Annotated in this window: 60 protein-coding genes and 1 pseudogene (1 of these 61 running past the window's edge); 20 read left to right on the plus strand and 41 right to left on the minus strand. The window is 32.2% G+C overall.

Features of this window, described 5'->3' with window-relative positions; genetic code table 11:
• Positions 1 to 889 (minus strand): signal recognition particle protein (locus tag ACIQ66_RS05905; RefSeq protein WP_396211868.1); only part of this gene is annotated, 889 nt, incomplete at its 3' end.
• Between the two features lie 223 nt (positions 890 to 1,112).
• Between ACIQ66_RS05905 and ACIQ66_RS05910 the strand changes: the two genes are divergently transcribed.
• The 6 genes from ACIQ66_RS05910 to ACIQ66_RS05935 are packed head-to-tail and all read left to right on the plus strand — an operon-like array spanning position 1,113 to position 4,592.
• The gene (locus ACIQ66_RS05910; RefSeq protein ID WP_396211869.1) at positions 1,113 to 1,625 is read left to right on the plus strand and encodes an ankyrin repeat domain-containing protein; all 513 of its coding nucleotides are present in this window, start codon (positions 1,113 to 1,115) and stop codon (positions 1,623 to 1,625) included.
• Positions 1,626 to 1,632: 7 nt separating this feature from the next.
• Positions 1,633 to 2,409 (plus strand): T9SS type A sorting domain-containing protein, encoded by a 777-nt coding sequence (locus ACIQ66_RS05915; RefSeq protein WP_396211870.1) that lies wholly within the window; start codon positions 1,633 to 1,635, stop codon positions 2,407 to 2,409.
• A gap of 6 nt (positions 2,410 to 2,415) precedes the next feature.
• Complete coding sequence (locus ACIQ66_RS05920) at positions 2,416 to 2,805, plus strand: hypothetical protein (RefSeq protein WP_396211871.1); 390 nt, start codon at positions 2,416 to 2,418, stop codon at positions 2,803 to 2,805.
• A 4-nt stretch (positions 2,806 to 2,809) separates the two neighbouring features.
• Positions 2,810 to 3,670 (plus strand): DUF5777 family beta-barrel protein, encoded by an 861-nt coding sequence (locus ACIQ66_RS05925; protein WP_396211872.1) that lies wholly within the window; start codon positions 2,810 to 2,812, stop codon positions 3,668 to 3,670.
• Between the two features lie 12 nt (positions 3,671 to 3,682).
• Positions 3,683 to 4,042 carry a hypothetical protein gene (locus ACIQ66_RS05930; protein WP_396211873.1) on the plus strand — a complete coding sequence of 120 codons (360 nt, stop codon included), beginning with the start codon at positions 3,683 to 3,685 and terminating at the stop codon, positions 4,040 to 4,042.
• Between the two features lie 10 nt (positions 4,043 to 4,052).
• Complete coding sequence (locus ACIQ66_RS05935; protein WP_396211874.1) at positions 4,053 to 4,592, plus strand: YceI family protein; 540 nt, start codon at positions 4,053 to 4,055, stop codon at positions 4,590 to 4,592.
• On the opposite strand, the gene ACIQ66_RS05940 is transcribed toward ACIQ66_RS05935, so the two are convergent.
• From ACIQ66_RS05940 to mnmA, 5 genes are all read right to left on the minus strand, one after another.
• Positions 4,593 to 6,083 (minus strand): hypothetical protein, encoded by a 1,491-nt coding sequence (locus ACIQ66_RS05940; protein ID WP_396211875.1) that lies wholly within the window; start codon positions 6,081 to 6,083, stop codon positions 4,593 to 4,595.
• Positions 6,084 to 6,190: 107 nt separating this feature from the next.
• Positions 6,191 to 6,613, minus strand: a complete 423-nt coding sequence (locus ACIQ66_RS05945) for a hypothetical protein (protein ID WP_396211876.1) — start codon at positions 6,611 to 6,613, stop codon at positions 6,191 to 6,193.
• A gap of 10 nt (positions 6,614 to 6,623) precedes the next feature.
• The gene (locus tag ACIQ66_RS05950; RefSeq protein ID WP_396211877.1) at positions 6,624 to 7,562 is read right to left on the minus strand and encodes an NAD(P)H-dependent flavin oxidoreductase; all 939 of its coding nucleotides are present in this window, start codon (positions 7,560 to 7,562) and stop codon (positions 6,624 to 6,626) included.
• A 2-nt stretch (positions 7,563 to 7,564) separates the two neighbouring features.
• Positions 7,565 to 9,184: a S8 family serine peptidase gene (locus ACIQ66_RS05955; RefSeq protein WP_396211878.1), complete on the minus strand. Its 1,620-nt coding sequence runs from the start codon at positions 9,182 to 9,184 to the stop codon at positions 7,565 to 7,567.
• A 25-nt stretch (positions 9,185 to 9,209) separates the two neighbouring features.
• Positions 9,210 to 10,397, minus strand: a complete 1,188-nt coding sequence (gene mnmA / locus ACIQ66_RS05960; RefSeq protein ID WP_396211879.1) for a tRNA 2-thiouridine(34) synthase MnmA — start codon at positions 10,395 to 10,397, stop codon at positions 9,210 to 9,212.
• Positions 10,398 to 10,521: 124 nt separating this feature from the next.
• On the opposite strand from mnmA, the gene ACIQ66_RS05965 reads away from it, so the two are divergent.
• Positions 10,522 to 10,704, plus strand: coding sequence for a hypothetical protein (locus tag ACIQ66_RS05965; protein ID WP_396211880.1), 183 nt, complete (start codon positions 10,522 to 10,524; stop codon positions 10,702 to 10,704).
• Entirely contained in the window at positions 10,701 to 11,174 is a 474-nt protein-coding gene (locus ACIQ66_RS05970; protein ID WP_396211881.1) for a nucleotidyltransferase, read from the plus strand. Before ACIQ66_RS05965 ends, ACIQ66_RS05970 begins: the two co-directional genes overlap by 4 nt.
• A gap of 48 nt (positions 11,175 to 11,222) precedes the next feature.
• On the opposite strand, the gene ACIQ66_RS05975 is transcribed toward ACIQ66_RS05970, so the two are convergent.
• Together ACIQ66_RS05975 and ACIQ66_RS05980 are read right to left on the minus strand one after the other, a co-directional pair.
• Positions 11,223 to 12,071: a choice-of-anchor J domain-containing protein gene (locus tag ACIQ66_RS05975; protein ID WP_396211882.1), complete on the minus strand. Its 849-nt coding sequence runs from the start codon at positions 12,069 to 12,071 to the stop codon at positions 11,223 to 11,225.
• A gap of 47 nt (positions 12,072 to 12,118) precedes the next feature.
• Positions 12,119 to 12,820, minus strand: a complete 702-nt coding sequence (locus ACIQ66_RS05980) for a toxin-antitoxin system YwqK family antitoxin (protein ID WP_396211883.1) — start codon at positions 12,818 to 12,820, stop codon at positions 12,119 to 12,121.
• A gap of 343 nt (positions 12,821 to 13,163) precedes the next feature.
• On the opposite strand from ACIQ66_RS05980, the gene ACIQ66_RS05985 reads away from it, so the two are divergent.
• On the plus strand, positions 13,164 to 14,198 hold the full coding sequence (locus tag ACIQ66_RS05985; RefSeq protein ID WP_396211884.1) for a fasciclin domain-containing protein: 1,035 nt from the start codon (positions 13,164 to 13,166) through the stop codon (positions 14,196 to 14,198).
• Positions 14,199 to 14,257: 59 nt separating this feature from the next.
• Here the strand turns inward: ACIQ66_RS05985 and yidC are convergent, their stop codons facing one another.
• From yidC to cphA, 13 genes are all read right to left on the minus strand, one after another.
• The gene (gene yidC / locus ACIQ66_RS05990; RefSeq protein ID WP_396211885.1) at positions 14,258 to 16,153 is read right to left on the minus strand and encodes a membrane protein insertase YidC; all 1,896 of its coding nucleotides are present in this window, start codon (positions 16,151 to 16,153) and stop codon (positions 14,258 to 14,260) included.
• A gap of 223 nt (positions 16,154 to 16,376) precedes the next feature.
• On the minus strand, positions 16,377 to 17,987 hold the full coding sequence (locus ACIQ66_RS05995) for a CTP synthase (RefSeq protein ID WP_396211886.1): 1,611 nt from the start codon (positions 17,985 to 17,987) through the stop codon (positions 16,377 to 16,379).
• A 102-nt stretch (positions 17,988 to 18,089) separates the two neighbouring features.
• Entirely contained in the window at positions 18,090 to 18,329 is a 240-nt protein-coding gene (locus ACIQ66_RS06000; RefSeq protein WP_396211887.1) for a DUF3820 family protein, read from the minus strand.
• A gap of 9 nt (positions 18,330 to 18,338) precedes the next feature.
• Positions 18,339 to 18,692, minus strand: a complete 354-nt coding sequence (locus tag ACIQ66_RS06005) for a DUF805 domain-containing protein (protein WP_396211888.1) — start codon at positions 18,690 to 18,692, stop codon at positions 18,339 to 18,341.
• 22 nt (positions 18,693 to 18,714) lie between these two features.
• On the minus strand, positions 18,715 to 19,116 hold the full coding sequence (locus tag ACIQ66_RS06010; RefSeq protein ID WP_396211889.1) for an OsmC family protein: 402 nt from the start codon (positions 19,114 to 19,116) through the stop codon (positions 18,715 to 18,717).
• Entirely contained in the window at positions 19,116 to 21,122 is a 2,007-nt protein-coding gene (locus ACIQ66_RS06015) for a LysM peptidoglycan-binding domain-containing protein (RefSeq protein ID WP_396211890.1), read from the minus strand. Before ACIQ66_RS06015 ends, ACIQ66_RS06010 begins: the two co-directional genes overlap by 1 nt.
• 17 nt (positions 21,123 to 21,139) lie before the next feature.
• Complete coding sequence (locus ACIQ66_RS06020) at positions 21,140 to 21,925, minus strand: LysM peptidoglycan-binding domain-containing protein (RefSeq protein ID WP_396211891.1); 786 nt, start codon at positions 21,923 to 21,925, stop codon at positions 21,140 to 21,142.
• Positions 21,926 to 21,942: 17 nt separating this feature from the next.
• Positions 21,943 to 23,472 carry a glutamine-hydrolyzing GMP synthase gene (gene guaA, locus ACIQ66_RS06025; RefSeq protein ID WP_396211892.1) on the minus strand — a complete coding sequence of 510 codons (1,530 nt, stop codon included), beginning with the start codon at positions 23,470 to 23,472 and terminating at the stop codon, positions 21,943 to 21,945.
• A gap of 397 nt (positions 23,473 to 23,869) precedes the next feature.
• Positions 23,870 to 25,732 (minus strand): U32 family peptidase, encoded by a 1,863-nt coding sequence (locus ACIQ66_RS06030; RefSeq protein WP_396211893.1) that lies wholly within the window; start codon positions 25,730 to 25,732, stop codon positions 23,870 to 23,872.
• 194 nt (positions 25,733 to 25,926) lie between these two features.
• Complete coding sequence (locus tag ACIQ66_RS06035; protein WP_396211894.1) at positions 25,927 to 26,181, minus strand: Txe/YoeB family addiction module toxin; 255 nt, start codon at positions 26,179 to 26,181, stop codon at positions 25,927 to 25,929.
• Positions 26,178 to 26,429 (minus strand): type II toxin-antitoxin system Phd/YefM family antitoxin, encoded by a 252-nt coding sequence (locus ACIQ66_RS06040; protein WP_396211895.1) that lies wholly within the window; start codon positions 26,427 to 26,429, stop codon positions 26,178 to 26,180. The genes ACIQ66_RS06035 and ACIQ66_RS06040 overlap by 4 nt, the downstream gene beginning before the upstream one ends.
• 73 nt (positions 26,430 to 26,502) lie before the next feature.
• Positions 26,503 to 26,958 (minus strand): DUF1569 domain-containing protein, encoded by a 456-nt coding sequence (locus tag ACIQ66_RS06045; RefSeq protein ID WP_396211896.1) that lies wholly within the window; start codon positions 26,956 to 26,958, stop codon positions 26,503 to 26,505.
• A 70-nt stretch (positions 26,959 to 27,028) separates the two neighbouring features.
• Positions 27,029 to 29,650: a cyanophycin synthetase gene (cphA, locus tag ACIQ66_RS06050; RefSeq protein ID WP_396211897.1), complete on the minus strand. Its 2,622-nt coding sequence runs from the start codon at positions 29,648 to 29,650 to the stop codon at positions 27,029 to 27,031.
• Positions 29,651 to 29,901: 251 nt separating this feature from the next.
• On the opposite strand from cphA, the gene lipA reads away from it, so the two are divergent.
• Positions 29,902 to 30,771, plus strand: a complete 870-nt coding sequence (lipA, locus tag ACIQ66_RS06055; RefSeq protein WP_396211898.1) for a lipoyl synthase — start codon at positions 29,902 to 29,904, stop codon at positions 30,769 to 30,771.
• A gap of 31 nt (positions 30,772 to 30,802) precedes the next feature.
• Positions 30,803 to 31,792, plus strand: a complete 990-nt coding sequence (gap, locus tag ACIQ66_RS06060; RefSeq protein WP_396211899.1) for a type I glyceraldehyde-3-phosphate dehydrogenase — start codon at positions 30,803 to 30,805, stop codon at positions 31,790 to 31,792.
• A gap of 397 nt (positions 31,793 to 32,189) precedes the next feature.
• Here gap and rplT read toward each other — a convergent pair whose 3' ends face one another.
• The 8 genes from rplT to ACIQ66_RS06100 form a co-directional block, all read right to left on the minus strand.
• Positions 32,190 to 32,534, minus strand: coding sequence for a 50S ribosomal protein L20 (gene rplT / locus ACIQ66_RS06065; protein ID WP_396211900.1), 345 nt, complete (start codon positions 32,532 to 32,534; stop codon positions 32,190 to 32,192).
• 173 nt (positions 32,535 to 32,707) lie between these two features.
• Complete coding sequence (gene rpmI, locus ACIQ66_RS06070; RefSeq protein ID WP_007810722.1) at positions 32,708 to 32,905, minus strand: 50S ribosomal protein L35; 198 nt, start codon at positions 32,903 to 32,905, stop codon at positions 32,708 to 32,710.
• 72 nt (positions 32,906 to 32,977) lie between these two features.
• Positions 32,978 to 33,526: a translation initiation factor IF-3 gene (gene infC, locus ACIQ66_RS06075; RefSeq protein ID WP_396211929.1), complete on the minus strand. Its 549-nt coding sequence runs from the start codon at positions 33,524 to 33,526 to the stop codon at positions 32,978 to 32,980.
• A gap of 22 nt (positions 33,527 to 33,548) precedes the next feature.
• Positions 33,549 to 35,495, minus strand: coding sequence for a threonine--tRNA ligase (gene thrS / locus ACIQ66_RS06080; protein WP_396211901.1), 1,947 nt, complete (start codon positions 35,493 to 35,495; stop codon positions 33,549 to 33,551).
• A gap of 358 nt (positions 35,496 to 35,853) precedes the next feature.
• A complete protein-coding gene (locus tag ACIQ66_RS06085) occupies positions 35,854 to 36,666 on the minus strand; it encodes a purine-nucleoside phosphorylase (RefSeq protein ID WP_396211902.1) in 813 nt (270 codons plus the stop codon).
• Positions 36,638 to 37,675, minus strand: coding sequence for a tetraacyldisaccharide 4'-kinase (gene lpxK, locus ACIQ66_RS06090; RefSeq protein WP_396211903.1), 1,038 nt, complete (start codon positions 37,673 to 37,675; stop codon positions 36,638 to 36,640). Before lpxK ends, ACIQ66_RS06085 begins: the two co-directional genes overlap by 29 nt.
• A gap of 1 nt (position 37,676) precedes the next feature.
• The gene (locus tag ACIQ66_RS06095) at positions 37,677 to 37,958 is read right to left on the minus strand and encodes a Txe/YoeB family addiction module toxin (RefSeq protein WP_396211904.1); all 282 of its coding nucleotides are present in this window, start codon (positions 37,956 to 37,958) and stop codon (positions 37,677 to 37,679) included.
• The gene (locus ACIQ66_RS06100; protein ID WP_396211905.1) at positions 37,934 to 38,188 is read right to left on the minus strand and encodes a DUF2683 family protein; all 255 of its coding nucleotides are present in this window, start codon (positions 38,186 to 38,188) and stop codon (positions 37,934 to 37,936) included. Before ACIQ66_RS06100 ends, ACIQ66_RS06095 begins: the two co-directional genes overlap by 25 nt.
• 115 nt (positions 38,189 to 38,303) lie before the next feature.
• Between ACIQ66_RS06100 and ACIQ66_RS06105 the strand changes: the two genes are divergently transcribed.
• From ACIQ66_RS06105 to ACIQ66_RS06130, 6 genes are all read left to right on the plus strand, one after another.
• Entirely contained in the window at positions 38,304 to 38,867 is a 564-nt protein-coding gene (locus tag ACIQ66_RS06105) for a hypothetical protein (RefSeq protein ID WP_396211906.1), read from the plus strand.
• Positions 38,868 to 38,880: 13 nt separating this feature from the next.
• Positions 38,881 to 39,996 carry a Nif3-like dinuclear metal center hexameric protein gene (locus ACIQ66_RS06110; protein ID WP_396211907.1) on the plus strand — a complete coding sequence of 372 codons (1,116 nt, stop codon included), beginning with the start codon at positions 38,881 to 38,883 and terminating at the stop codon, positions 39,994 to 39,996.
• A 3-nt stretch (positions 39,997 to 39,999) separates the two neighbouring features.
• Positions 40,000 to 40,779 carry a zinc ribbon domain-containing protein gene (locus ACIQ66_RS06115; RefSeq protein WP_396211908.1) on the plus strand — a complete coding sequence of 260 codons (780 nt, stop codon included), beginning with the start codon at positions 40,000 to 40,002 and terminating at the stop codon, positions 40,777 to 40,779.
• Between the two features lie 60 nt (positions 40,780 to 40,839).
• On the plus strand, positions 40,840 to 41,688 hold the full coding sequence (locus tag ACIQ66_RS06120) for an alpha/beta fold hydrolase (protein ID WP_396211909.1): 849 nt from the start codon (positions 40,840 to 40,842) through the stop codon (positions 41,686 to 41,688).
• Between the two features lie 164 nt (positions 41,689 to 41,852).
• Positions 41,853 to 43,262, plus strand: a complete 1,410-nt coding sequence (locus ACIQ66_RS06125; RefSeq protein ID WP_396211910.1) for an FAD-binding oxidoreductase — start codon at positions 41,853 to 41,855, stop codon at positions 43,260 to 43,262.
• Positions 43,263 to 43,534: 272 nt separating this feature from the next.
• Positions 43,535 to 43,972, plus strand: a complete 438-nt coding sequence (locus ACIQ66_RS06130; protein WP_396211911.1) for a hypothetical protein — start codon at positions 43,535 to 43,537, stop codon at positions 43,970 to 43,972.
• A gap of 90 nt (positions 43,973 to 44,062) precedes the next feature.
• Here the strand turns inward: ACIQ66_RS06130 and ACIQ66_RS06135 are convergent, their stop codons facing one another.
• From ACIQ66_RS06135 to crcB, 5 genes are read right to left on the minus strand one after another with little or no spacing between them, the layout of a single operon-like run.
• Positions 44,063 to 45,310 (minus strand): peptidylprolyl isomerase, encoded by a 1,248-nt coding sequence (locus ACIQ66_RS06135; RefSeq protein ID WP_396211912.1) that lies wholly within the window; start codon positions 45,308 to 45,310, stop codon positions 44,063 to 44,065.
• 47 nt (positions 45,311 to 45,357) lie between these two features.
• A complete protein-coding gene (locus ACIQ66_RS06140; RefSeq protein ID WP_396211913.1) occupies positions 45,358 to 46,467 on the minus strand; it encodes a peptidylprolyl isomerase in 1,110 nt (369 codons plus the stop codon).
• 15 nt (positions 46,468 to 46,482) lie between these two features.
• A complete protein-coding gene (gene gldI / locus ACIQ66_RS06145; RefSeq protein WP_396211914.1) occupies positions 46,483 to 47,049 on the minus strand; it encodes a gliding motility-associated peptidyl-prolyl isomerase GldI in 567 nt (188 codons plus the stop codon).
• 1 nt (position 47,050) lies between these two features.
• Positions 47,051 to 48,058 (minus strand): bifunctional oligoribonuclease/PAP phosphatase NrnA, encoded by a 1,008-nt coding sequence (locus tag ACIQ66_RS06150; RefSeq protein ID WP_396211915.1) that lies wholly within the window; start codon positions 48,056 to 48,058, stop codon positions 47,051 to 47,053.
• Between the two features lie 51 nt (positions 48,059 to 48,109).
• The gene (crcB, locus tag ACIQ66_RS06155; protein WP_396211916.1) at positions 48,110 to 48,490 is read right to left on the minus strand and encodes a fluoride efflux transporter CrcB; all 381 of its coding nucleotides are present in this window, start codon (positions 48,488 to 48,490) and stop codon (positions 48,110 to 48,112) included.
• Between the two features lie 168 nt (positions 48,491 to 48,658).
• Between crcB and ACIQ66_RS06160 the strand changes: the two genes are divergently transcribed.
• Positions 48,659 to 50,791: a DPP IV N-terminal domain-containing protein gene (locus ACIQ66_RS06160; RefSeq protein WP_396211917.1), complete on the plus strand. Its 2,133-nt coding sequence runs from the start codon at positions 48,659 to 48,661 to the stop codon at positions 50,789 to 50,791.
• Between the two features lie 340 nt (positions 50,792 to 51,131).
• Positions 51,132 to 51,602: a hypothetical protein gene (locus ACIQ66_RS06165; protein ID WP_396211918.1), complete on the plus strand. Its 471-nt coding sequence runs from the start codon at positions 51,132 to 51,134 to the stop codon at positions 51,600 to 51,602.
• Positions 51,603 to 51,777: 175 nt separating this feature from the next.
• Here the strand turns inward: ACIQ66_RS06165 and ACIQ66_RS06170 are convergent.
• Positions 51,778 to 52,164, minus strand: a pseudogene (locus ACIQ66_RS06170) (asparagine synthetase B); the annotation flags it as partial.
• A gap of 18 nt (positions 52,165 to 52,182) precedes the next feature.
• On the opposite strand from ACIQ66_RS06170, the gene ACIQ66_RS06175 reads away from it, so the two are divergent.
• Entirely contained in the window at positions 52,183 to 52,383 is a 201-nt protein-coding gene (locus tag ACIQ66_RS06175) for a hypothetical protein (protein ID WP_396211919.1), read from the plus strand.
• 91 nt (positions 52,384 to 52,474) lie between these two features.
• Here ACIQ66_RS06175 and ACIQ66_RS06180 read toward each other — a convergent pair whose 3' ends face one another.
• The 6 genes from ACIQ66_RS06180 to ACIQ66_RS06205 all read right to left on the minus strand — a co-directional run.
• Entirely contained in the window at positions 52,475 to 53,068 is a 594-nt protein-coding gene (locus ACIQ66_RS06180; RefSeq protein WP_396211920.1) for a porin family protein, read from the minus strand.
• A 508-nt stretch (positions 53,069 to 53,576) separates the two neighbouring features.
• Positions 53,577 to 54,839, minus strand: coding sequence for an asparagine synthetase B (locus tag ACIQ66_RS06185; protein ID WP_396211921.1), 1,263 nt, complete (start codon positions 54,837 to 54,839; stop codon positions 53,577 to 53,579).
• Positions 54,840 to 54,848: 9 nt separating this feature from the next.
• Positions 54,849 to 55,217, minus strand: a complete 369-nt coding sequence (locus ACIQ66_RS06190; RefSeq protein ID WP_396211922.1) for a PIN domain-containing protein — start codon at positions 55,215 to 55,217, stop codon at positions 54,849 to 54,851.
• Positions 55,204 to 55,380 (minus strand): hypothetical protein, encoded by a 177-nt coding sequence (locus ACIQ66_RS06195; protein ID WP_396211923.1) that lies wholly within the window; start codon positions 55,378 to 55,380, stop codon positions 55,204 to 55,206. Before ACIQ66_RS06195 ends, ACIQ66_RS06190 begins: the two co-directional genes overlap by 14 nt.
• 74 nt (positions 55,381 to 55,454) lie before the next feature.
• On the minus strand, positions 55,455 to 57,008 hold the full coding sequence (gene dnaB / locus ACIQ66_RS06200; protein WP_396211924.1) for a replicative DNA helicase: 1,554 nt from the start codon (positions 57,006 to 57,008) through the stop codon (positions 55,455 to 55,457).
• A gap of 141 nt (positions 57,009 to 57,149) precedes the next feature.
• Positions 57,150 to 57,671 carry the 3' portion of an acetyl-CoA carboxylase carboxyltransferase subunit alpha gene (locus ACIQ66_RS06205; RefSeq protein ID WP_396211925.1) on the minus strand. Its footprint extends 432 nt past the window's final position, so 522 of the gene's 954 nt are visible here — the last part of the coding sequence; its start codon lies beyond the right edge, outside the window — the gene reads right to left on this strand; its stop codon occupies positions 57,150 to 57,152.

Below are 57,671 nucleotides of genomic sequence, written 5' to 3' on the forward strand. Positions count from 1 at the left end.
CCATTCCAAGAATACGTTCTGCCATACGATTTGGATAGAAAACATCGATAGCATCCATTTTTTCACCAGTTCCGACAAACTTAATTGGTTTATTTACAACCGATTTGATAGTAATAGCAGCTCCACCTCGAGTATCACCATCTAATTTGGTAAGGATAACTCCATCAAAATTTAATATATCGTTAAAGGCTTTAGCTGTATTCACTGCATCTTGCCCTGTCATTGCATCCACAACAAATAAAGTTTCCTGCGGCTGAATGGCTTTGTGAACATTGGCAATTTCGGTCATCATCTCTTCGTCAACAGCCAAACGACCAGCTGTATCGACAATCACGACATTAAAACCGTTAGCTTTTGCGTAAGCTATTGCTTTTAGAGAAATATCAACTGGGTTTTTATTTTCGGGTTCAGAGTAAACCTCAACACCTATTTGATCACCTACAACATGTAACTGATTAATCGCCGCCGGACGGTAAATATCACAAGCTACTAAAAGTGGTTTTTTGTTCTTTTTAGTTTTTAGATAATTGGCTAATTTTCCTGAAAAAGTAGTTTTACCCGAACCTTGTAAACCCGACATCAAAATTACAGTTGGATTTCCAGAAAGGTTTATTCCTGCTGCATCACCACCCATTAATTCGGTTAATTCGTCTTTAACCAATTTAACCATTAATTGTCCTGGTTGCAATGTTGTTAATACATCTTGACCAATTGCTTTTTCTTTTACTCTTGTGGTAAAATCTTTGGCAATTTTAAAATTTACATCGGCATCTAACAAGGCGCGACGCACTTCTTTGAGAGTATCAGCTACATTTACTTCGGTAATTTTTCCGTGACCTTTTAGTATATGAAAGGCTTTATCTAATTTATCGCTTAAATTATTGAACATAATTAATTGGAGTTTCTAAAAAATTAAAGTGCAAATTTAAGCATTTGAAATTGAAGTTTAAATAGATTTAAATAAAATTTAAAATTGAAACAAAACAACTAGAATTTCAATCTTAATTTATTACAATAAAAAATCTTGTCACAAGGTTGACAAAAAGTTAAAAATCAATTTTTTTTACAGTATTTTTGATTTTAATTATTTACATTTGTTGAAAATAAGAAAAATGATTCGTTTTATATTAGTCTTTTTAATCTTTATACCCAATTGTTTTGCACAGCAAAAATCTATTTTTGATTTAGCTCGAAGTGGAACATTACAAGAAATTGAACTGCTTTACACAGAAAATAAAAATTGTATAAACGAAATTAATGAATACGGATTTAGTCCCTTAATTTTGGCCTGTTACAAAGGAAATACAGAAGTTGCCAAATTCTTAATTGAAAAAAAATCAAATCTCGATTATGTTTCTGACGAAGGAACAGCGTTGATGGCATCGGTTGTAAGAGGAAAAAATGAATTGGTAAAATTGTTGTTAGAAAATGGTGCCAATACCAATTTAACCAATTTAGAAGGAACAACAGCCTTAATGTATGCAACTCAGTTTAAAAATGTAGAATTAGTAAAACTACTTTTGCAACACAAAGCAGATAAAACGATAGTAAACAAGGACCAAAAAACAGCTTTTGAATTTGCTGTTTTTAGTAATAATGACGAAATAATTAACTTACTAAAATAAATAACTTATGAAAAAAATTACTTTATTATCATTATTAATATTGAGTTCTTTAGGTTTTGCTCAGACTAAATCGACTGGTGTTGTTACTCTAACTACTGGCATTACCGCAAATTTAACATTAAATAACACAACATCTAAAGCAACCTTGGTACTAGCTGTTCCTTCTGACAGATGGTTTGCTCTTCAATTTGGATCTTTTACCGATGAAGAAGGTATGTTATCGGGTCAAGATGTTGTTTATACTAATGCTACAACTCTTATAGATGCCAAACATAATGGTATTAATAATGCTCCAACTGCTGAACCAACTAATAACTGGACTGTTTTGTCAGATACTACAGTTGGAACGACTAGAACAATAACTGCCGAAAGAAATTTTTCTACTGGTGATGTTAACGATTATACTTTTAATTATGCAGACACTTCAATTGACTTTGCATGGGCTAGAAGAAGTTCTGCTGGATATACAATAAATAATCATGGGACAAACAACCGTGGTTTCCAACTTGACAGAACATTTACAATACTTGGCGTAGAAGATTTCTCTTTGAATGCTTCTTCTGTTTATCCAAATCCTTCTAATGGAACATTTACAGTTTCAAGTAAAACCAACTTGACAGAAATAAACATATATAGTCAAACAGGTGCTTTGGTAAAAACTATCAACGTAGAAGATAGCTCAGAAAAAGCAGAAGTAATTGTAAACGGATTACAATCTGGAGTTTATTTAATTGAGCTAAAAAATGATTCTGACAAATCTTGGAAGAAAGTTATTGTAAACTAACAAAATATGACCAAAAAAACTAAACTAGTTTTAGCATCAATCCTTAGTTTAGGATTGGTGCTTTTTGTTTCTTATAAAATTATGTTGACATCTGGTGCAAGAGATTTAGAAACTGAAAAAACGGAGTTTACTGTTTCAACAAAAGAAATCGTTAATGAATTTGCTACCGACACAAGTGCCACAACTAAATATTTGAATAAAGCCATAGAAATAAAAGGTGTTGTAACTCAAATAGAAGACAAACAGCTTATTCTTGATGGCGTTGTAATTTGCGCAATGAAAAAGGCAGTAACACCCGAAAATAAAGACAAAAAAATCACCGTAAAAGGCAGATTTTTGGGTTATGATGACCTTATGGGAGAACTTAAGTTAGACGAATGTTCCATTATTAAATAAATTTATGAAAGTTACTAAAATACTATTTTGTCTATTATTCTTATCATTTGGAGTTACTTACGCCCAAGATGATTTGCTAAACGAACTAGATTCTGCCAGTTCAAACAAAAAAGAAATTGAAATTGCTGCCTTTAAAGGAATGCAAATTTGTACTATGCAATCGACCAAATTAGCTGCTAAAGGCGAATGGTACTTTGTAGTTTCACACAGATTTGGAGATTTAACAAACGGTTTAGATAATTTCTTTGGGTTGGATAATGCTTACACAAAATTGGGTGGTCTATACGGCGCAACAAATTGGCTAACACTAGGAGCAGCAAGACATACTTATAACAAAACCTATGAACTTACAGCCAAATACAAGCTTATAAACCAAGAAGTAAACGGTTTTCCTGTTACAATTGTCGGATTCAACTCAATGGATATTAACACGTTTCTTTCTAAAGATTTATACCCTGGATTATCAGACAGTAATAGATTGGCTTATACTTCTCAACTTATAGTTTCAAGAAAATTTTCTAATTCATTATCGTTAGAACTAAATCCTCTTTGGGTTCACAAAAATTTATACGATGAAGCATCAGAAAAAAGAGATCAGTTTTTGCTAGCGGCTGGTGGTAGATATAAAGTTTCAAAAAGAATAAGCCTAAACATGGAATATGCAGCTAGAATAAGTCAACCAAACGTCAAAACCTTTCAAAACCCGTTAACAGTTGGTATGGATATTGAAACAGGTGGTCACGTTTTTCAAATGGTTTTCTCTAATAGTCAAGCTATGAATGATGTAGCCTATTTTACCAATGCTCTTGGAAAATGGGATGATAAAGGCATCTTTTTTGGATTTAATATGTACCGTGTTTTTTAATTTTTTATTACTATGAAATTTATATCTAATTATATAGCAACTTTTATTGTTTTACTAGTTTTTACTTCTTGTGAATCCAATACCTATTCTGAAATTGAAGGCAATAAAGTAATTACCAATCCAACCTATCAAAAAGACATTAAACCTATAATTGATGCCGCCTGTATCAGTTGTCATAATAATGGCACAGGAATTGGTGGTTTTTCACTATTAACTTATGAAGAGGTAAAAGATTCATCGGAATCAGGAAGTTTAATTTTCCGAATTGAAAGTGCTACAGGAACATTATCAATGCCATTAAACGGACCAAAATTAAGTCAATCAAAAATAGATCTGATTAAACTTTGGAAAGCAAATAACTATCCTAATTAAAATTACTAGTATGAAAAAGTCAACAATCCTTTTTGTTCTTTTACTATCTGCTGTGACTGCTTTTTCACAAAAATTAAACACGCGATCAGGCGAAATAAAATTTGAAGCATCAATGCCTGCTCTAGAAGAAGTTGCAGCAAAAACCAATAGTGCCTCATGTGTTTTAGACCAATCTACGGGTGATATTGCAGCATTAGTTTTAGTAAAATCATTCAAATTTAAAGTTCCATTGATGGAAGAACATTTTAATGAAAACTATATTGAATCGTCAAAATTTCCTAAAGCGACTTTTAAAGGTAAAATTGCTAATTATGATAAGTCTAAAACTGGAAAAGCAACTTACGATTTAGAAGGTGATTTGACAATTCATGGTGTTACTAAAAAAGTTAAAACAAAAATTACAACTGAAACTAAAAGTGGAAAAGTAGAAGCTAAAAGTAGTTTTTCGATAAAAGCCGAAGATTATAATATTGAAATCCCGAATTTAGTAAAGAATAAAATTGCCAAAAATATAACTATTGATTGCTTCTTTTCTTTAGCAGCAAAATAACTAATTTATAATTTCAAATAGCTCAATCGTATAGCGAACTTTACCATCATTGGTGGTTATTATTTCTTCTTCAAAAGGATAATATAAGGTATTGATAGCTTTTAGCAGATACTTGGTGTTTGGTTTTGCTTTCAGAATAAATTCTGTTTTATTGCTTGACACCATTTCTGCTACTTTTATACCTTTCATATCTAACAAAACAACGTTTGTATTTGTCAATGGATTTTTGGTGTTTTTATCAATAACGTTTCCTTGTACAAAGAAATTCATTTCATTCTTTGTTCTTTTGAACGAATACAAATTTGTATTACCATTTTCTCTATTAGATGTCATATAGCCAGTATCTGTGGCATTAGAATTACTAAATCCAAAATCATCCCAATTACTATTTATAGTTCCGCCAAGATTTAGTACATTTTGATAGGCTTCTCCAAAAACATCACAGGAGTATATATCAAGTCCGCCCATTCCTTGATGCCCATTGGATGAAAAGTACAATAGTGAATTGTTATCTGAAATAAAAGGATATTTTTCGTCTTGAATTGTGTTTACACCATTACCTAAATTTACTGGATTGCCATAAGATCCATCACTATTAATGGTTACATAAAAAATATCAAACCCACCTACTGAACCTTCTCTATTGCTTGAAAAATAAAGCCTTTTGCCATCGCGACTCAAATTTGGGTTTTCTGTAGAAGACTTTTTATCACAAAATGGAAGTTTTTTTCCTTTAGTCCAAATACCATTAACTAATTCTGATTTATAAATTGATTTTGTAGCAAAATGAATTGAACTAGCTTTTGCTTTCTTATCTTCTGTTCTACAAAAATACACCACTTTACCATCGTATGAAAAAGTTGGATTAGTTTCATGTAATTTAGAATTTAATTCTTTAGAAAAAGATTTAGAGTCAATAATTAAACCAATTTTATTAATATCAGCAATAACCAAATCATAATTAGACCCAACATTTCCGGAATAATTGGGTGTTGAAACTTTTTTAACAGAAGCATAAATTACTTGATTATCAAAAGATTTCACACCAAAATCGCCATTAGCATTACTTTTTGACATCATTTGAATATCATAAGCATACGGAACAAGTGATTTTAGATTGAATAAAAAATTTGGAGTGATTATATTGTATTTCAAGTACAAGCTCATAATGGGATCAGACTTGGTATAATCACCCGTTTTCATCAATGCTTGAGCGTAATTGAAATAATTTTGAGGTTGAAGAGAATCTCCATAAGAAGTTACTAATTTTGAATAAACTACAATCGCTTCCTCAAGCTGATTTGAATACATCAAACAATCTGCTAGATTAGACAAGACAGTGTAAGATTCATTTAACTTTTTATACTCAATAGCAGCTTCATTATATTGCTTATTAATAAACAATTTATCTGCTCTTTTTGAATTACTATCTTGAGAAAATCCTTGAAAAGTAAAACAAACTAGTAAAAGAAAAGTGTAAAATATCTTCATTTGCTTTTTGTGGTAAAAATCATCTATAATATTACTGAAAACCAACCTTGAATAGTATTTAATTTACATTTGTTACCAACAAAATTATTAACACAAATTAAATACAATTATTTGTCTTTCTCAAGAAAGTTTTCGATATTATAAACCACAATTACATTATCTTGATTAATGTATAATTGCTTGCGATTTTCTTGTTTTTTTCGGGTAATTATAGAAATTGTAAAGGGAAGTTTGTCATTGTCTTCGCATACAAAATTGTAAATTATATCATCCTCATTTTCAATTTTTTCTGAATATTCAAGAATGTTATATAACTGAACTTCTTGTGAGTAAACAATAATTCTATTCTTGTTAGTATCAAGAGAAATAATAATTTTAGCCTTTTCCATATCAGACCATTTTCCCCATTTTCCTTTTTGATTTTTTTCCATTACACTAAAACCTGTTGTAATAAATTTATAGGTTTGTGCACTTCCTATTTGAATTATGAAAAGAAAAAAAATGGTAAATACTAAATATTTAATCTTCATTTGTTTTATTTTAAATTTCTGGAAAATTATTTTTTGTCAAATTAAATTCGGTTATCATGTCGTCTATTATTTCTTTTACAGGTTTAATTTCATTTATCAATCCAGCTATTTGTCCTATTTCCAGTTCACCTTCAATTAAATCACCTTCAAACATTCCTTTTTTGGCTCTTGCTCTTCCTAACAATGTTTTTAATTCTTCTGTTGTTGGACATTTTGCATAAAGTTCTTGTAAATCATTAAAAAATTTATTTTTGATTAATCGAACTGGTGCTAATTCTTTCAAAGTTACCAAGGTATCACCTTCTTGCGCTTCAACTATTGTTTTTTTAAAATTAGCATGAGCCGAAGATTCAACAGAAGCTGCAAAACGACTTCCTACTTGAACGCCATTTGCTCCTAGTACCATAGCTGCTAACATTCCTTTACCAGTTGCAATTCCGCCAGCTGCAATCAATGGAATAGAAATTTTTTCTTTCACCATAGGAATTAAGGTAAATGTTGTTGTTTCTTCTCTTCCATTATGTCCGCCTGCTTCAAATCCTTCTGCTACGACAGCATCAACACCTGCTTCTTGCGCTTTTAGAGCAAATTTTGAACTACTTACAACATGTACAACAATTATATCTTTTTCTTTGAGATATGTTGTCCAAGTTTTAGGATTTCCTGCCGAAGTAAAGATAATTTTAACGCCTTCATCAATGCAAATTTGTAAAATTTCTTCAACATTAGGATACAACATTGGGATATTTACTCCAAAAGGTTTATTGGTTGCTTTTTTACATTTTTGAATATGTTCACGCAAAACATCAGGATACATTGAACCTGCTCCTATTAAACCCAAACCACCAGCATTACTTACAGCACTTGCTAATTTGTATCCACTATTCCATATCATTCCACCTTGAATAATTGGATATTGTATATTGAAAAGTTGCGTGATTTTATTCATTTCTACTTCTTGCTTATTTTTCCAGTTTTAGAAAAATTATTGGCTTCAATTTTATAAATATAAACTCCTGATTCTAATTCTTCTAATGAAATTTTCGAGTTGTTATTTGAAAGCTTATTTTCTAAAACATTTTGTCCTAAAGAATTATAAACAGAAATTGAAGCATTTTCGATAGAATAAGGAAATTGAATTGTTATAAAATCAGTTACAGGATTTGGATAAATATTAAAATCTTTTGATTCATTTGAAATAAAACCCAAAGTTCCATTTATAAGTGCTTGATTAAAGTTTGGAATTCCATATCCTTTTTCATAATCAGGATTAGAATATTGGCTTGAAGATTGTTTTATTAACTGAATTAATTCTGCATTTGTTTTAGATGGTAAGGCTTGCCATAAACTCGCTACCATTCCAGCAGTAATAGGACTAGAAAAAGAAGTTCCATTTGCAGTTGCAATAGTTCCATTTGTATTAGACAAAACACTTGCAACACCTTGAGCAGCAACATCTGGCTTAATATAACTACTTGTTTCAAAACCCCGTGAACTAAACCCTGCAATAGCACCTGAGGCATTAACAGCGCCAACTGTAAGTGCATTTACGGCATCTGCAGGCGAAGAAACATAAAACCAAGGACTGTTTCCGGAGTTTCCAGCAGAATTTACTGAAATAATACCTCTTGAAAAAGCAGCATTTACGCCACGAGTACTAAAGTTTGTAAATCCATTCATATCAGTATATGTATGATTATAAGCCGGATTGTCAAATTCTGTATAACCTAATGAAGTATTAAAAATATCAACTCCTAATCTATCGGCTTCTTCGGCAGCTTCAACCCATAAAGATTCTTCTAATGGCTCTTCGTTTGCATCATCTTCTGTTATAAACAAATAATAAGCTGCATCTGGAGCAGTTCCAACTAATTGACCATCAACATAACCGCCCATTGTTGATAAAACCATTGTTCCGTGTGAAATACCAGCATAAAAATTGGGGTTGCGGTTTACATAATCATATCCTCCAAGAATTTTATTATTATTTCTCAATCTTGCAAAAGGAGCAGCTGTATCAACTCCAGGAAAACCACCATCCATAACGGCAATTATTTTTCCTTGACCTGTATAATTTTGTTGATGCAACAAATGTCCATTCAACATTTGAATTTGATTAGCCGAAGTTCCGTAGTTGAAATTTACTAATGTCTCCATAGTTTTATTTACCTTTCTTTTTTCGACTTGTGTTGAATTAGCTCCAGGTCTATTAAAGTTTACATTAGCATAATCAATAGAACTTACAAAAGCCAAATTAGAAAGCGCTTGTATATTTTGCAATGAATTTCCTCTTACGTGAACACAATTCATCCATTTTGACTTTGCTAAAACTGTAATTCCAGTCGATGCTTCCACTTGATTAATATAGGGTTGATGCACAGGAACATCCATAATATCTAATGCTATTCCTTGAGTAGTTCTTCTATCTAAAGAACGTTGAGTAAGCATTGTTAACGGATTATCTAAAAAAGATTGTGCATTAGGTTTTCCATTAAAATAAACCCAAGCATCTTCTTGAGCTATTGCTGAAAAACTTACTATAAGTAAACTAAAAAGTACATATTTTTTCATATTTTCTGTTTTTTGGTTTGTAAATTTATGAAATTACTCCCGAACCAACTAATTCGTCTTCACTATTCCATGCAACGAATTGCCCTTCGGTGATTGCTGATTGTGGCTCTTTAAATAAAACATAAAGTCCTGATTCAAATTGATATAAAGTAGCTTTTTGCAACTCTTGTCGGTAACGAATTCGTGCCATTACTTCCATTTTTTCACCATTTTTTAAAGCTAAATCTTCACGAATCCAATGAATTTCTGACGGTTGCACTCGCAATGCTTTTCTGAATAACCCTGGATGATTATGACCTTGACCTGTATAAATTGTATTAGTCTGAACATCGGTAGCTATAATAAATAACGCTTCTTTTGTTCCACCAACATTCAAACCTTTTCGTTGACCAATTGTGAAATAATGCGCTCCTTGATGTTTACCCACAACTTTTCCCATTTGAGGACTGTATTTAATTGGTGTTGATTTAAAAACTATTTCTTCTTCTAACGAATTGAAAATTGGTTTTTCTTTTGAATATAAAGCATCACTAGCGTCGATCTCAATTATATTTCCTTCTTTTGGTTGTAATTGTTGTTGTAAAAATTCGGGTAAACGTACTTTACCAATAAAGCATAAACCTTGCGAATCTTTCTTTTCGGCTGTGACCAAATCAAGTTTAGTCGCAATTTCACGAACTTCAGGTTTAGTCAACTCACCTATTGGAAATAGTGATTTACTTAATTGTTCTTGAGACAATTGGCAAAGAAAATACGATTGGTCTTTGTTACCATCTTTACCGGCTAGTAACTGAAATATTTGTTTGCCGTCTTTTTCGATGATTCCTTTTCGGCAATAATGTCCTGTTGCCACATAATCTGCGCCAAGGCTTAATGCAATTTTCATAAAAACATCAAATTTTATTTCGCGGTTGCACAAAACATCAGGATTGGGAGTTCTTCCTTTTTCATATTCGGAGAACATATAATCTACAATTTTTTCTTTGTATTGTTCGCTTAAATCAACCGTTTGAAATGGAATTCCGAGTTTTTCGGCTACTAAAAGTGCGTCGTTACTATCTTCAAGCCAAGGACATTCGTTAGAAATTGTCACGGAATCATCATGCCAATTCTTCATAAAAAGCCCGATTACTTCATAACCTTGCTCTTTTAAAAGATAAGCAGCCACGCTCGAATCTACTCCGCCCGAAAGTCCAACGATAACTCGTTTCATTATTTAAGTATTATATTTAATGAGCAAAGTTACTCAGATAAAAATTAATTTTTGCACTTTTATGATTTTCTTAAAACAAAGTAGATGAATAAAAAAATAGTATCTTTGAATAAATTAAAATCAAATGAAACTTATTTTTCAAACAAAAGAAGAAAGTAATGCTAAGCAAAGGGAAGCGTTTTTAAAACTTTCTGGAGCAGAAAGACTTGTCGCTTTTTTTGAATTATCTAGAAAAATAAATAAATTTCCGTTAAAAGTTAAAGTTGATAAAACAATTGGAAACTTTATTATTGAAAAAAAGAAATGAAAATCTGGGAAGAAAATATTGATAATTTTATTCGACTTTCAAATATTCATGGTGTAAAAATGTTGATGGTTGGCGGAGCAGCAGTGAACTTTCATGGCTACCAAAGACATTCCGCAGATGTCGATTTCTGGATTGACACAACCTTAGAAAATTTCAAAAAGTTGATTTTCGTTTTCACTGAAATGGGCTATGAAATTGATGATTTTCCTGAAGATGTCAAAAATAAATTACAAAACATATCAATAAAATTTTCACCCATTGATTTGAATTTAGAACTTATAACCAACTTTTCAGTAAATAAAACTTTTGATGAAGCTCATGCAGATGCTGATGAAATGATAATTAACAATAATAAGTTTATGCGTTGCCGAATATTATCATTTGAAGATTTAATCACCAGCAAAGTAAAGGCTAATCGCCCAAAAGATTTACTTGATATTCAGCAATTAAGAGAAATTAATTCTAAATAAAAAAAGACTGCAATTAACAGTCTTAGATATATTTGGATAGATTGCATTCTAATTTTTGATTATTTTTTTGGTCAAAGTTTGATTTTCAGAAACTAACTTTAAGAAATAAATTCCATTTGATAAATCAGAAACATTTATTGTAAAATTTGAATCAACATTTAAAGAACTTTCTTTTATAATTCTTCCATTATTTTCAATTAAAACATAGCTTGACAATTTAATATTTTTGAAATTAGAAATTGAAAGAACATCACTAACTGGATTTGGAGAAACCAAAATTGAATCCGCTGAAAAAGATTCAGTACTTAGTGTTATACCTGTAACTTCAATATTATCAATACTTACTAAATTTCCATTTGTATAATTATTAACCCAAGCTAAATAAATAGTTTCACCTGTATAATTGCTCAAATCAATGATGGTTGGAGTTGTTTGCGAAATAGGAATATTAGGATTTGATGTAGAAGTATATAAATTGACAAAACTTGATTTAGCCGTATCTGTACTCGAAATTTTCAAATCAAAATTATCAGCAAAAGGCGGAACATCATGTGCTCTTGCTTTGAATGAAAGCGAAACTGTACCTCCAAAATAAGCAGATAAATCTATAGCTGGTGTAATCATCCAACGATCGGCTGGAGCAACAGATGTAAACCACGAAGTTGAAGATGCTACATAATTTGGAGATTCATTATTCCACTCAATGATTCCCCATGACTCGTTTAGAAAAGTTGCTTGATAAGTTCCAAATGGAGTGTTAGAATCATTATATAAAGTCCAACCTAAAGCATTAAGATTTGTTAATTCAAGAAATTCTTCTGAATAAATTGTAGTTTGAGCTATATTATTTTGGCTTACACCGAAAATTGCAACAATTAGTAGTACTAATTTTTTCATAAACAACATTTTTTTCAAAAATAAGGAAAAAGGTCTCTAAAAAACAACTATTTTTTAGCTTTATTAACTTTTTTTGGATAGCTCATATTTTCTTCACTGACCAATTTTCCTTGTTCATAGAATTGCCACATTCCAACTTTTTTTCCATTTTTGAATTTTCCTTTAGCAACTACATTACCTTCAGGATCACTAAAAATGGCGTCACCATGAAATTCTCCTTTTACATAATTAGATTCTTCTAACAAGATGTCATTTTCAGTGTAGTGCTTGTAGGTTCCTTCCTTTAAACCATTTACATAATTTACTTCTTCTGCAACTTTATTGTTTTTGAAATAAACAGTTTTTTTTCCGTTTAACTTTCCGTTTTTGTAAAACTCTCTTGCCATAATAGAAGGCAAATCTTCATGATAATATAGCCATTCACCTTCATAAACTTTGTTCACTACTTTACCTTCGCTAACTTTATTACTTTTTTGATTGTAAAAAATCGTGTAACAAGAATTATTCTTTTTATTAAATTCTCTAGTTGCTATAACTGTTCCTGCTTTGGTATCATCAAAAAATTTGAAGGTTCCAATTTCTTTTCCGTGTTCAAAAGTTCCTTCATAACGAGGTCTTTTTGATTCTTCGTAAAAACCTTTCCAAACACCATTTTTTAGACCTTTTTCATCTAATTTATTAAAATCATTTTGAGAAAAACTAGCATTTGTAGTTACTAAAAACAATAGAATAATTTTTAAGAATTTCATATCAAAACTTATTTGGTTACTAATTAATAAAACACAATTTTGTGAATTTTAGTATGCAATAATACAACTTTCTTGGTCAAAAAGCATGCCTGTTTTACTAGTCAAATGTTTCTTGACAGAATGTATTTAAATAAAATTTATAATCTGTTTAGCATTAAAACCGATTCTGGATTCAAAAAACTGATTAAAACAAAATAAAACACTAAAAAACAGTCAGTTAAAAAATAAAACATAAGTTAAATTTTTAGTTAAAATTCATTTTGTTTAGTTTTTATTAACAAATATTAAACAAAATGAAATTAATTTAGCAAAAAGTATTACTAACAATAAATAAACAAAAACAATGAAAAAATTAACAAAATTCAGAACATTTGCTTTACTAGCATTTATGGCTTTAGGTTTCACATCATGTAATGATGATGACGATGCTCCCGTTGTAACACCGCCAATGGATAATACGATAACAGGAATTGCATCTAGAACTCCACAATTATCTATTCTAGTGCAAGCTCTTACTAGAGCAGGCTTAGCTGATGATTTACAAAATAGCAACTCTCAACTAACAGCTTTTGCTCCTACTAATGATGCATTTAATGCGTTTTTCCTATCTATTTCGTCAACCACTAATGTAAACAATGTTGATTTACCTACTTTAACAAAAGTTTTATTAAACCATGTTATTGCAAGTGAAATAAAAAGTGCAAATGTACCTGCTGCTGGTTATGTCTCAACTTTATCGCCATTTGGCACGGGAACTAATTCACCGACTATCAGTATGTTTGTTCAAAAAGTTGGTCAAGATGTATTTATTAATGGTGGTACAGCAACAACTGGTGTAAAAGTAACTACTGCAGATGTTGATGCAAGTAATGGAGTTGTACATATAGTAAATAAAGTAATTGCAATACCAACAATAGTTGATCACGTGGTGGCAAATCCTGATTTTGATACTTTACAAGCTGTAGTTACAAGCACAGGTGGTACTTTTGGAGATCAAAGTGCTGTGCTAAACATCCTTTCAGGTATAACAGCTACTGCACCAGCAACCCTTTTTGCCCCTAACAATACAGCATTTACTAATGCAACTACAGGAACTGGGTTTTTAACAGGAGCTAATTTAACAGCTGCTAATGTTACGAAAACTTTACAGTATCATGCTACAACGGCTGATAATGTTAGATCATCAGCATTACAAAATAATCAACCTGTACCAATGATAACAAATCCTGTTCAAAATACAACTGTTATTTTAGGAACTAACACAGTAGATATAAGAGATACTGCTAATAATTTATCTAGAGTATTTCAAGCAGATATACAATGTTCAAATGGTGTAATTCATGGTGTAAACAGCGTATTAAAGCCAGTGTTTAATTAAACTGATTGTTAAGAATATATCTTATAAACTAAAAGAGCTCCTAAATTGGAGCTCTTTTTTTATTTTTTACCTTTTGCTTTTTGAGCTTCGGCTTGTTCCATCGCTTCTCTAAGTCGCTTTTGGAATTTACCTTCTTTTACAGGTTTGGTTTTGTTTTCCTGAATTTGGGCATGAATTTTATCGCTATCTATAAAATATTTTTTGATAACAATCATAATTCCAATTGTAATTAAGTTAGAAATTAAGTTGTATAAACTTAATCCAGAACCGTAATTATTGAAGAAAATCAACATCATTATTGGAGAAAGATAAATCATAATTTTCATTATTTTTCCCATATCTGGCATTCCTTCTTGAGGTGGTTGTGCCATTGCTTGGTCGCCAGAAGTCATTTTCATGTAAAAGAAAATCGCAATAGCTGCCAATAATGCAAACAAACTCACGTGATCTCCATATAACGGAATATTGAAAGGTAATTTTAAAACAGAATCAAAAGAAGACAAATCATCTGCCCATAAAAACCCTTTTTGACGCAACTCCATTGCTGATGGAAAAAACTGAAAGGAAGCATACATAAACGGAAGCTGAATCAATGCAGGAACACAACCAGCCATTGGATTTACTCCAGCTTTGCTATACAACTTCATTGTTTCTTGTTGCTTTTTCATCGGGTCTTTAGCGTATTTTTCACCCAACTCAGCAATTTCTGGTCGCAATACTTTCATTTTTGCTTGAGACAAGAATGATTTAAAAGTAATTGGAGACATCGCTACTTTTATAATTATGGTAAACAAAATAATAGCAATACCTAATCCCATAAATGAACTTAAGAAACCGAATAATGGAATAAATATCAATTTGTTAATCCAACCGAAGACACCCCAACCTAGTGGAACAATGTCTTCGATATTTTTTTCGTATTTGCTTAATAATTTGTAATCTGTTGGTCCGTAATACCAATTCATTTTATAATCTAGTTCACCATTTTTGAATGCTAGAGGCAAAGTTGATTTGAATTGTTTGGTAAAAATAGTATCTTTTTTATCGTCATTTACCAAGTCTGTTGAACTAACTTTTACATCATCAATTGGTGATTGTGTTAGTAAAATAGAAGTAAATAAATGTTGTTTGAAAGCTATGAAAGAGGCTTTTTCTAAAACCTCATCTTCTTGTTTTCCTAGACCAGCGTAATCTACTTTTCCACCATCATGTTGGTAATAAATTTCGGCATAACGATTTTCGTAAGAAATACTTTTCTCGTTGCGATATGATTTTAAATCCCATTGCAAGTCGGCAGGTTTTGCTGTATTTAAAGCTGTATTCAAACCTTGTGAACGCAGGTCAAAATCGACCATGTAATCGTTTGGTTTTAGGGCATATTTGTATTCTAAAAATTCGTTTGCTCCTGTTTTTAATTTCATAGAAAGAACTTGATTTTCGCCTACTTTAGTTAAAGTTGGTTCAAAAAACAAGTCTTTGGTATTAAGAACACGATTGTCTTTGGTATGCAATTCAAGATTAAAGTTAGCGTTGTTGTTTTTTATTAACGAAACCAATTCGCCTGAATTTTTTTTGATTTTATCAAAGTTTTTCAAAGTTGCTTCAGAAATGAAACCACCTTTGTTAGAAATTGTCAATTTTACCAAATCGTTTTCGATGGTTGTTGTTCCTTCTTTAGCTGTTGGTAAAGAAGCTGAGTAAGCAAAACTTCCTAATGTTCCTTGCAGTTTTTGAAGTTTTTCGGTACTTGTTGCTGTAGTATCTGCTACTACAACTGCAGCTTGTTTGGCCAATGCTTCTTTGGCTTTTTGCGCTTTTTGAATTTGTTCTTTTTTAGCTTTTTCGGCAGCAATTTCTTCGGGTTTTGGTTGGTTTTGATACATTATCCAAAGTAATATACCAAAGATTAAAATAAATCCGATAATTGAATTCTTGTCTAACTTCTTTTCTTCCATTATTGTTTTATAATTTATACATCAGTCGTTTGATGGACTGTATTGTTTCATGTTTTTTAAAAAAATGTTCTTAAAAAACGATTATTTAGTAACCAATAGCTCACTGTTTAGCCCTGATTGGAACGGCACCTTGTAGAGCGGAAAGCAGGAATCCTCCTTCGGCGGACAAGAATGGTTTACTGCCATTACTACTGTTTCGCTCCTAACTTTGATAAGTCGGTAACTATTTTTTATTCTTTACCATTGCGGCTACAAAGCTAACAAAAATTAGCTGAGGATTTGCAACGGTACTTTTATATTCAGGATGGTACTGTACGCCGATAAAAAACGGATGATTTGGCAACTCAACAATTTCGACCAAACCAGTGTCTGGGTTGATTCCGGAGCTTATTAAACCCGCGTTTTGCAACTCAGTAGCATATTTATTATTGTACTCATAACGATGACGATGACGCTCGGCTATTTGCGATTTTCCGTAAATTTGTTTTGCCAAACTTCCTTCTTTCAAGTCACATTTCCATGAACCTAGACGCATTGTTCCTCCTTTATCGATAATGGTTTTTTGTTCTTCCATAAGGTCAATAACAGGATTAGTTGTATCAGGATTCATTTCGGTTGAATTGGCATCTTTGTATCCCAAAACTGTTCTGGCGTACTCAATAACTGCCATTTGCATACCTAGACAAATTCCGAAAAACGGCAAATTATTTTCGCGTGCGTAACGAACCGCTTCAATTTTGCCTTCAATCCCTCTTTCGCCAAAACCTGGAGCTACAAGTATTCCATCGAGACCTTTTAGACTTTCTTTTGCCGTTTTGGCGTTGATAGATTCGGAGTGAATGCTTATTACGTTTACTTTGGTTTCATTAGCTGCACCTGCGTGTATGAAAGCTTCTAAAATAGATTTGTACGAATCTTGCAATTCGACATATTTACCAATAAGACCAACGTTTACAGTATGTTTTGGATTTTGCAATCTATTGAGAAAATCGTTCCATTGTGTTAAATCAGGAGTTGATTTTTCTGGAAGATTTAATTTTTTTAATGCCACTACATCTAGACCTTCTTCAAGCATTAAATTTGGTACTTCATATATTGTTTTGGCGTCGATTGATTGAATTACCGCTTCGCGTTTTACATTGCAGAAAAGAGCTAATTTTTGACGTAATTCTTCTGATAAATCATATTCGGTTCGACAAACCAAAATATCAGCTTTGATACCGCTCTCCATCAATGTTTTTACCGAGTGCTGTGTTGGCTTTGTTTTTAATTCGCCAGCTGCAGAAAGATAAGGAACCAATGTTAAATGAATTACGATTCCGTTATTTTCACCTAATTCCCAAACCAATTGACGAACGGATTCGATATAAGGTAGCGACTCTATATCGCCGACAGTTCCGCCGATTTCAGTAATTACTATGTCGAAATCGCCAGATTTGCCTAGTAACTGCATGCGCTCTTTGATTTCGTTGGTAATATGAGGAACAACTTGAACGGTTTTGCCTAAAAACTCTCCACGGCGCTCTTTTTCGATAACCGAAAGATAAACTCTACCAGTTGTAACATTGTTAGCTTGCGAAGTTGGAACGTTTAGAAATCTTTCGTAATGACCTAAATCTAAGTCGGTTTCTGCGCCATCATCGGTGACGAAACATTCTCCGTGTTCGTAAGGATTTAATGTTCCTGGATCGACATTAATGTAGGGATCGAACTTTTGAATAGTTGTTCGATAACCTCTAGCCTGAAGCAATTTTGCTAAAGAAGCTGCAATAATTCCTTTTCCTAAAGAAGAAGTCACACCGCCAGTAACAAAAATGTATTTTGTTTGATTCATTGTTTTTGTTGTTGTGTTGTTGTAAAAAACGATGCAAAAATACGATTTAATTGGTGAATGTACCAATTAGAAAATGAGAATTTTAAAAGAATATAAACTTACTTAAAGTGGTTTTGGATATTGCTTTTTTATATTGCGAACCAGTTCTTCTAAACCGTTTAATCGCAGTTCGTAAACCAATTGTAATTGTTCGCCTAATTTTCCTTTTGGAAGATGATTGTTTTTTATCCACACCAGATAATATTCGGGTAAGTCAATAAGAAAACGCCCCTCGTATTTTCCGAAGGGCATTTTGGTATGTGCAAGTTTTATAAGTTCTTGTTGTTGTGAATTTAGATTCAAAAGAAAATTTTATATTTGTTCACTATTATTACCAATATCGTCAATTTCACTGCTATTTCCTTCACCTTTAGGATTTAACCCATATTCATTTTCTCCATAATCACTTTTGGCAAATAGCATCCAAAAAATATAAAAAGGAATTATTAAATAAAAACCGCTATTTCCTCTATCATGACATCTTTTAGCTCCTTGCGCAAGCATAAACCATAAGACCGGTATAAATAATATTAAAAAAATACCTGAAGAACCAAATGATTCATCCAAAAACTGAATAAAAAGTAGTACTGCAAAGTAAATAATATAACTCAAACCAAATTCGAGTCTTCTAATTCTACCATCAAAAGAAAATGGGTTTTTAAACATAGTTTTTAGTTTTGGTTAGTTCTTATTTCCAATTAAAAGTTACTTCTTTTTCTATATCAGGATTAAGGCTTAGTAATACTGGACAAGTCATCGCACTTTTTTCTAAGATAGTTTTGTTTTTTTCTGAAGTTTGGATTGCCATATCAAGAATAACCACAATTTTTGCAATTTTTCTTGGTTCGGATTGCATAATTTTGGTAATAGAAACGGTTGAATCCTTCAGTTCAACTTCCAAATCTTTCGACTTTATAGCCATTATTGAAACCATACAACTTCCTAATGCTGTGGCAACTAAATCGGTTGGTGAGAAAGCTTCTCCTTTTCCATGGTTGTCGGTTGGTGCATCGGTTAGAATTTCGGTTCCTGATTGTAAATGAATGCAAATTGTTCTTAACTCGCCAACATAGGTTATTTTTGAAGTCATTAATTTACAGGCTTTATGGTTAAGTCTTCTTGATATTCTAAAATATAAATACCTTTATTTATATAACCTTCAGCATCTTTTTTGATATATTCAAATTTAGATTCCAATTGTTCGGTTTTATCTTCTTCCAAAGATTGTGTTATTGATTTGTCTTGTGATAAGCGTAACATGGTGTCAAAAGTTATATCAAAACCACGAGTTGCAAATTGATTAGGAACTGTTTTGTTTTTCTTTTTATAGTCAATTTCAAATAAATTTAATTCGTTTGAACCGCTATCTCTAGTTAATGATGGATAAAGTAATTTTAAATTTGCAATAGAATTTACTGAAATCTCTTCAAAATCAAGTGTTTCATTTGGTTCTAAAATCACTAACTGTTGTTCGTAAAAACGCATTTCTTTAGACATTAGTTTTAGAACTGATAGTATTGTTCCAGTCTTTTCGGTATCTAAAATTATATAATTTTTCACATTTGTATCATATAACGATTGAAAATTTCCGGTATCTAAAACTCCTGCAGCAGATACTTGAGCAAAAGTTGCATTTGGATAATTTTTAGAAATAAAATCTCTGTTAGCCGATTTTTTGACATCATTTACAACGATAATATTACCATTTTTGGCAACTAAATAATCGAGCATGAACTTTTTAATAAAATCGGCAGATGGCATCGATTGATATAAATTAGGATATGGTTTTCCAATTTCTTTAGATAATGGTGAAATTACTGGGACATTTTTCACCAATTCAGCAACTTTTTCGGCATATTGTTGGTAAAATGGTCCTATAATTGCATCTGCATTTTGAAGATTATTTTCTTTTATTACTTTTTCAACTGATGAAGACGCTTTACTTTCTTCAGAATCTAAAATTTTAACATCAAGATTTAAACCTAGAGATTTTCCGTATTCAATAGCCATTAAAGCACCTGAATAAAAATCTAAAGTCATATTAAGAAAGTTGTCTTTTTTTAATCTAACGCTTAGGTTATTAATTGAGTCACTTTGTATTTTTGCAGCATTAAAAGGGAACAACAATACCAACTGTTTTCTTTTTTGAGAGTTGATTGACTTAGTTAAATCTTTGAATTTTGAGTTTGTCAAAATAGTTAAAGAACTTTTTGCGGGAACAATAAGTTGCATTCCGTCTTTTACACCGTCTTTTAAAATTGGATTTAATTCGATTAAATCATCTTGTGTGATTTCTAAAGTTTGCGATAAACTGTATAAAGTTTCTTTAGCTTTTACTTCGTAACGAGCATAACCAGCTTTTTTTTCTGGAATACTAACTTCTTCGTCTTTAGTAACGATAGTTCTATTTTCAGATTCTTTACCCTTTGCTTCTTTTTCCATCGAAGTTTCAACTTTTGCTAATGAAACCTCATTAACTTTTAGTTTGAAACCTATTGGTAAGCCTGAAATTATTTTTGGATTTATTTTTTCTAATTCAGAAATAGTCATTCCGTATTTTTTAGCAATTCCAAATTTTGTTTCTTTAGGTTCAACAATATGAAATTTAAAATTTTCATTTACGGGTTTATCAATTACTTGAACCGTTTTGACAGGCTCAATTACTTTTACTTTTTCAGGAGTAAGAGGAACGTTAATTTCTTCTTTAACAGGAGTATTTACTTTTACAGAGGGAATTTTTATACTTTGACCAATCTTTAAGCCTTCAGTTAAAATAGCTTCATTAAGATTTTTTAAATCCCCAAAAGAAACTTTGTAATCTCTAGCAATACCGTAAAGCGTCTCTTTTGGTTTAACCACATGCACATTAGAAGACAAACTTGATGATTTTGTAATTACCAAAACATCATTTTCTTTAATTCCTGCCTTGGCTGTTGGGTTTAATTTAAAAATATCATCAACTTTAACTTTGTATTTTTTTGATATTTGATAAATTGTTTCACCACTAACAACTGTGTGACTAACTTCAGTTTCTTGAGCAAAAATAAAGGTTGTCATCAAAAACAAAAAACAAAGAAAAATTCTAAATATAGTCATGGTTTTGGTAAAAATAATTATTTTTTTGTAATCGTTAGTGTTTGCCCAATTTTGAGTCCATTAATCAATGAAGATTGATTTTGCTTTACTATCTCATCAACTGTAGTACCATATTTTTTTGATAAACTATATAACGTTTCTTTAGGTTCAACAACATGTGTAATAGCTTGAAATTGAGAAGCAACTTCTTTTTCTTTTGGTTTTGAAACTTCTGCTACTGGCGTTTTAGTTGAACCAATAGAACTTTCACTACTAGCAATTTTTTTAGTTCCTGGTATTTTTACAATCATTCCTATTTGTAGTCCCGAAACAGCAATTTGTTCATTGCTAAGTTTGATTTCGTCGGCAGAAATACCATATTTTTTTGACAAACTGTAAAGAGTTTCTTTTGCTTCAATAACATGGTCAATTTCAGAACCTCTATCTATAACAACTATTTCTTTTTCAGGTTGTTTAGTCTCAACTTTAGGTGCTTGAGTGACTTTTGCCACTTCCTTCTTTTCGGGAGATTTGGCAATAGGTTGTTTTTTAACCAATTCTTTAACTTTTTCATCTACCAATACTGGATCCTTTACAGGAACTGGAATTTGTAGTATCATTCCTTTAGAAATACCATCAATTGCAAATTTATTCAGTTGATAAATTTCTCCTGGATCAACTATGTATTTCTTTGAAATTAATTTCACTGTTTCACCAAATTCAACAACGTGATTTATCAATTCATATTCTTGATTTTTATTTTTCTGAGCATTTAAGTTTTGTAATAAAAAAACTACGATTAAAAAACTAAAAATTCTTTTCATTTATCAAAATATTTTAATTATTCCCATTCAATTGTTGCTGGTGGCTTAGAGCTTATATCGTAAACTACCCTATTAACACCTTTCACTTTATTTATTATATCATTGGATATTTTCATCAAAAAATCATACGGCAAATGTACCCAATCTGCCGTCATCCCATCAGTAGATTCAACGGCTCTCAAGGCAACTACCTTTTCATAAGTACGTTCGTCTCCCATTACGCCAACGCTATTTATTGGCAGTAAAATTGCACCTGCTTGCCATACTTTATCATACAATCCCCATAACTTTAAGCCATCAATAAACACAGCATCTACCTCCTGCAATATACGAATTTTTTCATTATCAATGGCACCTAATATTCTAATTGAAAGTCCCGGACCAGGAAATGGATGTCTTCCTAAAAGTTCATCATCTATTCCGAGTGTTCTTCCTACTCTTCTCACCTCATCTTTGAACAACATTCTCAAAGGTTCTACGATGCTCAACTTCATGTAATCTGGCAATCCACCAACATTATGATGCGATTTTATAGTAGCACTTGGTCCTTTTACCGAAACAGATTCAATTACATCTGGATAAATAGTTCCTTGTGCCAACCATTTTACATCTTCAATTATTTTAGATTCATCGTCAAAAACTTCAATAAAAACTCTTCCTATTGTTTTTCTTTTAGTTTCTGGATCAGAAATTCCTGAAAGCTCACTCAAAAAGCGTTCCGAAGCGTCAACACCTTTTACATTCAAGCCCATTCCTTTATATTGTTCTAAAACGTTTTCAAATTCATTCTTGCGAAGCAATCCATTATTAACAAAAATACAAAATAAATTTTTCCCAATAGCTTGATGTAATAAAACTGCTGCTACTGTTGAATCTACACCTCCTGAAAGACCTAAAACAACCTTATCATTTTGAAGCTTTTCTTTGAGTTCACTGATCATTTCTTCAACAAAAGCATTTGGTGTGAAACTTTGAGAAACTTCTGCTATTTTGACTAAGAAATTCTCCAATAACTTCAATCCATCGGTTGAATGATAAACTTCAGGATGAAACTGAATTGCATATGTAGTTTCGCCTTCAATTTTGTATGCCGCATTTTCAACATCATGCGTACTAGCTAACTTTATTCCGTTAGTTGGAAGTGTTTTTATAGTATCGCTATGACTCATCCAAACTTGTGAATTTTGAGAAATTCCATCAAAAAACAATTCATCTTCTTTGATATAATTCAAATTAGCTCTACCATATTCTCTAGTGTTGGATGAAGCTACTTCTCCACCGCTGAAATGAGCTAAATACTGAGCGCCATAACAAACAGCTAACATTGGTAATTTACCTCGAATCTTTGACAAATCAGGATGTGGAGCATCTTCGGCTCTTACCGAAAATGGACTTCCGGAGAGAATAACCGCTTTATAACTTGCTAAGTCGTCAGGAAAATGATTATAAGGAAAAATTTCGCAAAAAATGTTTAATTCGCGAACGCGTCTGGCAATAAGTTGCGTGTATTGTGAACCGAAATCTAAAATAAGTACGTTGTGTTGCATGTGCAAAAATACTATTATAGATTGAAAATAAAAATTCAAGTTAGACTATTTTGAAACAATCAAAACAAAAACTGATTATTTAATTGATTTTCAGACTTATATTAATTCAAGTGTACTAATTTTCATTTTGTTTTGTTTTCAACATTAGACAAAGAAACTTGCAAACTTTCATTCTATAAATTTTACAAACCAAACAGACAGAGCCATTTTTTTTGAAAAAAAAGGTAACGAACAAATAAACATTATAGAGAAATCCTTTCGGATAAACAACTATAAAAATTGGATTATTATAGTAGAGAGTTAGAAAAAAATCGGTAAATAATATAACTATGATTGTTTTTATTACCCTAGGAAATAATAAATTAAAAACAAGAAACAAGAATATTCTATCTAGGAATTAATCCTCTTCAATTTCAAACTCTGCATCTTTTTCCCAAATTTCCATTTCGCATGGTTTGCAATTGAATTTTAGTTTATACTCTAACTCGCCTTGTTTCAATACTAATGGTTCTTTTAACTTAGCTTCCATAGTATCCTTATGATATTTTGGACATTTTTCTAATTCGTATTTGATGCAATATTTAGTAGTCATTACACGAGATTTTCCGGGATCCCATTGCAATTCGAATGCTTTTTCTATTTCTGTTACGCCGTGTCTTTCGTAGAATTTACGAGCCGTTTTGTTAGCAACATTATACATAAAATCCAATTTAGTTTCTGGATAAGGATGTGATGTTTTAACGATTTGATGTTCTTCACGAACATAATTTGTCAAACGAATTTCTGACAATTGCTCATAAACCGTTCTACGCATTTCATTGATTTTTGAAATAGGTAAAAACCAATTTTGAGAGAATTCAATTAAAATTTCATCAGCATTATATGGTGTAAAACCTGTTTTGGCTAAATTTATTTTAAAATTTTGCTCAATCGACTCATTATTTTTTGTTTGCTCTTTTGGATGAACTATCGATACAACGCTAACATTTCCATCTTCATCGGTCGCTTTCAGCTCAAAACCATTTTCATTTTCCGATAAAAGTAAAGTGGTACTTATTTTTCGAACGGCACTATCTTCACGTTCAACAATTTTGATAAAAGCAGTGTCGTTATTTCTATATATGAAAGTTCCGTCTTTAATTTCTTTCAAAACATTTGGATAAATAAATCCATTTTCAGCTCGATTTACATAAATTCCATCGGCTTCATTGTTTTGGTTTATAAAACACAAACCATCACCATTATTTAGTAATTCTCCATTTTCAATTTCATACGAATTTCCAGCTGTTCTAATAAGCTTACCAATATACTGCCCTTTTGATTTTGGACTTTCCCATGAACCGATTGCTTGATGTCTTTCGTTTACAAAATAATCTGTATAACCCCGATTGAACGACTTGTCTAATGAAGATTCAAAAGTATAAGATGATTTTCCTGATGAAGCTTTGGTAAATCTATCACTATTTTGTTCTAAAAACGCATCTAATTTCTGACGTAAATACGATACATTATTTTTGACATAAACGATATCTTTCAAACGGCCTTCAATTTTAAACGAACAAATTCCTGCTTCAATTAAATTTGGAATCTGATCAGATACATCAAAATCTTTTATAGAAAGTAAGTGACTGTTTTTGATTAAAGTATCACCATTACCATCAATCAAATTATAAGGTAATCGACAGTTTTGCGCACACGAACCACGATTAGCAGAACGTTCACCATTGGCAACACTCATATAACAATTTCCGCTGAAAGAAACACATAATGCACCAGTTACAAAGAATTCCAATTCAACATCGGTTGCTTCACTAATTTCTTTTATTTGATGCAAATTTAATTCGCGCGCCAAAACAACACGTTTCATTCCGGCATCTTTAAGGAATTTTATTTTATCAGCGTCACGATTATTAGCTTGCGTACTTGCGTGAAGAACTATCGGCGGCAATTCCATTTCCATAATCGCCATGTCTTGAATGATTAAGGCATCAACACCAATGTCATATAATTTCCAAATTAATTGACGGCACGTTTCTAGTTCATTGTCATATAATATAGTATTAATTACTACAAAAACTTGAGCATTAAAAAGGTGAGCATATTTTACTAATTCGGCTACATCTTCAATAGAATTGTGCGCATTGGAACGAGCTCCAAATTGAGGCGCACCAATATAAACAGCATCGGCACCGGCATTTATTGCTGCCATTCCGTGAATTAAATCTTTTGCAGGAGCAAGAATTTCAATTTTCTTCTTCATATAATTCCTTAAATAAAAGTGTGCAAAGGTCTTATATTTATTGGAGAAATCTAAATTAAATTGAATTTTTAATCTAAAAGAAAATTGAATTTTTATTGAAAAGTTTTGATTTTGTCATTTCGACGAAGGATAAATCACATAAAAATTTAAGCTAATGTGATTTCTCCTTCGTCGAAATAACAAGTTGTAACATACTAATTGTAATGATATCTACATGAAATAATAATTAAATCCTCTTCAATTATCGTGTAAACCAATCTATGTTCACTATCAATTCTTCGTGACCAATATCCTTGAAGTGCATGTTTTAATGGTTCGGGATTTCCAATACCTTCAAATGGAGTTCTAACTGTAACTTTGATTAATTCATTGATTCTTTTAAGTTTAGATTTATCAATTTTTTGCCAATAAAGATAGTCTTCCCAAGCTTGAATTTGCCATGTAATCATTCTTCAATGATATTTTTTTTGATTGTTTTTTTGCTTTTAACATCTTCGACAGCTTTAAGCAAAATATCTCTGTTTTTTCCTGATAATAAGTAATTTGTTTCTGTCAAAGAATTATATTCATCTTGAGAAATTACAACTAAATTCTTATTGTTCTTTCTAGTCACGAGAACTTCTTCCATGTCATCAGTAACACTGTCTAACCATTTTTTTAGGTTCAAACGTAAGTCGGAGTAGTTGATTACTTTCATTGATAATAATGTATATATTTAATGCAAATGTAAATAATAAATAACGTAATTACGTACTTAATTACGTTATTTATTATTTACAAATATCATTTACAATTTTCAAATGATGGTTGGTATGTAATTTCAAAAACCACATTGTAGATTTTTTATTCAAATTCCCAAAAAATGGATGTGGAAAATAGGCGTTTTTATCAAAAGAATCCCATTCTTGAAGTGCTGATTTTACTTTTTGCAAACTTAACAATAGTGATTCTTCGGAAATAGTATCGTCAGGTAGAACTACTTTTGGAGCTTTGGCTTTACCTCTTGGAATAAAACCCAAAATTGAAATAAACAACTTGCTTTTATTAAACTTCCATTGGTATTCTTGAGGATTAGAGTTTTTAACAACTAAAACAATTTGATAAATAGTTTTCAAACTGTGTTCAATTTGCCAACCAACCGTTGCATTTGAAACAGAAGGATTGGTCTTTTCGTAAAAAGGAATTTTGGATTCTAGTTGTGAAATGAGGTTTTGTATGTTTTGCATACTTTAAAATTTGAAAAAATCCCAAAAACCGATTGGAATTTGGGATTTTGGTCATTAAAAATTTATTGTTTTAAACATTTTCTTCTTGTTCTTTATCCAAATAGGCTTGAACAATTTCAATAGCATTAGTAACTACGTCGCTTAATGCTATGATAAATGTTCCATCTTCGGCATTGTCAATTGCGTGTTTGATAGCTTCAGTTTCTTTAGAAATGATTTCATGAGTGACTGTTTTGCCAGAAGCTGCAATACCTTCCATGATTAGACCAATGATTTCTTCTTCGGTTCTTCCACGTAAATATTTTTCCTGACGAATGATGATGTGATCAAACATTCGAGCAGCAATTGTAGCACATTCTTTAATATCTTCATCTCGTCTATCGCCAACTCCGGCAATAATTCCGATTTTTTTGGTAGCTTCAACACTACTTAAATATTCTTCAACACCTTTATATCCTGAAGGATTATGAGCAAAGTCAATTAATACTTTGAATTTTTTGAACTCAAAAATATTCATTCTACCGGGTGTTTGTGCCGCACTTGGAATGAATGTTTGCAACGACAAACTAATATCTTCGGTTTTAAATCCTTGTAAATAGGCTGCTAAAGTGGCTGCCAAAACATTGGAAATCATAAATTTAGCCTTTCCTCCCATTGTTAACGGAACATGAGTGGCTCTCTCTACACGAATTTTCCATTCACCTTTTTTGATGGTGATGAATCCGTTTTCATAAACGGCTACAATTTTTCCTTCTTTTGCAAATTGAACTACTTTTGGATTGTTTTCATCCATTGAAAAATAAGCAACATTGCAACTCAATTCGTTTGCAATTTTCAAACATTGGTCGTCTTCTGCATTTAAAATTGCCCAACCATCTTTTTTGATACTGCGCACAACAGTAGCTTTTACACGAGCTAAATCATCTAAAGTGTGAATATCAGACAATCCTAAATGGTCAGCTTGAATATTGGTAATGATTCCGATATCGCAACGACTGAAACCTAAACCTGAACGAAGAATTCCGCCACGAGCCGTTTCTAGAACAGCAAATTCAACCGTTGGATCTTTCAAAATATATTCTGCAGAAATTGGTCCTGTGGTGTCACCTTTTTCCATCAAATGGTTTTGAACATAAATCCCATCAGATGTTGTGAAGCCAACACGGTAGCCATTATTTTTTACAATATGCGCCATTAAACGTGTCGTTGTAGTTTTTCCATTCGTTCCTGTAACGGCTATAATTGGAATTCTACTAGGTTTTCCGGGAGGATAAAGCATATCAATTACTGGAGCAGCTACGTTTCTTGGTAAACCTTCGCTTGGTGCTAAGTGCATACGAAAACCTGGTGCAGCATTAACTTCTAAAATACAACCGCCGTTTTCTTTTAGTGGTTGTGTTAGATTTTCTGCCATAATATCAACACCACAAATATCAAGTCCGATAACTCGAGAAATTCTTTCACAAAGGAAAATATTTTCTGGATGCATCATATCTGTTACGTCAACAGAAGTTCCACCAGTACTTAAATTAGCTGTTGATTTTAAATAAACTACTTCGTCTTTTCTTGGAACTGTTTCTAATGTATATCCCAATTTTTCTAATAAATCAGTTGTATCTCTATCAACATCAATCTGAGTTAGTACATTTTCATGACCATAACCACGTTTTGGATCTAAATTAGTTTCGTCAATAAGTTGTTGGATATTTTGTTTTCCGTCTCCTTTTACGTGAGCTGGTTCTCTTTTTGCAGCTGCCACTAATTTATTGTCAATGATTAAAACTCTAAAGTCATAACCTGTGATGAATTTTTCTACAATTACTCTATGACTGTATTTTTTTGCATAAGCCAAACCTTCTACAGCTTCTTCCCATGTTTTTACGTTGATTGATGCCCCTTTTCCATGATTACCATCTAATGGTTTTAAAACGATTGGATAACCAATTTTATTTACGACTGCTTCTAAATCTTCTTCATCAACACAGATTCCGCCACTTGCGACAGGAATGGATGCTGCGTGTAACATTTTCTTTGTTTGTTCTTTGTTACAAGCAATATCTACAGCAATACTACTAGTTTTACAAGTAATCGTAGCTTGAAAACGCATTTGATTTACACCATAACCTAACTGTACTAATGAATTTGTTCCAAGTCTAATCCAAGGAATATCGCGTGCAACGGCTTCCTCAACAATACTTCCAGTTGAAGGTCCAAGTCGAACTTGTTCACGAATTTCTCGCATTTTTTGAATGTCAACTTCTGGATTATAATCGGTTCCTTCAATTAATGCTTCTGCTATTCTAACTGATGCTTCTGCTGCATACAAACCAACATTTTCTTCGGTGTAACTAAAAACTACGTTATAAATCCCGGGAGTTTTAGTTTCACGAGTTCGTCCGAAGCCAGTTTCCATTCCGGCAAGGGTTTGAATTTCTAGAGCGATGTGCTCAATAACGTGTCCCATCCAAGTCCCTCTATCAACACGTGAAAAGAAACCACCACGACAACCTTCGGAGCAACGATGTTCTATCATTGTGGGAAACATAGCTTCAATTCGTTCACGAAAACCTTCAATTTTATTTGTAGGGCGTTCTTCTAAATCTTCTAAATCTAATCGCATTTGGATTAGCTTTTTTCTTTGTACACTCCAAATATTTGGCCCACGTAACGCTTGAATTTTATCAATCTTCATATTCTAAAGGTATTTCGTTTTGTAATGATTGTAATGGATTTGTTAAAAATAGAAAATATTTGTTACTCTGAAACATTTTTTTTGAGAAAAAATGCTTTTTTTATTGATTTTATTATAGTTATATTGACTTTCAAGGTTTTGAAATTAATAATTATAAATAATCTCAATTACAATATAATAAAAATCGTGATTTTGAGTATTAAATTACTAACACAAGTTTGTTTATCTTTGCATTTCAAAATTTTGTTTTTATGGAAACCGTTGTCAAAAATACACTTCCAATAGGAAAACCAAAATGGCTAAAAGTAAAATTGCCAATTGGTCAAAAATACACTGAACTTCGCGGATTGGTTGACAAATACCAACTAAACACTATTTGCACTTCTGGAAGTTGCCCGAATATGGGCGAATGTTGGGGCGAAGGAACCGCAACTTTTATGATTTTGGGCAATATTTGCACACGTTCATGTGGTTTTTGTGGTGTAAAAACGGGTCGTCCGGAAGATGTTGATTGGGCTGAACCAGAAAAAGTTGCTCGCTCTATCAAATTAATGAAAATAAAACATGCCGTAATTACAAGTGTTGACCGAGACGATCTAAAAGATATGGGGTCTATTATATGGTTAGAAACAGTAAATGCTATTAGAAGAATGAATCCTTCTACAACACTTGAAACATTAATTCCAGATTTTCAAGGAAACACAAAAAATATTGATCGAATTATAAAAGCAAATCCCGAAGTTGTTTCTCACAACATAGAAACCGTTCGTAGATTAACTCGTGAAGTTAGAATTCAAGCAAAATATGATAAAAGTTTGGAGGTTTTACGTTATTTGAAAGCACAAGGAATCCGTAGAACCAAATCGGGAATTATGCTAGGATTAGGCGAAACAGAAGCTGAAGTTATCCAAACCATGCAAGATATTCGTAATCAAGATGTAGATATTATAACCATTGGTCAGTATTTGCAACCAAGTAAAAAACATTTGCCAGTAAAAGAATTCATTACGCCAGAGCAATTTGAAAAATACGAAAAACTAGGAAAAGAAATGGGTTTCCGTCATGTAGAAAGTGGTGCATTGGTGCGTTCTAGTTATCATGCCGAAAAACACATTTTGTAAATACGAGGTACGAAGTTAGAAGTACGAAATAATGAAAATAAAAATTGCTATTAATGGTTTTGGGCGTATTGGACGAAGTCTTTTCAGATTACTTCTCAATAATCCTACTATTGAAGTTGTGGCGATTAATGATATTGCCGATAATCGAACGATGGCACATCTTATAAAATATGATAGTATTCACGGCGTATTAAATTACGATGTTACTTTTGATGACAATCATATTTTTGTAGATGGCAAAAAGTATTTGTTTTATCACCAAAAAGAGATTTCAAATTTAAATTGGGAAAATATCGATGTTGTTATTGAATCAACTGGAAAGTACAGAACTTTTGATGAAATCAATCAGCATATAATTTCGGGTGCTAAAAAAGTTATTCTTTCGGCGCCATCCGAAGTTGAAGAAATCAAAACTGTAGTTTTGGGCGTAAACGAACACATTCTAGATGGTAGCGAAACAATTGTTTCCAATGCAAGTTGTACGACCAATAACGCTGCTCCTATGATAAAAGTGATTAACGAACTTTGTGGCATCGAACAAGCGTATATTACAACTGTTCACTCGTACACAACCGATCAAAGTTTACACGATCAACCACATAAAGATTTGCGAAGAGCACGTAGCGCAAGCCAATCGATTGTACCAACAACAACTGGTGCCGCAAAAGCATTGACTAAAATATTTCCAGAAATGGAAGGTAAAATTGGTGGTTGTGGCATTCGAGTTCCAGTCCCTGATGGTTCGCTGACCGATATTACTTTCAATGTGAAACGCGCCGTAACAATTGACGAAATTAATGCCGCTTTCCAAAAAGCATCGCAAACCAACTTAAAAGGAATTCTAGATTACACCGAAGACCCAATAGTTTCGGTAGATATTATAGGAAATAGAAACTCATGCCTTTTTGATGCACAACTTACATCGGTTATTGACAAAATGGTAAAAGTAGTCGGCTGGTATGACAACGAAATAGGCTATTCGAGCCGAGTTATTGATTTGATTTACTACATTAATAAGTAGAATCGAATGGCTTGGGCATTTTTAGCAATGGTAATTGCCGCTATTGGAACTCGTCTAGCTCTAAAAAACGATACTCAAACAATTCAAGTTATTATTAGTTCCAACTTGTGTTCATGTAATAAGAGTAGAGTTGTTTCCTTGTTCAATTAGTTACTGCTTTTATAAACAAAGCTTTTTTAATAGCCCCGATTGCAGAGTAAATTCTTTTTTTTCTTTAAAAAAAGAAAAGATTACTTCACATTATTTTTATTTTTTATTTGAGTTCAGTGAACTTTGTTTGCAACGCAAAGCGGGACAATAGTTCTTTTAAACCAGAATTTGTGATACAAAAAATCCCACTCTTTCGAATGGGATTCATTATTTGTAAGTAAGTTAAACGGGTTGTACAAACGTTTTTTTATTTCACTTTTTTCACAACAGCTTTGAAAGCATCTGGGTGATTCATTGCTAAATCGGCTAATACTTTACGGTTCAATTCGATACCGTTTTTCTTAACTAATCCCATAAATTGAGAATATGACATTCCTTCTAAACGAGCTCCAGCGTTGATACGTTGAATCCATAAAGAACGGAAATTTCTCTTGTTTTGCTTTCTATCGCGATAAGCGTAAACCATCGCTTTTTCAACTGCGTTTTTAGCAACAGTCCAAACGTTTTTACGACGACCAAAGAAACCTTTGGCTTGCTTCATTATCTTTTTTCTTCTTGCTCTTTTAGCAACTGAATTTACTGATCTTGGCATAATTTTCTTGTTTTTTTGTAGCAGGCGTCCCGAATTTAATCAAGAGAACTTAAGGCCATACTCCAAGGTTATTTAAATTGATTTTTAACCTAAAGAATTTTTAGTTGTTAGTAAAAAGTGATTAGTGAATTGCAAAAAAAGCTAATTACTAAAAGCTAATTACTAGTTACTAATTATATAATTCTTAATTGTTGTTTAATGCTTTTCATATCTGTACTGTGAACCAATGCAGAGTGAGTTAAAGCTAACTTACGCTTTTTAGATTTTTTAGTCAAGATATGACTTTTAAAAGCGTGTTTTCTCTTTATTTTTCCAGAGCCAGTAACTTTAAAACGTTTCTTAGCGCTAGATTTTGTTTTCATTTTAGGCATAATTTCCCTAATTTATTTATATTTAACTTACTTACTTTTATATACAATCAGCTTACTGATACTGTAAACTTCTTACTTCTTTTTCTTCGGAGCAATGAACATTATCATTCTTTTTCCCTCAAGAACTGGCATAGCTTCTACTTTTCCGTGCTCTTCAAGATCAGTAGCCAAACGTAATAACAAGATTTGACCTTGATCTTTATAGATAATCGAACGACCTTTGAAGAATACAAATGCCTTCAATTTAGAACCTTCTTTTAGAAATTTTTCAGCATTTTTTCTTTTAAATTCATAATCATGCTCATCTGTTTGAGGACCAAAACGAATTTCTTTAACCACAATTTGTGTTGACTTAGCTTTTAATTCTTTGTCACGTTTTTTCTGCATGTAAACAAACTTTTTATAGTCTATAATTTTACATACTGGTGGTTCAGCATTTGGAGAAATTTCTACCAAATCCAATTCTAGTTGATCCGCAAGACGCATTGCATCTGCTGTTTTGAATACACCTGGTTCTACATTGTCTCCAACAAGACGCACTTCAGGCACACGAATAAAATTATTTATTCTGTGTTCATCTTTTTTTTCTACTCGAGGTTGATAACCTCTGTTGTTTCTAATTGCTATGGCTTTATTATTTTAATTAAACTTCAAATGTTTTTAACGTTTTGGCAATCTCATCGTTCACAATTTTGGCAAATTCTTCAATTGTAACTGATATATTTCCTTTTCCTTCTTGTCCGTGACGACGAACAGAAATGGTTCCGTTTTTCTCTTCTTCCTCACCAACTATCAACATAAACGGCATTTTTTGAACTTCCGCATCTCTAATTTTCTTACCAATTGTCTCGTTGCGGTTGTCAATTAGGGCGCGAATTTCGTGATTTTCTAGCAATTCTAAAACTTTTTTAGCATAATTTTCATATTTCTCGCTTAAAGACAGTATAATAGCCTGTTCAGGCATTAGCCAAAGTGGGAAATTTCCAGCAGTGTGTTCTAGTAAAATGGCTATAAATCGTTCCATTGAGCCAAATGGTGCTCGATGAATCATAACTGGACGGTGTAATTTGTCATCTGCTCCTTTATAGGTTAATTCAAAGCGTTCCGGCAAATTGTAATCAACCTGAATAGTTCCAAGCTGCCAACTTCTACCCAAAGCATCCTTTACCATAAAATCCAATTTTGGACCATAGAAAGCCGCTTCGCCATATTCAATAACGGTATTTAAACCTTTATCTGCTGCAGCATTGATAATAGCATTTTCTGCTTTTTCCCAATTTTCGTCACTACCAATGTATTTATCTCTGTTCTCTTTATCTCTTAACGAAATTTGAGCCGTAAAATTTTCAAACCCTAATGAACCAAATACATATAACACAAGGTCAATTACTTTTTTGAATTCAGAATCCAACTGATCTGGCGTACAGAAAATATGCGCATCATCTTGGGTAAATCCTCTCACACGAGTTAAGCCGTGTAATTCACCACTTTGCTCATATCTATAAACTGTTCCAAATTCTGCATAACGTTTTGGCAAATCTTTATAAGACCAAGGTTTTGTGTTGTATATTTCACAATGATGTGGACAATTCATGGGTTTCAGTAAAAACTCTTCGCCTTCAGCAGGAGTTGTTATTGGTTGAAAACTATCAGCACCATATTTAGCATAATGTCCAGATGTAACATAAAGCTCTTTTTGTCCAATATGTGGAGTCACAACTTGTTCGTAGCCAGCTTTCTTTTGAGCTTTTTTCAAAAATTGTTCTAATCTATCTCTCAAAGCGGCTCCTTTTGGTAACCACAAAGGTAAACCTTGACCTACTTTTTGTGAAAATGCAAACAAATCAAGTTCTTTTCCAAGTTTTCTATGGTCACGGCGTTTTGCTTCTTCTAATAGTTCTAAATATTCAGTTAAATCTTTTTGCTTTGGAAATGAAATTCCATAAACACGAGTCAACTGTTTATTTTTTTCATCACCACGCCAATAAGCACCAGCAACGCTCATGATTTTCATGGCTTTAATAATTCCTGTATTTGGAATGTGTCCACCACGACATAAGTCAAAGAAATTAGAATGATCACAAAAAGTAATCGTTCCGTCTTCTAAATTGGATATTAATTCTGTTTTGTATTCGTTACCTTTATATACTTCCAATGCTTCAGCTTTTGAAACTGGTCGCATTTTGAATTCATGCTTCTCTCTAGAAATCTCTAAAACTCTTTCTTCAATTGCTTTAAAGTCCGCATCAGTTATTTTATTGTCGCCAAAATCAACATCATAATAAAATCCATTATCAATTGCCGGACCAAGAGTCAATTTAATGCCATTGTATTTTTCTTCCAAAACCTGAGCCATAACGTGCGAAGTCGAATGCCAAAAAGCTTTTTTACCTTCTTTGTCATTCCATGTATATAGAATAAGCGAACCATCGGTCGTTAATTCCGTCGAAGTTTCTATAGTTGTACTATTAAAAGCTGCCGAAATCACATTTCGCGCTAATCCTTCACTTATGCTTTTTGCAACATCCATCGGAGTTGTACCTTGTGTAAACTCCTTAACTGAACCGTCAGGTAGAGTAATCTTTATCATTCCTATAATTTTAATGTCCCGAAACTTCGGATTGCAAAGATATAAGATTAACAAAACACTTACAATATATATTTTACAATAATATAAGGAACTATTTTAGATGTTTATTTGGAAATTTTTATGATAATTTCCTAAACATAAAATTAAAATATTACCCCAAAGGTTATCTGTAAAATGGTAAAATTAGTCGGCTGGTACGACAACGAAATTGGTTATTCAAGCCGAATTATTGATTTGATAATATCTAAATAACTAAAAGAGCGAATAACTTGGGCTTTTTTATAATCCATTTTCCCGCTTTCCGCTCTACTTCGTGCCACTCCAATCGGGGCTATATAGGTTTTGTATTGTTACTAAATTAGTAGTTCTTAATCAACTCACTAATAAGCAATCGAACATGCGGTTCGGCTTTTTGAGCAGCTTTTAATACTTCGGCGTGGTTTACTTCTTCAATGTTTTCTTCGTCACCCATATCAGTAATTACAGAAAGTCCGAAACATTCCATTTCCATGTGTCGAGCCACAATAACTTCGGGAACGGTTGACATTCCAACACAATCAGCACCTAAAATTTTTACCATTTTGTATTCGGCTAAGGTTTCAAAAGTTGGACCTTGCAAACCAAGGTAAATACCGTCGTGAACAGTTACATTATTTTCTGCAGCCAGAATTTTGGCTTTTGCCATCATAGCTTTGCTATAAGGTTCGCTCATATTGACAAATCTTGGGCCAAAACGTTCTTCGTTTTTTCCACGCAAAGGATGTTCAGGCATCATATTGATATGATCTTTAATAATCACAATCGAACCTACTTTATAACTCGGATTCACGCCACCAGAAGCATTTGACACTACCAATTTGGTCACGCCAAGATATTTCATCACTCTAACCGGAAAAGTAACTTGTTTCATGTCGTAGCCTTCATAAAAATGAAAACGACCTTGCATAGCCACCACTTTTTTATCACCAATAGTTCCAAAAACCAACGCACCTTTATGACCTTGCACAGTCGAAACAGGAAAATTTGGAATTTCTGTATAAGGCAAAATATGTTCAATCTTGATATCATCAGTAAAACTACCTAATCCTGAACCTAAAATCACACCGTATTCTGGTGTAAAACCTGTTTTTTCTTTGATATAATTAACGGTTTCTTGTACTTGTTCCCACATAATTTGTTATGTTTTTGTCAAAATTATCACTGTTTGCAACAAAACTACTTTTGATTGGTAAATAGAAAAGTGATTTTAAATTGCTGTTTTTTAATCTAACATAATCCTTTTCGGTAGTGATAATCAACTTGTTATTTGCTCTATTTTGTATTTCTATTAAATCTTTTTCTGTAAAAAAATGATGATCTGGATAAACCAACGTTTCGTCTTTTTCAGCCTGCAAATATCCGAAAAAGGGTTCAGGTTTTGCAATTCCAGCCAAAAGTAATTTAGCTTCATGCTTTATTTCTTCAACCTTTTTACTTTCTAACTCGTTATAAACTTTGTCATCATAATCAATATAACTGAAAAATAACCTTTCAATATTGTCATTCTGACGAAGGAAGAGCCTCAATTTTCTTCTTATATTTTCTTGTGCAATTTCCGATAAATCTTTGGGACATTTCGTGACAATTATCACATCGGCACGATTGGCGCCATTCCTGCTTTCGCGAAGATTTCCTGTTGGCAACGTATAGTCATCGCAAAACAAATCATCATAAGCCGTTAGCAAAATGTAAAAACCAGCTTTTACTTTTCGGTGCTGAAATGCATCATCTAACAAAATCACGTCAGGTTTATCTTCCAAACTCAATAATTGTTCAATGCCATTTTTTCTATTGGCCTCGACCGCTACTTTTATTTCAGGGAATTTTTGATGTATTTGAAACGGTTCATCACCCAAAATTTCGGCAGTTGAATTTTCATTTGCCAAAACAAAACCTTCAGATTTTCGTTTGTAACCACGACTCAACGTAGCCAATTTATAATTGGGCGAAAGAAGTCGGATTAAATATTCAATTTGAGGAGTTTTTCCAGTGCCACCAACGCTAAGATTTCCAACTGCAATAATTGGTATATCAAACGAATACGATTTTAGAATTCCTTTATCAAAAAGAAAATTCCTGATAGAAGTTATCAATCCGTATAAAATGGAAAATGGGAAAAGGATTTTTCGTAGGAACTTCATCTTATTTATCTGAGTAATGTCCCATTGCAGAGATGACAAAAACGGTTACTATATCTTCATCAACTCTATATATCAATCTATCTTTCTGATTAATTTTTCTAGACCAATAACCAGAATATTCATATTTCAATGCCTCAGGATTTCCATAACCTTCATAAGGGTTTTCTAATAGATCTTCCAGAATTTTATCAATTGCTCTAATGGAAACTTTATTTCCTGATTTTAAATGCTTTTCAATATCTTTTTGAGCAATTTTAGTTACTTTAATCCTAAACTTCCCCATATATCGTTAGGATCAATAGTTATGCAATTACCATTTTTGATATTTTCTTCAGCTTTTTTAATTTTTTTAATAAAAGCTTCACTATATATACTTTTTTCTTTTTTTACAGCTTTTGAATCAGACTCAATTATTTCAACATCTTTTCCTTCATCAAAAAATGTTTTGGCAAACTCAAGAAAAGCTTTGCCTTTTTTGGAACGCTCGTTTATTTTTATGGTTAAAGTAGTCATATCCTAATAATTTTGAATTACAAATATACAAAAATCATGCAATATTAATTCCTTTTCAATTTGAATTGATAATCCAACATTTTACTATCTTTGGAAAGTAATTAAATTTTGAAAAATGAAGCTTTGTTTTAAATTAATAGTTTTTTTTCTTTTTAGCTCTCAAGCTCTATTTTCACAAGAAAAGAATGATGCTGCAATACTAAAAGTGATTTTAGCCAAATACTATTCTAAAGAAAAGGTAATTGTTAAAGACAGATTACAACTCTTAAGTTTTTATTGTGAAAAAGTACAAAACAACGAGGAGTTTTTTGAAATAATTGCTAAAAATGAAATTCTAAAAAAAAATTTAGCTGAAATTAAAAAGCAAATTAGTCTAAAAAAAATCGAGAATTGGTCAAATGATTTGGCAACACTTTTTGCAACAGAAAATCAGTATTTGAAAAGTAAAGTCAATAATTGTTTGTCGCTAGAAGAATTCCAAAAAAAGTCTAAACGGTTTAATGACAATAACCAACGTCTATTAATTGCTAATAAACCAATTTATTTTGAAAAAAAATATTGCTTAGTAAAAATCACTCTTTATCGAAACATTGAACATAACAATGGTTGCTTTTTAGTATTGGAAAAAATCAATTCCAAATGGGAAATAAAAGAGATTTTGAATGAATGGGCAACCTAAAAGATTATATAAAATGAAAATAAAACAAATACTCACAATACTAGAAGAAATGGCACCTTTGGCTTATGCTGAAGATTTTGACAACGTAGGATTATTGGTTGGAAATCAAGAAAATGAAGCAACTGGCGTTTTGGTTTGCCATGATGCATTAGAAAGTGTGATTGACGAAGCTATTACTAAAAAATGCAACTTGGTAGTTTGTTTTCACCCAATCTTATTTTCTGGAATCAAAAAAATTACTGGAAAAAACTACGTTGAACGCTCTATTCTTAAAGCTATTAAAAATGATATCGCCATTTACGCCGTTCATACCGCTTTAGACAATCATAAAAATGGTGTGAACAAAATTTTCTGTGATGCTTTGGGTTTAAAAAACACAAAAGTTCTTGTTCCAAAAAACAATTTCATTCAAAAATTAGTCACTTATACAATTCCAGAAAATGTTGAAAAATTGCGAAATGCTTTGTTTGATGCTGGCGCTGGAAAAATCGGCAATTATGAAGATTGTAGTTTCACTTCGCAAGGAATTGGAACCTATATGGGAAATGAAAATAGCAATCCAGAAATTGGCGAACGATTTGAATTTGTAGAAGCGCAAGAAACAAAAATCGAAGTAACTTTTGAAAAATATTTACAGTCCAAAATTATAAAAACATTATTCTCAAATCATGTTTATGAAGAAGTTGCTTACGAAATTTACGATTTACAAAATTCACATCAAAATATAGGATTGGGAATGATAGGCGAACTTGAAAAACCAATGGATGAACTCGAATTTTTAGCTTTTGTAAAAGACAAAATGCAATGTGGTGGCATTCGACATTCGGCATTATTGGGTAAAAAGATTCAGAAAGTTGCTGTTCTCGGTGGTTCGGGAAGTTTTGCTATCAAAAATGCAATTCAGGCAAATGTTGACGTTTTTTTAACAGCCGATTTAAAATACCACGACTTTTATCAATCTGAAAATCAACTAGTTTTAGCCGATATTGGTCACTTTGAAAGCGAAAGATATACAAAAAATTATATTGTTGATTTTCTTAAAGAAAAAATTACTAATTTTGCACCTGATTTGTCGCAAGACAGAATTGTTTTATCAGAAGAAAATACAAATCCAGTTAAGTACTTATAAAATATGGCTACTACAAAAGAATTAAGCGTTGAAGAAAAGTTAAGAGCGCTTTACGATTTACAATTAATCGACACTAGAATTGACGAAATTAGAAACGTAAGAGGTGAATTGCCTTTAGAAGTAGAAGATCTTGAAGATGAAGTAACTGGTTTGACTACACGTAACGAAAAACTAAAAGCAGATCTTGAAAGCATCGAAGAGCAAATCAAAGCCAAAAAAAGCGCTATTGAAGAGCACCAAGAAGCTATCAAAAAATACACTAAACAACAAGATTCTGTTCGTAACAACAGAGAATTTAATTCGTTGACTAAAGAAGTTGAGTTTCAAGAATTAGAAATTCAATTGGCCGAAAAACAAATCAAAGAATTAAGAGCTTCTATGGAGCACAAAAAAGAAGTGATTGCAAATTCTAAAGAAAAATTAGAGCAAAAATCAACACACTTAAAACATAAAAAATCTGAATTAAGCGATATTATGGCAGAAACTGAAAAAGAAGAAACCTTCTTAATTCAAAAATCTGCTGAGTATGAAGGACTAATCGAAGAAAGATTGTTAGCCGCTTACAAAAGAATTCGTTCTAGCGTAAGAAACGGTTTAGCAGTAGTTTCTATCGAGCGTGGTGCTTCTGCTGGTTCTTTCTTTACTATTCCTCCACAAACACAAGTTGAAATTGCTGGCCGTAAAAAAATTATTACCGACGAGCATTCAGGAAGAATCTTAGTTGACGCATCTCTAGCAGATGAAGAAAGAGAAAAAATGGAAAAATTGTTCGCAACAATATAATTTAAAAAAGTCCCGATTAGTCGGGATTTTTTTTGACTAATTCTGTAATCTTTTGCTTTTTTGAAACTCAAAAAAATTCAATATTATCTTCTAACCAAATCCATTGGATCGTATCTTAATGGACTTAGTTATATTGCTCCCAACAAAGCAACCCAAAAGGCTTACCAACTTTTTAGTCAACCACGAAAAGGTAGATTAAAGCACGGAGAATTACCCGAAGTTTTGAAAGATGCAACTCAAACAACTTTAGAGTTTCAACACCACAAAATCCAAACCTATCACTGGAAAGGAAACGAAAAAGTAATTTTGCTAGTTCACGGTTGGGAAAGCAATGCATCACGCTGGAAAAAACTTTTAGAGCATTTAAAACAAACACCTTACACCATCATCGCAGTCGATGCGCCTGCTCACGGTTTGTCGTCTGGCAACGAATTCAATGCGATTTTGTATTCGGAATTTATAAATATTGTCGCTCAAAAACACAATCCAAATGCCATTATTGGACATTCGGTTGGCGGCATGGCGAGTTTGTATTATCAGTCAAAATTTCAAAATCCAAACCTAGAAAAACTAGTATTATTAGGCGCACCATCAGATTTGGAAGTGATTTTCAACAATTATATAAAAATGTTAAGCCTAAATTCTCGTATTCAGAAAAATCTTGAAAAGCATTTTATCCAAAAATTTAACTTGCAACTCAAGGATTTTTCGGGATCTCATTTTGGAAAAAAAATCAACAGCAAAGGTATAATTGCACATGACCTAAAAGATAAAGTTGTACTGTTTTCTGAAAGCGAAAAAATTGCAAGTTCATGGCAACAAGCTAAGTTTATCAAAACCAAAGGCTACGGACATAGCTTGCACAAAACGGCTCTTTATCAAGAAATTATTGCTTTTTTAGGAGCGTAAAGGCTTGGGCATTTTAGGAATCCATATTCCTGCCGCCTTTCCAATCTTTTTTTAAAGAAAAAAAGGATTTCCACTCTGTCTGGGCTAGTTAGCCAATGTATTTTTGCAAAATCATTTTTCAAAATAAAAAATTATGTAAATTTACAGTTCAAATACAATCAAAAATGCAACAAAATCTTCATCCGAAAATCATAAAAGAATTAGAAAAAATTGTTGGTTCTGACTACCTTTTTTTAGACGAAGAAACACGTAATCATTACGGTCATGACGAAACCGAAGACTATGTTTTTCCACCAAATGTGGTTTTGAAACCAGCCAATTCCAAAGAAGTTTCCGAAATTATTAAGGTAGCCAATACACATAAAATTCCAGTAACGCCAATTGGTGCACGAACAGGTTTGAGTGGTGGTGCATTGAGTATCCATCAAGGAATTGGTTTGGCAATGGACAGATTCAACAAAATCTTAGAAATTGATGAACGGAATCTTCAAGTTTCTGTTGAGCCAGCCGTGATTACACAAGTGCTAAGAGAAGCAGTTGCCGAAAAAGGATTGTTCTACCCTCCCGATCCAAGTAGTCAAGGAAGTTGCTGGATTGGTGGTAATGTTGCCGAAAATGCGGGCGGTGCAAGAGCTGTGAAATACGGTGTAACCAAAGATTATGTGCTAAACCTCGAAATAGTTTTGCCAACAGGCGAAATCATTTGGACAGGTGCCAATACGCTAAAAAATTCTACTGGATATAATTTCACACAATTATTAGTTGGAAGCGAAGGAACACTTGGCGTAATTACCAAAATAGTTTTAAAGTTGATTCCGGCCGTTTCACATAATATTTTGCTATTGGTGCCTTTTTACAAAGCTAGTCAAGCTTGCGAAGCAGTTTCTGCTATTTTCAGAGCGGGAATTATCCCAAGTGCATTAGAGTTTATGGAACGAGACGCCATCGATTGGAGTTTGAAATTCATAGACGGATTAAACATACAAATAAAAGACGAAGTTCAAGCGCATTTATTAATAGAAGTTGACGGAAATTATCCTGATATTTTATTTCAAGAAGCTGAAAAAATTACAAGTGTTTTAGAACAATATGAAATTGACGAAATTTTATTTGCTGATACCGATGACCAAAAAAATGCCCTTTGGAAAATGAGAAGAAATGTGGCTGAAGCGGTAAAAGCTAATTCAATTTACAAAGAAGAAGACACGGTTGTACCAAGATACGAATTGCCAAAATTACTAGAAGGCATCAAAATAATTGGAAAAAAATACGGTTTTCAATCGGTTTGTTATGGTCACGCAGGCGATGGGAATTTGCACGTAAACATCATAAAAGGCACTATGTCTAACGAAAATTGGAACACCGAAGTTACCAAAGGAATAAGAGAAATATTTGAATTAACAGTTTCGCTAAAAGGAACTTTATCTGGTGAACATGGCATTGGTTATGTCCAAAAAAACTATATGAACATTGCTTTTACCAAAACGCATTTAGAATTAATGGAACGCATAAAATCTGTTTTTGACCCGAACAATATTCTAAATCCTGGGAAAATATTTCCTGATGTGGAATAACTAATATTTAAAAAAGCTCACTAAATTTATATCTAGTGAGCTTTTTTTAATCTCTTTTTGGACTATTTTTCTTTTCTCTTTTTTCCTCTTTCTTTTCCTTTGCAGTTTTAAGAGGTTCTTTTTTAACCGTTTTTTTTGCGTCTTGACTTTTTGCCATGGTATTTTATTTTAGGATTTCTTCTTAGTTATATGTAAATATACTATTTTATTTTCTACAAAAACAGAAATCTCTTAAAATGTAAATAGTTACTTTTGTAGCAAATAAGACTAAAATGAAAATAAATCTAAAAAACGGAATAGACGAATTGCTATTCGGAATGAAACAAACCGATGTCACTGAAATTTACGGATTACCAAACAAACAATTCAAAGACGAGGATGACAACGTAATTTATGTGTACAATACTAAAAGAGTTCGCTTAACTTTTTATGAAGATGAAGATTTCAAATTAGGCTATATTATTTGTTCTAATCCAGATTTGACTTTGTTTGATAAAAAGTTAATCAATCAAAATGTTGATGAAGTAAAAAATGAACTTTTAGAAAAAGGTTTAAAAACTTGGGAAAATGAAGATTTTGATTTGGCAGAAAATCATTTTAACGAAAGTAATTGGTTTATTTTGCAAACAGAATTTGGCGTAATTGCCAATATAGAAATGGGTGCTATTATAAACGACAACGACGAATTTGAATGGAAATTCAAAAAATAGATTTAAATTTTGAAACAAGTTCAGAATGACAAAAAAAGAAAAAGGCACAAAACTCATTGAATTTTGTGCCTTTTACATTATGTTTTAAACTTATTTCTTTTCAGCTTGTTTTATTGCAGGAACTGCAACTGGAGCTGGAAGTGTTTCTAACATTTCAACTTCAAAAACAATATTTGAATTTGGTGGAATAACATTTCCTGCACCTCTTTCGCCATAAGCTAAATTTGACGGAATAAACAAAACCGCTTTATCCCCAAAAGACATGCTGTTCAAACCTTCGACAAAACCAGGAATAAAGTTATATTTCCCAGCTTGAGCGGTCATTGGTTGGTAACCATTTGCGTCGGCTCTACGTTGGTCAAATTTTCCGTATTCTTTTGCAACCGCTTCAATACAGCTATCAAATAAAGATCCATCTTCTAAAAATCCTGCATAATTGATGTAAACGTTTGTTCCTTCTACAGGTTTTTTTCCTGAACCAACAGATATTACTTTAGTTTCTAATCCTGTTGCTGATTTGGTTGCTGTTGCTCTTAATTCAGCTAATTGCTTAACTTTTGCAGCTTTTACTGGCGCAAATTGTTCATTGTAAACTCTATTTTTTTCTGCATCAAGCTCAGCTTGTTTTTTTTGAGCTTCTGCTTTTAAGGCTGCTTGCTTTTTATCATCTTCAGCTTTGGTTGCATAATAATCTGAAAATATTTTTACAGCATCAAACTTATTAGCGTCTGCACCTTTTCTTGTGATTGTTACTTTATTTATAACATCATCTTGAACGATAGCATTAACAACATCCATTCCTGTAACAACATGACCAAAAACAGAATGTTTATTGTTTAGCCAAGAAGTTTCTTTGTGTGTAATAAAAAATTGTGAACCATTGGTTCCTGGTCCAGAATTTGCCATAGAAAGAATTCCGCCTTTGTCGTGAACTAAACTCGGGTCAAACTCGTCTTTAAAGCTATAACCTGGTCCGCCAGACCCATTTCCTGCTGGGTCACCACCTTGAATCATGAAATCTTTGATTACTCTATGAAATTTCAATCCATCGTAAAATGGTTTGTTTTTAAATTTTTCATTGGTTACAAATGATTGTTTCCCTTCTGCCAATGCAACAAAGTTGGCAACAGTAATTGGCACTTTTTTGTACTCTAATTGTACTACTATTTTACCTTTTGTAGTTTCAAATTCAGCAAAAATTCCTTCGTTAGAATTTGCAGTTGGTTTTGCTACCACTTTGGTACTTACTGCTTTTTTAGTTGCGGTAGTTTTCTTTTTTACTTGAGCAAAACTGCTCATCATTCCTAATAATAAAAGAACAACAATTTTTAATTTCATTTTTATCATTTTTAATTAATTTAACTTTATTTATAATTCTGTAAAATTTACATTTTCTCTACTAATTCAACTTCAAAAATAATGTTGGCATTTGGAGGAATTACACCGCCAGCACCAGCTTCACCATAACCTAAATTTGAAGGGATAAATAGTATTGCTTTATCGCCAAAAGACATTTTTTCGATACCTTCAATAAATCCTGGAATCATTCCTTGTTTGTTTCCAAATTGAAATGGGATTGGACTATAACCATTTTGATTGGCTCTATTTTCATCATATTTTCCAAACTCTTTAGCAACACTTGCGATACTTGTATCAAAAAGTTCGCCATTTTCTAAAAATCCTGCATAATGTATGAAAACATTTTGTCCCATAGTTGGTTTTTTGCCTGTACCTTTTTTAATAATTTGAAATTGTAAACCCGTTGCTGTTTTTGTTGCACCAGATTTCAATTTATACATTTGGGCAACTTTTGCTTCAATTACAGCTTTGAATTTTTCTTCGTAAAGTCTCTTGTTTTCTTCATTGATTGCTGCTTGTTTTTTTTGTAATTCGGCTTCTTTTGAAAAAAAGTTTGAGAAAATTTTCACAGCATCAAACTTTTTCACAGCTTCGCCTTTTCTAATAATTGTAACGGCTACAATGTCATCATTTTGTTCAATTTTGTTAACAACATCCATTCCTTCAACTACATGACCAAAAACAGTATGTAAACCGTCTAGCCAAGGTGTTGGAACATGTGTTATAAAAAACTGACTGCTGTTAGTTCCAGGTCCTGAATTTGCCATAGAAAGAACTCCTGGCTTATCATGTTTTAGGTCTGTAATTTCATCTTTAAACTTGTAACCCGAATCGCCAGAACCATTTCCAAGCGGATCGCCACCTTGAATCATAAACTCTTTAATTACTCTGTGAAATTTTAGTTTGTCAAAAAATGGTTTCCCTTTAAAATCAGGATTTACAAAAGTGTTTTTTCCTTCCGCTAATGTTACAAAATTGGCAACAGTTACAGGTGTTTTTTCATATTCTAATTGTGCAATAATTACACCTTTTGAAGTTTCTATTTTGGCATATAAACCATCTTTAAGATTGCTGTTATCATCTTTACAAGAAACAAATGTTGCAAGAATAAGAGCAACTAGTAAAATTCTTTTCATTTTTTGGATTAAATATTAATTAGTTTGACTTTTTGGGTTAGGATCTTCTTTAAAATCATTCAAGGTCACAGTGTACATCAATGGTTCGTTATGACCAATTTTGTTATTATCACCATGGTAACCAAATGCTATGTGTGAAGGAAACAAGAATGTTATTTTTTCATTTTTACGCATTAATTTAATACCATGACGTAAACCAATAATGATTTTTTGTTCTTTATCTACATGATATATCTGGGGTTTTAATTCAGCTTCCGAATAAATTATAGCTCCCTTTAAGTCTTTTACCTCATAATTATAATAGGCAATATCACCTTTTTTTGGAGAAACTGTATCATTCAAATTTCTGTTTTCGTAAGCATACCAATAACCTTTGCTAGAAGCAATAAATTTTTTATCAGGATTGTTTTTTATTATTGAATCAATTTTATCTTCTTCTGTAGCCACTAATTTTTTATTTCTTTCAACAGACTCTTTCATGAAAGTTCCCGAAGATTGTGAAATAGGCTTTCTAGCTTGTTGTTGCGAGCAACTTACTGCAAAAAAAGTCAAAATCAGGACTAAAATTTTAATTCGTTTCATATTATTGAATAGTGGTTTGTGTCAATATTTGTTCAAATTTAGCAACTGTTTCTTGTAAACTCAATTGCGATTTTCCTCCAGCAGCATTGATATGTCCACCACCGTTAAAATACTGTCTAGCAAACTGATTTACATCAAAACTTCCTTGTGAACGGAAAGAAATTTTAATAATTTTTTCATCAGAGTGCTCAATAAATATTACAGCAAATGTAATACCTTTTATTGTAAGTCCATAATTCACAATTCCTTCTGTATCGCCTTTTACATAGTTGTAGTGGTCGAGTTCTTTTTGCGAAAGCGTAATATATGCGGTTTTATATTGTGGCAAAACTTTCATATTCTGCAAAGCTTGACCTAATAATTGCAATCTTTCATACGAATTATTGTCAAAAAGTAATGTCGGGATTTCGGAATTTTCAACACCCAAATCGATTAATTCAGCAATAATTCTGTGGGTTGTTCCTGTGGTTTTTGGAAATCTAAACGAACCTGAATCGGTTAAAATACCTGTATAAATGCAAGTTGCAATTGTTTTATCGATAAGTTCTTTTTTACCAAGAAATGAAATGAAATTATAAATCATCTCACAAGTCGAACCAAATTTAATATCAGAATAAGTGTAAGTTGCAAATCCATCAGGTTCTTGATGATGATCAATCATTACAAATGGAACTTGAAGTTTGTTTAGAACATTTTCCATTTCTCCAGTGCGATGAAGTGCATTAAAATCTAAAACAAAAACCAATTCTGCTTCTTTTAGAACTTTTGTTGTTCCTTCTCTGTCGTTTTCATAAACCAAAACCGATTCTGAAGCTGGCATCCAAGCCAAAAATTCAGGAAAATCATTTGGCGCAATAACCGTTGGCTTATGATTTAATTTGAGTAAAAAATGATACAATCCCAATGTCGAACCCATGGCGTCACCATCAGGGCTTCGGTGAGGAATTATTGAAATATTCTTAGGTGTAGCGAGCAATAATTGAATTGCTTGAATGTCTTTTTCGTTCATAGACTGCGAAGTTACATTTTTTTCGCAAAAAGAAAAGAAATTAACATCGTCTTAATACTCTAATTTGGTTAAAAACAAACCCAACCAAACAGCAAATAATCCGACAATAACACTTAGTGCAATATAAATGAATGCTGTTGTCGAATTTTGATTCCCAAAAAGCATACTATTTTCGTATCCAAAAGTTGAAAACGTTGTATAACCACCACAAAAACCAGTGACCAAAAGCCATTTCAAATTTGAATTTGCCAACTGATTTTTTTCTAAAAAACCTAGTATTAATCCAATCAAAAGACAGCCCAAAATATTGGTTATAAATGTGGCTAAAGGAAATATATTGGAATAATGTTTTTGAACAAAAAGTGTAGTCAAATAGCGCAAAACACTACCTAATCCTCCACCAATTGCTATTAAAAAAATAGTTTTTAACATTGAAATAAGATTTACACAAAATTGCACCTTTTTTTGATATAATCACTATAACAAATTGACTTTTTGATTACATTCGATACAACAAATTAAAAGCAAAGTTATCTTATTATTTCATTATAGAAAATGAATTTGTAATTCTTATCTTTACACCAACAAACAACATACATTATGAACAAAAAAATCATACTATTCTTTAGTTTATTTATTGCGATTACTACTCAAGCGCAGTTAAAAAAAATAACTCTTGAAGAAGGCGTTTTACAACAAGGTAGAAAATTTGGTGCTGACAAATTAACTGGTTTTCAATGGATTCCGAACACTAACAAATATGTTTATTACACAGATGTTTGGACCAAAATGATGTCGGCAACCACAACCGATTCTAAAGCTTCTGAATTAGCAACTTTAGCCGATATTAATTTATCGTTAGGAACTAAATTGAGAAACTTCTTTGGTATTGAATGGATAGATGCTTCTACCATTTTAGTTTCAGAAAATGGAAAATATTTTACTTATTCTTTGACTTCAAAATCAGGAAAAAGTATTCAAGAAACTCCAGAAACTGCCGAAAATCAAACTTTTGATAAAACAAAACAAAAGCTAGCTTTTACAGAAGGAAACAATTTATTTTTCTTCAATAAAAACAAAGAAAAAGTTACTGTAACTAATGAAAGTAACAAAGGAATTGTTTCGGGACAAACTATTTCTAGAAATGAATTTGGAATAAATGGAGGCATCTTTTGGTCACCAAGGTCTTCTTATTTAGCTTTTTACCAAAAAGATGAAACTGAAGTTACCAATTATCCGTTATTAGACATTAATGAAACGCCAGGAAAATCAGTTTCGATAAAATATCCTATGATTGGTCAAAAATCGGAAAAACCTAGAGTTGGAATTTACAATCTTTCGACTGGGAAAACGGTTTTCATTAAACCAAAAAACAATGCTGATGATTATTTAACCAATCTTTCTTGGACACCAGACGAAAAATATGTTTTGATTGCCGAATTAAATCGTGGTCAAAATGACATGTACTTAAATGTTTACGATGCCAATTCGGGAGCGTTTGTTAGAACTATTTTAAACGAAACTAGCGACAAATGGGTTGAACCAGAACACGATGCCTTTTTTCCAAATGAAAAATCTAACAATTTTGTTTGGTTTAGCGAAAAAGACGGTTTTCAAAATTTGTACTACTACTCTATCGATGGAAAATTGATTAAAAAATTGACATCTAACAAATTTCCAGCAAGAGAAATAATTAGTGCAAATACAGCTGGAACCGAAATTTATTTTAAAGCAACAGGTCCAAATCCGACCAATATGTTGGTTTACAAAGTTGATTTAAAAGGAAAACAAACCTTGATTACCAAAGACGAAGGCGTTCATAATGTGGCAATTTCTTCTGATTATAATTGGATTTTTGATGAATTTTCAAATCATTCAACGCCTTCAAAATCATTGTTGTACAACAAAAGTTTGAAAGCTACCACATTGTTAGAAAGCAAAAACAAATACGACGGTTACGAAATGGGAACAGCCGAAATCAAAACGATTAAAGCAGCCGACGGAACAACCGATTTATACACACGATTAATCAAACCAAGCAATTTTGATCCTAACAAAAAATACCCAGTAATGGTGTATGTTTATGGCGGACCACATGCGCAGATGATTACCAATTCCTATTTGGATGGAGCGAATTTGTGGATGTATTGGATGGCAGAACAAGGTTATTTAGTATTTACTGTTGACAATCGCGGTTCTGACAATCGCGGATTTGCTTTTGAAAGTGTTATTCACGGTCGTTGTGGCGCTAACGAAATTGAAGACCAAATAAAAGGTGTAGACTATTTAAAATCATTGCCTTATGTTGATGGAAATCGTTTGGCGGTTCACGGTTGGAGTTATGGCGGATTTATGACAAGTTCGTTAATGCTTAGAAAACCAGACGCTTTCAAAGTGGGTGTTGCTGGCGGACCAGTAGTTGACTGGAAATGGTACGAAGTAATGTACGGCGAAAGATACATGGATACGCCAGCCGAAAACCAAAAAGGTTTTGACGAAGCAAGCGTTCTAAATTATGTAAAAGATTTGAAAGGAAAATTGCTACTAATTCATGGTACTAATGATGACGTAGTGCTGGAACAACACAATTTAGCATTGGTAAAAAAATTCGTGGAAGCTGGCAAACAAGTAGATTATTTTCCTTATCCAATGCACAAACACAATGTAACTGGAAAAGACAGAGTACACTTGATGACCAAAGTTTTGAACTATATAATTGACAATAACAAATAGTTTTTAGTAGAAGCTAATCCTGCTATCCGCTCTACCTGCCTTTCGGCAGACAGGTCTTTTCTTTTTTAAAGAAAAAAAGAAAAGGATGCCGCTCCAAACACGAAGTGTTCACCGAACACCAATAAAAAAATAAAAGCCTCAGTGAGGTAATCAGGGCTAAAAAATCCCAAATTCCAATACAATTTTAGTGGAATTTGGGGTTTTTAATATAAACGCAATAAACATTTTTAGTTATATTTGTAATTGACTGACTTGTAAATACTAAAAAACCGAATGATATATGGCTGGTATAAATGAGTTAGCGGTAATTCACCAAAAAAATAGCAAAAGCAACAGCCTTATGCAATCAAAAATTGACATAACCGAATTTAGAAAAAGATTGTCTAAAAATACACTAATTGGAAATCCAAATATTAACGGAACACCTTTGGTCGTTTTGTCATTGCTTTATTCTTCAGATCACAAATTTTTTGGAAGGATTAATGGAAACACATTTGAAATTACTAAACATAGTACTTTCAGTCCAATTCCTTATATATTAAAAGGTAAAATAAGTTCAGAAATAGATTCAAAAACTAGAGTTAAATATATTATAAAGCCAATTTGGTTTGGTTATTTATGGATAAGAATTATTCCGATAATTTTTGCTTTGTTTGTGATTTCGGGAATTATTTCGAATCACGATTTGATTTTTCCTTTGGGAATTTTTGGCTCAATAATTATGTTAATGTTTATACATAATATCTACCGAATTGAACGTAGAAAGAGAAACTTTGAAATAGATTTTAAAATGATGTTTGAAATAACATGAACTTTCGCTAACAGCAGTTACAAGAAATTGCTAGGTATGGGATTTATCAGAAATGGTAATTGCTGAATCTAAGTTTTAGTTATATTTGTAATTGTCAGTGAATGAAATACTCAACTTCATGAAGCAGCGAAACTTTCAAATCTCTGAATAACTGTTAGAAATTATCTAAACTATTCTACGTTTTTTGCTTTTTCTTTTTAGCAGCAGGAAATAAAACATTATTCAAAATCAATCGAAATCCTGGCGAATTTGGATACAAGTCTAAAACCGTTGGCTCATCACCTACTCTATGCTGGTAATCCTCAGGATCATGACCACCAAAAAAAGTAAAGAGCCCTTTTCCTTTTTGACCATGAATATAGCGAGCTTCAACATTCAATTCATTTTCACCTAAAACTAACACATTCGATTTGATTAATTCACTTTCAAAAGCAGTGGTTTGCCCCATAAATCCTTTTACCAAAGAAGTATGGTTTTGACACAACATACTCGGTATCACGTCCCATTTGGCTGAAAAATCCATCAAAGTGAAATAATCTTTCTCCATAGGAAGTTTTCTTTTTTCGGGCAAATCAAACTTATGAATTATAATAAAAACAAAAGTGATTTTGAATTTATTGCAAGCGAAGAATTAAAAACAGAATTTAATCAAAAAGAAGATTCTAAATGTAGAATTCAAATTATTGCTAAAATTACAAATGATACAATTATATCAATATTTCTAAAAAACAATTCTAAAAATTCAATTGGTTTAAGTAAGCAAAATTGGCATTTATATTAACACACAAATCATTAATTTTACTTAAAAATTTATCATAAAAAAAACCGCCTCAAATTATGAGGCGGCTCCTTTAACTTTATTTTATTCTAAATTAGAATTTGTATGCAACTGTAAGAGCGATGTTGCTGTTTGTTCCTTTTTCTTCTTTACCAGAGACAAGTTTTGTCAAATCTTTGTATTGGTTTGTGAATACATCAGAAAGACCAGCCGTGTAACGAAGACCAGCAGAAAAGTTGTTTGTAAAATCGTAGTTTGCACCAAAATTCAAACCAAAATCAGTTGAATTGAAAAAATCCTTAGTATCAATTGTTTTATTTGATTCCAAAGCAGCGTATTTTGCAGATGCTAAAAATCCAATTTGTGGACCAGCTTCAAGAGAAAATTTGTTAACTACATAATACTTAGCCATAACTGGTATAACTACATATCCTAATTCAACTGTATCGTTACTTCCTTTTCCTCCAGCACCTAACATACTGTACATTAATTCAGGTTGAATAGCAAATTTTTCGTTTAATTTGATTTCAGCAAAACCACCTAATGCTAAACCTGATTTAGTATCTGAATCTTGCAACCCATTGATTGCAGAAAAGTTCAAACCTAATTTAGCTCCAAATTTTACATCTTGAGCATTAGCAAAACCAAAAGCCATAACAGTAGCTAAAGTTAAAACAATTTTTTTCATTTTTAAAATTTTTAAATTTATATTAATTTGGCGCGAAAATAAAAATTTAAAACTATATTTAAAATAAAAAAAAGCATTTTTTTTGTTTTTTTTTTAAAACAATGATATTTTTAGAATTTACACTTACAAATAGATAAAAAAAACAAAAGCATAACGAGCTAAAATACAAATAATTACTACCGAAAATACAGGCTAGGTTGAAAAATGAACTAGATTTTCATCGATTTTTAACTTGATAAAACTTCTGTAAACTCAAGTTAAGCGAGGCTAAATTTTTATGTATTTTTATTGATTCCTATAATTATAGGAGCTAAAAGTCGGAAAACTTTGAGCAGCCGAGTAATAGTATTTTCGCTTAATTCCTTGTATATGGTGACAGGAGTTAAAATACAAAATTTCTATTTTTATTACAACTATTTTTCTATATTCTTTTGCGTAATTATGAGGTTTTTTTTCAGAGTCTGACGAACAAACATCTGAATAACTGTTAGAAATTATCTAAACTATTCTACGTTTTTTGCTTTTTCTTTTTAGCAGCAGGAAATAAAACATTATTCAAAATCAATCGAAATCCTGGCGAATTTGGATGCAAGTCTAAAACCGTTGGCTCATCACCTACTCTATGCTGGTAATCCTCAGGATCATGACCACCAAAAAAAGTAAAGAACCCTTTTCCTTTTTGACCATGAATATAGCGAGCTTCACCATTCAACTCGTTTTCACCCAAAACCAATACATTCGATTTGATTAATTCACTTTCAAAAGCAGTGGTTTGCCCCATAAATCCTTTTACCAAAGAAGTATGGTTTTGACACAACATACTCGGAATCACATCCCATTTGGCTGAAAAATCCATCAAAGTGAAATAATCTTTCTCCATAAGAAGTTTTCTTTTTTCGGTCATATCAATATCTGAAAACTCATAATGTTCAGGTTTTCTGTCCAAAATAAAATCTTTGAAAGCAAACGTTCTTGAATAATCAATTTTAGATTGGTAACTGGCTTCACTTGGATCGCCGTCAAACATAGGCTCGCAAATATCAACACCTTCGGCAGAAAGTGCTATATCAAAACTATCGGTTGCCGAGCACATGGCAAACATAAAACCACCACCAATTACAAAATCACGAATTTTTTTGGCAACAGCCAATTTTGCTTCCGAAACTTTAGAATAACCGAGTTTTACTGCTAAAGCTTCTGCATCTCTTTTCTGTTCAATATACCAAGGTGCGTTTTTATAGGCACCAAAAAACTTTCCGTATTGACCAGTAAAATCTTCATGATGCAAATGTAGCCAATCGTATAAAAGCAATTGATCTGACAAGACTTCTTCGTCATATATAGGCGTAAATGGAATTTCGGCATAGGTCAAAACCATTGTAACGGCGTCATCCCAAGGCTGTTTTCCTTTTGGAGTATAGACAGCAACTTTTGGTGCTTTTTCCAACACAACCGTTTCCATATTTTGCGATGGCGACGAAATATCTTCAAGAATTACATTGGCTTCACTATCAGAAAGTATTTCAAAACTTACGCCTCTAATTTGGCATTCTTTTCTAATTTCGGGTGCATCTGGCAATAAGAAAGAACCGCCACGATAGTTCAACAACCAACTGGCTTTGTATTGTTTATCCAAACACCAATACGTAATTCCGTATGCTTTTAGATGGTTTTTTTGAGAAACATCATCCATTGGCAACAAAATAAAATTTGCCTTTACAGAAAAGGAAATTAGTAAAAGGATTGCTAGTATTGATTTTTGAAATTGCATTGAAATGGATTATTTTTCTAAAAAAATTAAATTCAATTCTTTTATGTTCTTAAAATCTGCATCAGAAGTTAAAAATGGTAATTTATAAACAATTGCTGTTGCAGCAATGATTGCATCTGGAAGTTTTAATTTATATTTTTGTTTTAGAAGAATAGTTTCTTTCTTGATTTCAGGATTCATCTCAATAATAAAACAATTGTCTATCAAGTTTTGAGCATTTTTTTTATTTATCTTACTAATACTAAACGCTCCTAACAATTCTATCTCTGTGACATAAGATATAGCATATGAATAATCAAGAAAAGGAAACACCAATTCATTATTCAAAGAGATATTAATCAAAAAATTTGTGTCAACTAAAAAATCAATCCCTTTCATTTCTTAACTTTTTTTGATATGAAACAGGATCTAAATTTTCTAAATCAGCAATAGGTTTTCCTAAAAATTTACGAAAGCTTAGTTTCTTTTTTGGCAAAGAAAATTCTGCAAGTAATTTTTCAACTTCTAATTTGGTTGCATTTTTTTTTATAACTATTGTCATAATTCAAATTTTTATCAAATTTAAACAAAAATTAAACCAAAATTACACTTTAACAAAAAATCAACAATTGAATATTAAAACGGAACATCACTATCTTCATCGTTACTATTCAAATTGCTACCAAAAGCTTCATTTGCGGAAGGAAGATTTTTGGTGATAAAAGGATTGTCATCTTGTCCTAAATTCATTGTAGATGGTAGGTAATCATTTGCGTAATTATACTCATCAAGATTGTCGAATTTACCTAGGTTTCCAATAAATTTCAATCGGATATTTTCTAGTGAACCGTTACGGTGTTTTGCGATGATAAATTCGGCTTGACCTTGCGTTGGCGATTGTTCTTCGTCGTCCCACTCATCAATTTTATAATATTCTGGACGGTAAATAAACGAAACGATATCGGCATCTTGCTCAATCGCACCCGATTCACGTAAATCAGAAAGCAATGGACGCTTGCTCGAGCCACGAGTTTCAACCGCACGCGACAACTGCGATAATGCAATTACTGGCACACTTAACTCTTTTGCTAAAGCTTTTAAATTTCGGGAAATAGTTGAAATTTCTTGTTCACGATTTCCGCCTCCTTTTCCGTTACTTCCACCTGCTGTCATTAATTGAAGGTAATCGACTACTATCAATTTGATTCCGTATTGAGAAGCCAAACGTCTTGCTTTTGCTCTTAAATCAAAAATAGAAAGTGAAGGCGTATCATCAATATATAAAGGTGCTTTTTCTAAATTTTTAACTTTAATAGAAAGTTGTTCCCATTCATGTTTTTCTAGTTTTCCAGTTCTTAATTTTTCGGAAGACAACCCAGTTTCAGAGGAAATTAAACGAGTAATCAACTGAACCGAAGACATCTCAAGTGAGAACAAAGCAACAGGATGACCAAAATCGATAGCAATATTTCTTGCCATAGAAAGCACAAACGCAGTTTTCCCCATCCCTGGCCTAGCAGCAATAATAATTAAATCGGAGGGTTGCCAGCCAGAAGTTACTTTATCTAATTTTTCAAAACCGGTTGCCACACCACTTAACCCTTCTTTGCTTGCAATTTCTTCAATACGTTTTTTAGCTTGAATTACTAAACTTTGTGCCGTTTCTGAACTTCGTTTGATATTTCCTTGTGTAACTTCATATAATTTGGATTCGGCTTTATCTAATAAATCGAATACATCAGTAGTTTCATCATACGATTCTTCAATAATTTCAGAAGAAATTTTTATTAAACTACGTTGAATATATTTTTGAAGAATAATTCGAGAGTGAAATTCGATGTGTGCCGAAGACGATATTTTTTGCGTAAGCTGAATTAAATAAAAATCGCCACCTGCCAAATCAAGTTTTGCATTTTTTTTGAGTTGAGCTGAAACAGTTAATAAGTCAATTGGTTGCGTATCGGTAAATAACTGAACGATAGCTTCAAAAATATGTTTGTGTGCTTCTTTGTAAAATGCGTCTGGTTGCAAAATATCAATCACCTCATCTACCCCTTTTTTATCAATCATCATGGCGCCCAAGACAGCCTCTTCAAGATCTAATGCTTGAGGTGGTAACTTTCCTTTTTCTAGGTTGATAATTGTAGTTTTATCTACTTTAATTGGGTTGATATTTTTAAAACTTTCCATGTTGCTAAAGTAATTCAAAAAATGAAAAAAACGAAAATGACTTGTGAGAAAACCATGTTAATAAAAACTTAAAACATGTTAACAAGGCAAAAAAAATCCGAAGCAATAAGGCTTCGGATTAAGTATCTCAATTATAAGACTTTACTCTTTATATTCGCCCATTTTACTGTATTTATCCATTCTTTGCGCGACTAATTCTGTTGTTGATAAGTCTTTTAATTCATTAAAAGCTTTGATGATATATTGTTCAACTGTTTTGAAAGTTGTTTCTTTATCGTAATGAGCGCCGCCAAGTGGTTCTGGAATGATATCATCGACCAACTTTTGTTTTTTCATATCGGCAGAAGTTAGTTTTAATGCTTCAGCCGCTTGTTCTTTATATTCCCAACTTTTCCAAAGAATAGACGAGCAAGATTCAGGTGAAATTACCGAATACCAAGTGTTTTCCATCATTAAAACTCTATCGCCAACACCTATCCCTAATGCTCCACCAGATGCTCCTTCACCAACGATAACACAGATAATTGGCACTTTAAGACGGCACATTTCAAAAATATTTCTAGCAATTGCTTCCCCTTGCCCTCTTTCTTCCGCTTCCAATCCTGGATAAGCACCAGGTGTATCGATGAAAGTTACTACAGGAATTCCAAATTTTTCTGCCAT

The sequence above is a fragment of the Flavobacterium sp. genome, from assembly GCF_044377315.1.
Classification (GTDB): Bacteria; Bacteroidota; Bacteroidia; order Flavobacteriales; family Flavobacteriaceae; genus Flavobacterium.

Bases quoted from the DNA above. Each gene is read 5' to 3' on its own strand.
- ACIQ66_RS06195 (WP_396211923.1), bottom strand. From the start codon at position 55,380: ATGACAATAGTTATAAAAAAAAATGCAACCAAATTAGAAGTTGAAAAA.
- ACIQ66_RS05965 (WP_396211880.1), top strand. From the start codon at position 10,522: ATGAAACTTATTTTTCAAACAAAAGAAGAAAGTAATGCTAAGCAAAGG.
- thrS (WP_396211901.1), bottom strand. From the start codon at position 35,495: ATGATAAAGATTACTCTACCTGACGGTTCAGTTAAGGAGTTTACACAA.
- ACIQ66_RS06115 (WP_396211908.1), top strand. From the start codon at position 40,000: ATGGCTACTACAAAAGAATTAAGCGTTGAAGAAAAGTTAAGAGCGCTT.
- ACIQ66_RS05915 (WP_396211870.1), top strand. From the start codon at position 1,633: ATGAAAAAAATTACTTTATTATCATTATTAATATTGAGTTCTTTAGGT.
- guaA (WP_396211892.1), bottom strand. From the start codon at position 23,472: ATGCAACACAACGTACTTATTTTAGATTTCGGTTCACAATACACGCAA.
- ACIQ66_RS05910 (WP_396211869.1), top strand. From the start codon at position 1,113: ATGATTCGTTTTATATTAGTCTTTTTAATCTTTATACCCAATTGTTTT.
- ACIQ66_RS06175 (WP_396211919.1), top strand. From the start codon at position 52,183: ATGAATTATAATAAAAACAAAAGTGATTTTGAATTTATTGCAAGCGAA.
- ACIQ66_RS06180 (WP_396211920.1), bottom strand. From the start codon at position 53,068: ATGAAAAAAATTGTTTTAACTTTAGCTACTGTTATGGCTTTTGGTTTT.
- ACIQ66_RS06165 (WP_396211918.1), top strand. From the start codon at position 51,132: ATGCAATCAAAAATTGACATAACCGAATTTAGAAAAAGATTGTCTAAA.
- ACIQ66_RS06140 (WP_396211913.1), bottom strand. From the start codon at position 46,467: ATGAAAAGAATTTTACTAGTTGCTCTTATTCTTGCAACATTTGTTTCT.
- ACIQ66_RS05930 (WP_396211873.1), top strand. From the start codon at position 3,683: ATGAAATTTATATCTAATTATATAGCAACTTTTATTGTTTTACTAGTT.
- gldI (WP_396211914.1), bottom strand. From the start codon at position 47,049: ATGAAACGAATTAAAATTTTAGTCCTGATTTTGACTTTTTTTGCAGTA.
- ACIQ66_RS06045 (WP_396211896.1), bottom strand. From the start codon at position 26,958: ATGCAAAACATACAAAACCTCATTTCACAACTAGAATCCAAAATTCCT.
- dnaB (WP_396211924.1), bottom strand. From the start codon at position 57,008: ATGGAAAGTTTTAAAAATATCAACCCAATTAAAGTAGATAAAACTACA.
- cphA (WP_396211897.1), bottom strand. From the start codon at position 29,650: ATGAAGATTGATAAAATTCAAGCGTTACGTGGGCCAAATATTTGGAGT.
- rplT (WP_396211900.1), bottom strand. From the start codon at position 32,534: ATGCCAAGATCAGTAAATTCAGTTGCTAAAAGAGCAAGAAGAAAAAAG.
- ACIQ66_RS05920 (WP_396211871.1), top strand. From the start codon at position 2,416: ATGACCAAAAAAACTAAACTAGTTTTAGCATCAATCCTTAGTTTAGGA.
- ACIQ66_RS06110 (WP_396211907.1), top strand. From the start codon at position 38,881: ATGAAAATAAAACAAATACTCACAATACTAGAAGAAATGGCACCTTTG.
- ACIQ66_RS06005 (WP_396211888.1), bottom strand. From the start codon at position 18,692: ATGTTTAAAAACCCATTTTCTTTTGATGGTAGAATTAGAAGACTCGAA.
- ACIQ66_RS05940 (WP_396211875.1), bottom strand. From the start codon at position 6,083: ATGAAGATATTTTACACTTTTCTTTTACTAGTTTGTTTTACTTTTCAA.
- ACIQ66_RS06160 (WP_396211917.1), top strand. From the start codon at position 48,659: ATGAACAAAAAAATCATACTATTCTTTAGTTTATTTATTGCGATTACT.
- ACIQ66_RS06015 (WP_396211890.1), bottom strand. From the start codon at position 21,122: ATGACTATATTTAGAATTTTTCTTTGTTTTTTGTTTTTGATGACAACC.
- mnmA (WP_396211879.1), bottom strand. From the start codon at position 10,397: ATGAAACGAGTTATCGTTGGACTTTCGGGCGGAGTAGATTCGAGCGTG.
- lipA (WP_396211898.1), top strand. From the start codon at position 29,902: ATGGAAACCGTTGTCAAAAATACACTTCCAATAGGAAAACCAAAATGG.
- lpxK (WP_396211903.1), bottom strand. From the start codon at position 37,675: ATGAAGTTCCTACGAAAAATCCTTTTCCCATTTTCCATTTTATACGGA.
- gap (WP_396211899.1), top strand. From the start codon at position 30,803: ATGAAAATAAAAATTGCTATTAATGGTTTTGGGCGTATTGGACGAAGT.
- ACIQ66_RS05945 (WP_396211876.1), bottom strand. From the start codon at position 6,613: ATGAAGATTAAATATTTAGTATTTACCATTTTTTTTCTTTTCATAATT.
- ACIQ66_RS06135 (WP_396211912.1), bottom strand. From the start codon at position 45,310: ATGAAATTAAAAATTGTTGTTCTTTTATTATTAGGAATGATGAGCAGT.
- ACIQ66_RS06010 (WP_396211889.1), bottom strand. From the start codon at position 19,116: ATGACTTCAAAAATAACCTATGTTGGCGAGTTAAGAACAATTTGCATT.
- ACIQ66_RS06100 (WP_396211905.1), bottom strand. From the start codon at position 38,188: ATGACTACTTTAACCATAAAAATAAACGAGCGTTCCAAAAAAGGCAAA.
- ACIQ66_RS05985 (WP_396211884.1), top strand. From the start codon at position 13,164: ATGAAAAAATTAACAAAATTCAGAACATTTGCTTTACTAGCATTTATG.
- crcB (WP_396211916.1), bottom strand. From the start codon at position 48,490: ATGTTAAAAACTATTTTTTTAATAGCAATTGGTGGAGGATTAGGTAGT.
- ACIQ66_RS06150 (WP_396211915.1), bottom strand. From the start codon at position 48,058: ATGAACGAAAAAGACATTCAAGCAATTCAATTATTGCTCGCTACACCT.
- ACIQ66_RS06185 (WP_396211921.1), bottom strand. From the start codon at position 54,839: ATGCAATTTCAAAAATCAATACTAGCAATCCTTTTACTAATTTCCTTT.
- ACIQ66_RS06040 (WP_396211895.1), bottom strand. From the start codon at position 26,429: ATGAAAGTAATCAACTACTCCGACTTACGTTTGAACCTAAAAAAATGG.
- ACIQ66_RS05995 (WP_396211886.1), bottom strand. From the start codon at position 17,987: ATGAATCAAACAAAATACATTTTTGTTACTGGCGGTGTGACTTCTTCT.
- ACIQ66_RS06085 (WP_396211902.1), bottom strand. From the start codon at position 36,666: ATGTGGGAACAAGTACAAGAAACCGTTAATTATATCAAAGAAAAAACA.
- rpmI (WP_007810722.1), bottom strand. From the start codon at position 32,905: ATGCCTAAAATGAAAACAAAATCTAGCGCTAAGAAACGTTTTAAAGTT.
- ACIQ66_RS05950 (WP_396211877.1), bottom strand. From the start codon at position 7,562: ATGAATAAAATCACGCAACTTTTCAATATACAATATCCAATTATTCAA.
- ACIQ66_RS05955 (WP_396211878.1), bottom strand. From the start codon at position 9,184: ATGAAAAAATATGTACTTTTTAGTTTACTTATAGTAAGTTTTTCAGCA.
- ACIQ66_RS06095 (WP_396211904.1), bottom strand. From the start codon at position 37,958: ATGGGGAAGTTTAGGATTAAAGTAACTAAAATTGCTCAAAAAGATATT.
- yidC (WP_396211885.1), bottom strand. From the start codon at position 16,153: ATGGAAGAAAAGAAGTTAGACAAGAATTCAATTATCGGATTTATTTTA.
- ACIQ66_RS06020 (WP_396211891.1), bottom strand. From the start codon at position 21,925: ATGAAAAGAATTTTTAGTTTTTTAATCGTAGTTTTTTTATTACAAAAC.
- ACIQ66_RS05935 (WP_396211874.1), top strand. From the start codon at position 4,053: ATGAAAAAGTCAACAATCCTTTTTGTTCTTTTACTATCTGCTGTGACT.
- ACIQ66_RS05975 (WP_396211882.1), bottom strand. From the start codon at position 12,071: ATGAAAAAATTAGTACTACTAATTGTTGCAATTTTCGGTGTAAGCCAA.
- ACIQ66_RS06130 (WP_396211911.1), top strand. From the start codon at position 43,535: ATGAAAATAAATCTAAAAAACGGAATAGACGAATTGCTATTCGGAATG.
- ACIQ66_RS06190 (WP_396211922.1), bottom strand. From the start codon at position 55,217: ATGAAAGGGATTGATTTTTTAGTTGACACAAATTTTTTGATTAATATC.
- ACIQ66_RS06035 (WP_396211894.1), bottom strand. From the start codon at position 26,181: ATGATTACATGGCAAATTCAAGCTTGGGAAGACTATCTTTATTGGCAA.
- ACIQ66_RS05970 (WP_396211881.1), top strand. From the start codon at position 10,701: ATGAAAATCTGGGAAGAAAATATTGATAATTTTATTCGACTTTCAAAT.
- ACIQ66_RS06125 (WP_396211910.1), top strand. From the start codon at position 41,853: ATGCAACAAAATCTTCATCCGAAAATCATAAAAGAATTAGAAAAAATT.
- ACIQ66_RS06030 (WP_396211893.1), bottom strand. From the start codon at position 25,732: ATGAAGAAGAAAATTGAAATTCTTGCTCCTGCAAAAGATTTAATTCAC.
- ACIQ66_RS06105 (WP_396211906.1), top strand. From the start codon at position 38,304: ATGAAGCTTTGTTTTAAATTAATAGTTTTTTTTCTTTTTAGCTCTCAA.
- ACIQ66_RS05925 (WP_396211872.1), top strand. From the start codon at position 2,810: ATGAAAGTTACTAAAATACTATTTTGTCTATTATTCTTATCATTTGGA.
- ACIQ66_RS05980 (WP_396211883.1), bottom strand. From the start codon at position 12,820: ATGAAATTCTTAAAAATTATTCTATTGTTTTTAGTAACTACAAATGCT.